This is a genomic window from Sphingobium agri, from assembly GCF_023051225.1.
GTDB lineage: Bacteria > Pseudomonadota > Alphaproteobacteria > Sphingomonadales > Sphingomonadaceae > Sphingobium > Sphingobium agri.
The window spans coordinates 1-57,671 of sequence record NZ_JALKHS010000012.1; the positions used below are offsets into that span (position 1 = coordinate 1).

General features: G+C 62.6%; 47 protein-coding genes and 1 riboswitch (1 of these 48 running past the window's edge). Of the genes, 21 read left to right on the plus strand and 26 right to left on the minus strand.

From position 1 onward, the window contains the following. Nucleotides 1-194 precede the first annotated feature (194 nt). From MU848_RS14930 to cofH, 4 genes are all read right to left on the minus strand, one after another. The gene (locus tag MU848_RS14930) at nt 195-1,436 is read right to left on the minus strand and encodes a CaiB/BaiF CoA transferase family protein (protein ID WP_247233826.1); all 1,242 of its coding nucleotides are present in this window, start codon (nt 1,434-1,436) and stop codon (nt 195-197) included. A 156-nt stretch (nt 1,437-1,592) separates the two neighbouring features. Beyond that, the gene (locus tag MU848_RS14935; RefSeq protein ID WP_247233828.1) at nt 1,593-2,705 is read right to left on the minus strand and encodes a helix-turn-helix transcriptional regulator; all 1,113 of its coding nucleotides are present in this window, start codon (nt 2,703-2,705) and stop codon (nt 1,593-1,595) included. Nucleotides 2,706-2,756: 51 nt separating this feature from the next. Beyond that, nucleotides 2,757-3,602, minus strand: coding sequence for an HpcH/HpaI aldolase/citrate lyase family protein (locus tag MU848_RS14940; protein WP_247233906.1), 846 nt, complete (start codon nt 3,600-3,602; stop codon nt 2,757-2,759). A gap of 71 nt (nt 3,603-3,673) precedes the next feature. Further along, the gene (gene cofH, locus MU848_RS14945; RefSeq protein WP_247233830.1) at nt 3,674-5,977 is read right to left on the minus strand and encodes a 5-amino-6-(D-ribitylamino)uracil--L-tyrosine 4-hydroxyphenyl transferase CofH; all 2,304 of its coding nucleotides are present in this window, start codon (nt 5,975-5,977) and stop codon (nt 3,674-3,676) included. A 250-nt stretch (nt 5,978-6,227) separates the two neighbouring features. Between cofH and lptB the strand changes: the two genes are divergently transcribed. After that, nucleotides 6,228-7,013 (plus strand): LPS export ABC transporter ATP-binding protein, encoded by a 786-nt coding sequence (gene lptB / locus MU848_RS14950; protein ID WP_247233832.1) that lies wholly within the window; start codon nt 6,228-6,230, stop codon nt 7,011-7,013. A gap of 51 nt (nt 7,014-7,064) precedes the next feature. After that, the gene (gene rpoN, locus MU848_RS14955; RefSeq protein ID WP_247233834.1) at nt 7,065-8,573 is read left to right on the plus strand and encodes an RNA polymerase factor sigma-54; all 1,509 of its coding nucleotides are present in this window, start codon (nt 7,065-7,067) and stop codon (nt 8,571-8,573) included. A 194-nt stretch (nt 8,574-8,767) separates the two neighbouring features. Here the strand turns inward: rpoN and MU848_RS14960 are convergent, their stop codons facing one another. Together MU848_RS14960 and mgtE are read right to left on the minus strand one after the other, a co-directional pair. Beyond that, complete coding sequence (locus MU848_RS14960) at nt 8,768-9,166, minus strand: DUF1489 family protein (RefSeq protein WP_201516399.1); 399 nt, start codon at nt 9,164-9,166, stop codon at nt 8,768-8,770. Nucleotides 9,167-9,206: 40 nt separating this feature from the next. Then, the gene (gene mgtE, locus MU848_RS14965; RefSeq protein ID WP_247233836.1) at nt 9,207-10,655 is read right to left on the minus strand and encodes a magnesium transporter; all 1,449 of its coding nucleotides are present in this window, start codon (nt 10,653-10,655) and stop codon (nt 9,207-9,209) included. Between the two features lie 157 nt (nt 10,656-10,812). On the opposite strand from mgtE, the gene MU848_RS14970 reads away from it, so the two are divergent. Next, a complete protein-coding gene (locus MU848_RS14970) occupies nt 10,813-11,265 on the plus strand; it encodes a peptidylprolyl isomerase (RefSeq protein WP_247233838.1) in 453 nt (150 codons plus the stop codon). A 112-nt stretch (nt 11,266-11,377) separates the two neighbouring features. On the opposite strand, the gene MU848_RS14975 is transcribed toward MU848_RS14970, so the two are convergent. The 3 genes from MU848_RS14975 to ppc form a co-directional block, all read right to left on the minus strand. Beyond that, complete coding sequence (locus tag MU848_RS14975) at nt 11,378-12,034, minus strand: hypothetical protein (protein ID WP_247233840.1); 657 nt, start codon at nt 12,032-12,034, stop codon at nt 11,378-11,380. Continuing rightward, a complete protein-coding gene (locus MU848_RS14980; RefSeq protein WP_247233842.1) occupies nt 12,034-12,594 on the minus strand; it encodes a hypothetical protein in 561 nt (186 codons plus the stop codon). The genes MU848_RS14975 and MU848_RS14980 overlap by 1 nt, the downstream gene beginning before the upstream one ends. 254 nt (nt 12,595-12,848) lie before the next feature. Beyond that, nucleotides 12,849-15,545, minus strand: a complete 2,697-nt coding sequence (ppc, locus tag MU848_RS14985; RefSeq protein ID WP_247233844.1) for a phosphoenolpyruvate carboxylase — start codon at nt 15,543-15,545, stop codon at nt 12,849-12,851. Between the two features lie 309 nt (nt 15,546-15,854). On the opposite strand from ppc, the gene MU848_RS14990 reads away from it, so the two are divergent. The 4 genes from MU848_RS14990 to chrA all read left to right on the plus strand — a co-directional run bounded on the left by MU848_RS14990 (nt 15,855) and on the right by chrA (nt 20,413). Next, complete coding sequence (locus MU848_RS14990; RefSeq protein ID WP_247233846.1) at nt 15,855-17,309, plus strand: ATP-binding protein; 1,455 nt, start codon at nt 15,855-15,857, stop codon at nt 17,307-17,309. Beyond that, nucleotides 17,306-17,767: a low molecular weight protein-tyrosine-phosphatase gene (locus tag MU848_RS14995; RefSeq protein WP_097093284.1), complete on the plus strand. Its 462-nt coding sequence runs from the start codon at nt 17,306-17,308 to the stop codon at nt 17,765-17,767. Before MU848_RS14990 ends, MU848_RS14995 begins: the two co-directional genes overlap by 4 nt. A 313-nt stretch (nt 17,768-18,080) precedes the next feature. Beyond that, the gene (locus MU848_RS15000) at nt 18,081-19,016 is read left to right on the plus strand and encodes a chromate resistance protein ChrB domain-containing protein (protein WP_247233848.1); all 936 of its coding nucleotides are present in this window, start codon (nt 18,081-18,083) and stop codon (nt 19,014-19,016) included. Continuing rightward, nucleotides 19,013-20,413 carry a chromate efflux transporter gene (chrA, locus tag MU848_RS15005; RefSeq protein WP_247233850.1) on the plus strand — a complete coding sequence of 467 codons (1,401 nt, stop codon included), beginning with the start codon at nt 19,013-19,015 and terminating at the stop codon, nt 20,411-20,413. The genes MU848_RS15000 and chrA overlap by 4 nt, the downstream gene beginning before the upstream one ends. Here chrA and MU848_RS15010 read toward each other — a convergent pair. Further along, the gene (locus tag MU848_RS15010) at nt 20,410-22,509 is read right to left on the minus strand and encodes a malate synthase G (protein ID WP_247233852.1); all 2,100 of its coding nucleotides are present in this window, start codon (nt 22,507-22,509) and stop codon (nt 20,410-20,412) included. The two genes, chrA and MU848_RS15010, sit on opposite strands and share 4 nt — an antisense overlap. 111 nt (nt 22,510-22,620) lie before the next feature. Here MU848_RS15010 and MU848_RS15015 point away from each other — a divergent pair, with 111 nt between their 5' ends. The 5 genes from MU848_RS15015 (at nt 22,621) to MU848_RS15035 (ending at nt 27,893) form a co-directional block, all read left to right on the plus strand. After that, nucleotides 22,621-23,514, plus strand: coding sequence for a LysR family transcriptional regulator (locus MU848_RS15015; protein ID WP_247233854.1), 894 nt, complete (start codon nt 22,621-22,623; stop codon nt 23,512-23,514). Nucleotides 23,515-23,694: 180 nt separating this feature from the next. Beyond that, nucleotides 23,695-23,874, plus strand: a complete 180-nt coding sequence (locus MU848_RS15020) for a hypothetical protein (protein ID WP_201516408.1) — start codon at nt 23,695-23,697, stop codon at nt 23,872-23,874. Between the two features lie 233 nt (nt 23,875-24,107). Next, a riboswitch (cobalamin riboswitch) is annotated at nt 24,108-24,354 on the plus strand. 240 nt (nt 24,355-24,594) lie between these two features. Next, entirely contained in the window at nt 24,595-26,553 is a 1,959-nt protein-coding gene (locus MU848_RS15025) for a TonB-dependent receptor (protein ID WP_247233908.1), read from the plus strand. Between the two features lie 232 nt (nt 26,554-26,785). Further along, nucleotides 26,786-27,028, plus strand: coding sequence for a hypothetical protein (locus tag MU848_RS15030; RefSeq protein WP_141397879.1), 243 nt, complete (start codon nt 26,786-26,788; stop codon nt 27,026-27,028). A 121-nt stretch (nt 27,029-27,149) separates the two neighbouring features. Then, nucleotides 27,150-27,893 carry a cytochrome c oxidase assembly protein gene (locus tag MU848_RS15035; RefSeq protein WP_247233856.1) on the plus strand — a complete coding sequence of 248 codons (744 nt, stop codon included), beginning with the start codon at nt 27,150-27,152 and terminating at the stop codon, nt 27,891-27,893. Here the strand turns inward: MU848_RS15035 and MU848_RS15040 are convergent. Genes MU848_RS15040 through MU848_RS15075 form a run of 8 tightly spaced genes read right to left on the minus strand, consistent with a single transcriptional unit; the run spans nt 27,866 to nt 35,244 of the window. Beyond that, entirely contained in the window at nt 27,866-28,294 is a 429-nt protein-coding gene (locus tag MU848_RS15040; protein WP_247233858.1) for a c-type cytochrome, read from the minus strand. The two genes, MU848_RS15035 and MU848_RS15040, sit on opposite strands and share 28 nt — an antisense overlap. Beyond that, nucleotides 28,291-28,575 carry a hypothetical protein gene (locus tag MU848_RS15045; RefSeq protein WP_247233860.1) on the minus strand — a complete coding sequence of 95 codons (285 nt, stop codon included), beginning with the start codon at nt 28,573-28,575 and terminating at the stop codon, nt 28,291-28,293. Before MU848_RS15045 ends, MU848_RS15040 begins: the two co-directional genes overlap by 4 nt. After that, the gene (locus MU848_RS15050; protein WP_247233862.1) at nt 28,572-29,186 is read right to left on the minus strand and encodes a cytochrome c oxidase subunit 3; all 615 of its coding nucleotides are present in this window, start codon (nt 29,184-29,186) and stop codon (nt 28,572-28,574) included. Before MU848_RS15050 ends, MU848_RS15045 begins: the two co-directional genes overlap by 4 nt. Next, nucleotides 29,183-31,057, minus strand: coding sequence for a cbb3-type cytochrome c oxidase subunit I (locus tag MU848_RS15055; RefSeq protein WP_247233864.1), 1,875 nt, complete (start codon nt 31,055-31,057; stop codon nt 29,183-29,185). Before MU848_RS15055 ends, MU848_RS15050 begins: the two co-directional genes overlap by 4 nt. Next, nucleotides 31,054-32,016 (minus strand): cytochrome c oxidase subunit II, encoded by a 963-nt coding sequence (locus tag MU848_RS15060; protein WP_247233867.1) that lies wholly within the window; start codon nt 32,014-32,016, stop codon nt 31,054-31,056. Before MU848_RS15060 ends, MU848_RS15055 begins: the two co-directional genes overlap by 4 nt. Beyond that, entirely contained in the window at nt 32,013-32,447 is a 435-nt protein-coding gene (locus MU848_RS15065; protein WP_247233869.1) for a hypothetical protein, read from the minus strand. Before MU848_RS15065 ends, MU848_RS15060 begins: the two co-directional genes overlap by 4 nt. Next, nucleotides 32,444-34,738, minus strand: a complete 2,295-nt coding sequence (locus MU848_RS15070; RefSeq protein ID WP_247233870.1) for an FdhF/YdeP family oxidoreductase — start codon at nt 34,736-34,738, stop codon at nt 32,444-32,446. The genes MU848_RS15065 and MU848_RS15070 overlap by 4 nt, the downstream gene beginning before the upstream one ends. A 53-nt stretch (nt 34,739-34,791) precedes the next feature. After that, nucleotides 34,792-35,244 carry a MaoC family dehydratase gene (locus tag MU848_RS15075; RefSeq protein WP_201516417.1) on the minus strand — a complete coding sequence of 151 codons (453 nt, stop codon included), beginning with the start codon at nt 35,242-35,244 and terminating at the stop codon, nt 34,792-34,794. 362 nt (nt 35,245-35,606) lie between these two features. Between MU848_RS15075 and MU848_RS15080 the strand changes: the two genes are divergently transcribed. From MU848_RS15080 to MU848_RS15090, 3 genes are all read left to right on the plus strand, one after another. Continuing rightward, complete coding sequence (locus MU848_RS15080) at nt 35,607-36,356, plus strand: helix-turn-helix domain-containing protein (RefSeq protein ID WP_097093269.1); 750 nt, start codon at nt 35,607-35,609, stop codon at nt 36,354-36,356. A 294-nt stretch (nt 36,357-36,650) separates the two neighbouring features. Next, nucleotides 36,651-39,119, plus strand: a complete 2,469-nt coding sequence (locus MU848_RS15085; RefSeq protein ID WP_247233872.1) for a TonB-dependent receptor — start codon at nt 36,651-36,653, stop codon at nt 39,117-39,119. Between the two features lie 26 nt (nt 39,120-39,145). Then, nucleotides 39,146-40,036 (plus strand): Coq4 family protein, encoded by an 891-nt coding sequence (locus tag MU848_RS15090; RefSeq protein ID WP_247233874.1) that lies wholly within the window; start codon nt 39,146-39,148, stop codon nt 40,034-40,036. Nucleotides 40,037-40,111: 75 nt separating this feature from the next. Here the strand turns inward: MU848_RS15090 and MU848_RS15095 are convergent, their stop codons facing one another. The 5 genes from MU848_RS15095 to bktB all read right to left on the minus strand — a co-directional run bounded on the left by MU848_RS15095 (nt 40,112) and on the right by bktB (nt 46,821). Beyond that, a complete protein-coding gene (locus tag MU848_RS15095) occupies nt 40,112-40,636 on the minus strand; it encodes a VOC family protein (RefSeq protein WP_247233876.1) in 525 nt (174 codons plus the stop codon). Nucleotides 40,637-40,697: 61 nt separating this feature from the next. After that, nucleotides 40,698-42,449 (minus strand): N-acyl-D-amino-acid deacylase family protein, encoded by a 1,752-nt coding sequence (locus tag MU848_RS15100; protein WP_247233878.1) that lies wholly within the window; start codon nt 42,447-42,449, stop codon nt 40,698-40,700. A gap of 194 nt (nt 42,450-42,643) precedes the next feature. Beyond that, nucleotides 42,644-45,028: a PAS domain S-box protein gene (locus tag MU848_RS15105; RefSeq protein ID WP_247233880.1), complete on the minus strand. Its 2,385-nt coding sequence runs from the start codon at nt 45,026-45,028 to the stop codon at nt 42,644-42,646. A 124-nt stretch (nt 45,029-45,152) separates the two neighbouring features. Beyond that, nucleotides 45,153-45,464 carry a hypothetical protein gene (locus tag MU848_RS15110; RefSeq protein ID WP_097093266.1) on the minus strand — a complete coding sequence of 104 codons (312 nt, stop codon included), beginning with the start codon at nt 45,462-45,464 and terminating at the stop codon, nt 45,153-45,155. 175 nt (nt 45,465-45,639) lie between these two features. Then, nucleotides 45,640-46,821 (minus strand): beta-ketothiolase BktB, encoded by a 1,182-nt coding sequence (gene bktB / locus MU848_RS15115; protein ID WP_247233910.1) that lies wholly within the window; start codon nt 46,819-46,821, stop codon nt 45,640-45,642. Between the two features lie 176 nt (nt 46,822-46,997). On the opposite strand from bktB, the gene MU848_RS15120 reads away from it, so the two are divergent. Both MU848_RS15120 and MU848_RS15125 read left to right on the plus strand, forming a co-directional pair. Beyond that, on the plus strand, nt 46,998-47,657 hold the full coding sequence (locus tag MU848_RS15120) for a TetR/AcrR family transcriptional regulator (protein ID WP_201516423.1): 660 nt from the start codon (nt 46,998-47,000) through the stop codon (nt 47,655-47,657). Nucleotides 47,658-47,787: 130 nt separating this feature from the next. Next, complete coding sequence (locus MU848_RS15125; protein ID WP_247233882.1) at nt 47,788-48,507, plus strand: TetR/AcrR family transcriptional regulator; 720 nt, start codon at nt 47,788-47,790, stop codon at nt 48,505-48,507. Nucleotides 48,508-48,514: 7 nt separating this feature from the next. Here the strand turns inward: MU848_RS15125 and MU848_RS15130 are convergent, their stop codons facing one another. Both MU848_RS15130 and MU848_RS15135 read right to left on the minus strand, forming a co-directional pair. Continuing rightward, entirely contained in the window at nt 48,515-49,771 is a 1,257-nt protein-coding gene (locus MU848_RS15130) for an MFS transporter (RefSeq protein WP_247233884.1), read from the minus strand. A gap of 536 nt (nt 49,772-50,307) precedes the next feature. After that, nucleotides 50,308-51,558, minus strand: coding sequence for a TetR/AcrR family transcriptional regulator (locus MU848_RS15135; RefSeq protein WP_247233886.1), 1,251 nt, complete (start codon nt 51,556-51,558; stop codon nt 50,308-50,310). 122 nt (nt 51,559-51,680) lie between these two features. On the opposite strand from MU848_RS15135, the gene MU848_RS15140 reads away from it, so the two are divergent. The 4 genes from MU848_RS15140 to MU848_RS15155 are packed head-to-tail and all read left to right on the plus strand — an operon-like array spanning nt 51,681 to nt 56,578. After that, nucleotides 51,681-52,541, plus strand: a complete 861-nt coding sequence (locus MU848_RS15140) for a TauD/TfdA dioxygenase family protein (protein ID WP_247233888.1) — start codon at nt 51,681-51,683, stop codon at nt 52,539-52,541. A 13-nt stretch (nt 52,542-52,554) separates the two neighbouring features. Continuing rightward, nucleotides 52,555-53,409 (plus strand): Coq4 family protein, encoded by an 855-nt coding sequence (locus MU848_RS15145; RefSeq protein WP_247233890.1) that lies wholly within the window; start codon nt 52,555-52,557, stop codon nt 53,407-53,409. Beyond that, on the plus strand, nt 53,406-55,130 hold the full coding sequence (locus tag MU848_RS15150; RefSeq protein WP_247233892.1) for an N-acyl-D-amino-acid deacylase family protein: 1,725 nt from the start codon (nt 53,406-53,408) through the stop codon (nt 55,128-55,130). Before MU848_RS15145 ends, MU848_RS15150 begins: the two co-directional genes overlap by 4 nt. Before the next feature lie 2 nt (nt 55,131-55,132). Further along, nucleotides 55,133-56,578, plus strand: a complete 1,446-nt coding sequence (locus MU848_RS15155; protein ID WP_247233894.1) for an FAD-binding oxidoreductase — start codon at nt 55,133-55,135, stop codon at nt 56,576-56,578. A gap of 28 nt (nt 56,579-56,606) precedes the next feature. On the opposite strand, the gene MU848_RS15160 is transcribed toward MU848_RS15155, so the two are convergent. Then, nucleotides 56,607-57,671, minus strand: the 3' portion of a protein-coding gene (locus MU848_RS15160) for an MFS transporter (protein ID WP_247233896.1). The gene runs 255 nt beyond the window's last position; only the last 1,065 of its 1,320 coding nucleotides appear in the window; its start codon lies off the right edge, out of view; it ends in the stop codon at nt 56,607-56,609.

Sequence of the window (57,671 nt, forward strand, 5' to 3'; positions counted from 1 at the left end):
CCAAATCCAGCGCAACATCATCGCCGAACGCGGACTAGCTATGCCACGAGAACCAAGAGGGTGACAGATAAAAGGGGGTAAAGCTGACCAGCTTTACCCCCAAACTCAGCTCGCGCCCAGTCAGGCCCAATAATGGCCTGCATAGAGTCACGATAAATGCGCCCGGCGGCCGGAAACCGCCGGGATCATGGAGATCAGATAATCTTCATCTCTCGCAATTCGTCGATGCGCGCCGCGTCATAACCCAGCTCGCCCAGCACCTCGGCGCTATGTTCGCCAAGCAGCGGCGGCGCTCGACGGATCGTCGCGGGAGATTCCGACATATTGGCCAGCGGACTGGCGATCAGGTCGACGGTCCCAGTCTCTGACCATGGATGCGGCGTCGTTACACGCAGGCCGCGATGCTGCACCTGCGGATCTTCCCACACTTCAGGCAGTTCATTATAGCGCGCGGCGGGGATGCTCACCTCATCGAACTTCGCCTGAAGCTCTTCCGAAGTGAAACCACGGCTCCACTCATTGATGATGTCCATCAATTCGAGCCGGTTCAACTTGCCCCGCTTGTAATTCTCGTCGAAGCGCGGGTCCTGATAGAGTTCAGGCTGCCCCATCAGCACAGTCAGGCGACGCCAATGTTCGTCACCGCCCGCCGTCAGGTACAGCATGCCGTCCTTGGTATGGATGAGGTCCGCAGGCCCGCCGCCATTGCCGCCATTGCCAAGCCGAGGCGGGGTAACGCCGCTCAGCAGATAATCCTGCATGATATGGCTGATCATCGCAACCGAACTATCCAGAAGGGCGATATCGATATGCTGGCCTTCACCGGTCTGGTTACGATGCTGAAGCGCGGCAAGAATGGAGATAGCCACATTATGGCCCGTGATGAAATCCACCAGGCTAGGCCCGGCCTTGAGCGGCCCAGCCCCGGGCTGCCCTTCCGGAATGCCGGTGACCGCCATCATCCCGCCGGTAGCCTGGAACAAACCGTCATAGCCAGGCCGCGCCGCCATCGGCCCCGTCTGCCCGAAACCGGTCACCGAACAATAGATAAGGCGCGGGTTGATCGCCTTCAGGCTCTCATAATCCAGCCCGAAGCGCTTGAGATCGCCGACCTTGTAATTTTCGATCAGCACATCGGCGCCCTGCACCAGCTTGCGCAGGATTTCCTGGCCTTCAGCCTTGCTATGGTTGAGCGTGATCGACCGCTTGTTGCGGTTCGCCGCCGCGAAAAAGCCCGCCTGGCGGACATTCATCCCGTCCTTGCCCTTCACCTCGGCGAGGCCGTAGACGCGTCCATCATCGCCGACGCCCGGGCGTTCCACCTTGATCACGTCCGCGCCCAGATCGCCCAGTATCTGCGCGCCGATGGGCCCTGCGAGAACGCGGGTCATGTCGATGACGCGAATGCCTTCAAGGGCTGCCTTGTTACTGCTCATGGTCGCCTGCCCCTCCAAATTGATATGCGTAGCGTTGGGCGGCCCCTTATCCACTTTTCCGTCAAAGCGCCAGACGAGAGGCCGCGAAACTTGCAGGGAAAGGGAGATATTTCTGCTGTTTCAAGGCTATGGAAATTCGCCACACCCTGCGCCTGATCAGGCGAAGGGAGCAAGCCCCGTCAGGATCAGCCGGACCAAGTCCGCCTGCCCCTTCGCGCCCGTCTTTTCATAGATTCGCTTGGAATAGTTGCGCGCCGTTTCGCTGGTCAGGCGCAGCTGCTCACCCGCGCTGACGATGCTGTCCCCCAAGCTCAACGCATGAGCCAGCGCCGCTTCGCTGCTCGACAGTCCGTGCAATGCCGCCAGGGTGCCCACCGCCGCCTGCGCCGCTTCGCGCCTTGGGGTCCGCACGATGCCGATCACCGCTGGCAAGGCGCAAGGTTCGCTCAACGCCAGATCGGATTTTCGCAGCAGCAGGTCCAGGTCCCGGCTCTCATCGATGCGGATCACCCGGGTCGCGCCCGGCGGCGCCGACGCCATTTCCGCGCAAGCCCGGTTGAGCGCATGAGTCGTGTCGGGCAGTAATTGCAGCCGCCGCTCCGGACTTGGGCCGGGCTTCATGGTGAAGCTCAACATCGCCTCCGCCGCTGGATCGGCCGCCATCACCCGGCCACCCCAATCGAACGCCAACTGTGCCACGCCCAGCCGCGCGAGTGCGCCCTGCGCCATCGCCACCTGCAATCGCGCCTCGATCAGGGCCACCAAAGTCCGCAAGGCTGCGGCGAAATGCGGGGCGATGCTGGACAGCACGGCGACGGCGGAGGCAGAGAAATCCTCCCGTTCCCGTACCAGCAGGAAATGCGCATCCGCCACGCCCCCAGCCGCCACGCGCAACCAGCGGCCATAGCGGATATTCATCTCATTAAGCGCCTCGCGCTGCCGCGCCAGTTCACCCGCATCATCATAGTTGAGCATCTCATCCAGCGCATAGACGCGCCCGGGACGCAGCGATCCATAAGGATGCAGCCGCAGCGCATCCAGCCGCCGGAAATCGAGCGGCGGTTCCTGCGAAGCACGCGGCGCGGCGATGTGGATCACCGTGGGCTCCTGTTCGGGCATGGCATTGGCCAGTGAAATGATCAGAAAGGCCCGCCGCGCATAGGTGCGGCTGACGAGATTACGGATGAAAGCGCCAAAAGGCGGGCTTTCATGAATTCCGTCCACCAGCGGCAGGAACAGCTCGTTCTGATCGGCCCAGAGAGAACCCATGCCCCGCCTCTCCCATATGGGAGATAGGCCGTCAAGCTGACTGGCGGTGGTTCAACAGCGGGCGAGCAGCGCCTGCGCCTTTATCAGGTGCGGCCGGTCGATCATCTTGCCATCCAGCGTCAGCACGCCCGCGCCAGGATTGGCGGCAAATGCATCGACCACTGCCTGGGCACGGGCGACTTCCTCTTCCGATGGGGTGAAGGCCGTGTTGATCACCGGCACCTGATCGGGATGCACGGCCATCATGCCCAGAAAGCCGTCGCGCGCGCCGCGCTGCGCATAAGCGGCGAGCCCCTCCAGATCGCGAATGGCCGGATATACCGTCTCGATCGGCAGCACCCCTGCCGCGCTTGCGGCGAACAGGGTAAGCGCGCGCGCCATTTCATAGGGCGGCGTGTAGCTGCCATCGGCATGCCGGGCGGTCAGCGCGCCGACTGCCGCGGGCAGATCCTCCGCGCCCCAGGTAAGGCCAGCCAGCCGCTCCGGCACATCGGCATATTCACTCAGCCGGAACAGCGCCTTGGGCGTTTCCGTCGCGATCGGCAGGATCAGCGCGCGATCATCACCGCGCTGCCGCAGCCGCTCGTCCAAATCCTTGATCGACGCGGCACCTTCCGCCTTGGGCAGCATGATCCCCGCCGGACCCGCTTGCACGATTGCATCCAGATCGGCGTCTGTAAGACCGCCGTCGAGCGGGTTGACGCGCACGAACAGCAGGGTTTCGCCATCCGCCGCTTCCTTCAGAAAGGCCCCGATTTCCGTGCGAGCCGCCGCTTTGCCAGCGAGCGCCACTGAATCCTCAAGGTCCAGGATCAAGGCATCGGCGCCGCTGTTCAGCGCCTTGCGCATCCGTTCGGGCCGATCACCCGGCACGAACAACAATGACCGCAAACGCATTGGCCGCCTGGCTTCCATTCCCTCAATCATCCCCACGCCTTATCGTCACCGGCACGGCTTGGCAAAGCAGATCAGGCCGCCGCCTCCTGCCTCACCTGCCCGTAAAGCGTAGTGCGCTGCCGGGCAAAGCGCCCGGCCGCCTCTGCTGTGCGATGCATGCGATCGACATCGAACAATTGGCCGTTGGCGCCGCCTGCCGCGCGTGTGATGGATTCGTCCATCAGCACACCGCCCAGATCATTCACGCCCGCGCCAAGCGCCGCAATAACGCCCTCTTCGCCAAGCTTCACCCAACTCGCCTGGATGTTCGAAATCGCGCCGTGCAGCGCAATCCGCGCCACCGCCTGCATCAGCATCGCCTCCCGAAAGCTCGGCCCGGACCGCGCCTTGCCCTTCCGCCATATCGGTGCTTCCATATGGACGAACGGCAACGGCACGAATTCGGTAAAGCCGCCGGTCTCCTCCTGAAGGTCGCGCACCACGCGCAAATGCGTCGCCCAATGGCGATAGTCGTCCACATGCCCGAACATGATGGTTGCCGTGCTTTTCAGGCCGACCCGATGCGCCGCCCGCATCACCGCCACCCATTCATCGGTCAAAACCTTGTCCGGGCAGATGATCGCGCGCACCTCCTCATGCAGCACTTCGGCCGCGGTGCCGGGCAGGGTGGACAGCCCTGCTTCCTTCAGCATCGTCAGATAGGGCTCCAGTTCCATTCCGAGCGTCGAAGCGCCATGGGCGATTTCCAACGGCGAAAAGGCATGGATATGGATGCCCGGCGCAGCCTCCCGCACCGCCTTGACGATCGACAGATAGGTATGGCCGTCATAGTCGGGATGGATGCCGCCTTGCAGGCACACTTCGGTTGCACCCCGCGCCTGCGCCTCGGCTGCCCGTCGCGCCACTTCCTCCAGGTCGAGCCGGTAGGCCGGCCCGCGCAAGGCCTTCGCCGTCCCCTTGGAAAAGGCGCAAAATCCGCACCGATAGCTGCAGATGTTAGTATAGTTGATGTTGCGATTGACGACATAGGTCACGGCATCGCCCACCGTTTCGCGCCGCAATCGATCGGCGGCATCCATAACCCGACGAACATCGGAACCAGCCGCCTCGAACAGGGCGACAATTTCTCCTTCTTCAAGGCCGCGCCCCAACGCCGCCCTGTCCAATATGGCCTCGATTCGTCCAGTCTGCATCGTCTCCCCGGCGGCAGGCAGCGATGGCGGCGGCTCACCCGTTCCCGCGCGCCACCGCTCGATGATCGGCAAGCCCCTGGCATCCACTTCCCCCCGCACCTTCAGCGCGATTGCAGGCTCCAGCCATCGCTCCGGCTCCTTGGCATAGCGCGGACCCACCGCCAGCCTTTCGGTCAGCACGCGCCCGGCCGCCGCCGTTGCAGCGCCAAGCGCCATCAGGTGCGGCCAGGGGGCTTCGGGATTCACATGGTCCGGCGTAACGGGCGAAACCCCGCCCCAATCATTGACCCCCGCCCGCATCAACGCGGCAAGGCCGTCGGGTTGAAGGTTCGGCGGCGCCTGGATCGTCATGTCCGGCCCCAATATCAGCCGGGCGGCAGCGATCGTCCAAAGATGCTCCTCCAGCGGCGGCTCGGCATGCCCTGCCATCCGCGTGTCCGCCTTGGCCCGGAAATTCTGGATGATGACTTCCTGGACATGGCCATGCCGCGCATGAGCATCCCGGATCGCAATCAATGCTTCGATCCGCTCCATCCGCGTTTCGCCGATGCCGATCAGCAAGCCGGTGGTGAAAGGCACTCCGGCCCGTCCCGCCGCTTCGATCGCCTCCAGCCGCACCGCCGGGACCTTGTCGGGCGACCCATGATGCGGTCCGCCCTTGGCGCACAGCCGCTCGGACGTGCTTTCCAGCATCAGTCCCATGGACGCCGCCACCGGCCGCAGCATCGCGAGATCATCATCGTCCATGATGCCGGGGTTCAGATGCGGCAGCAGGCTCGTTTCAGCCAGCACCGCCGCCGCTGCCTCGCGCAGATAGCTCAGCGTTGATCCATGCCCCAATCCCGCCAGCGCCGATCGCGCGACCGCATAGCGGTCCTCCGGCCGGTCCCCCAGCGTGAACAGCGCCTCCCGGCATCCCGCCGCTTCGCCTGCCCGCGCGATGTCCAGCACTTGCTCGATCGACAGATAGGGCGACCCGGCATTGCGCGGCGCCTTGGCAAAGGTGCAATAATGGCAGACGTCGCGGCACAGATGCGTCAGCGGGATGAAGACCTTGCGCGAATAGGTGACGGTCGCGCCAAAGGACGCCAGCGTCATCGCCTCCGCCTGTTCCATCAAGGATTCCACGGACTGCGGGATCAGCGCACGCGCCCATCCCTCCGCCGTACCGGCATCTGTCATCCTCATTCCTCGCCTATCTTATGCGTCGAATTGTACAGCGGCGAACAGTTTTGCCCTGCGCCAACTCGATCCCGAACTTGATGCAGCCCTGACCCTTGTGGCGCGCCAAATCAAGCATTGAACGGCCTTTCGGCGGGGATCGCCGATTTTCCCCTTGCCCCGGACGCGATCCCATGCACAAAGCTTGCCAATTGCCTCGGCCGCGCCGCTATTTTACGTGGCGTTAACCATGTCGCAGCAAGGATGAGTGATGGACGATGTCGTAATTCAGGATAGGCAGGACGCCGAAAGGCGCAGGGCAGCGCAGGAATCGAGCGACGGCCTGTCGGTCATTTCCATCGCCAAAAGCTATGACAAGCGCACGGTCCTGACCGATGTCTCCCTGACGGTAGGAAAGGGTGAGGTCGTCGGCCTGCTCGGCCCCAACGGTGCGGGCAAGACGACCTGTTTCTATTCGGTGATGGGCCTTGTAAGCCCGGATCATGGCCGCATCATCCTGGACGGCCAGGACATCACCGGCCTTCCCATGTACCGCCGCGCGATCCTGGGCCTTGGCTATCTGCCGCAGGAAACGTCGATCTTCCGCGGCCTCACCGTCGCCCAGAATATCAGCGCGGTGCTGGAACTGGCCGAACCGGACAAAGCGTCGCGCGAAGCCCGCCTTGCCCAGCTGCTCGATGAATTCGGCCTCACCCGCTTGGCCAATTCGTCCGCCATGGCGCTCTCCGGCGGTGAACGCCGCCGCTGCGAAATCGCCCGCGCGCTTGCCGCCAATCCCTCGATCGTCCTGCTGGACGAACCCTTTGCGGGCATCGACCCGCTCTCCATCGCCGACATTCGCGACCTTGTGAAACAACTCAAGACGCGCGGCATCGGCGTTCTCATCACAGACCACAACGTCCGCGAAACGCTGGAAATCGTGGACCGCGCCTGCATCATCTATGGCGGCCAGGTGCTCTTCACCGGCAGCCCGACCGAACTGGTCGCCAATGCCGAGGTGCGCCGCCTCTATCTGGGCGAGAATTTCTCGCTCTGAAATGACCGCGCGGCGCCCCTCCCTCCGGCGTGACGAAACAGGCACCGGCTGATGTCGCTCGCGCCCCGCCTCGACCTGCGGCAAAGCCAATCGCTGGTGATGACGCCGCAGCTTCAGCAGGCGATCAAGCTGCTGGCGCTCTCCAATCTCGAAATCGACGCCTTCGTCGCGGCGGAACTGGAAAAGAACCCGCTGCTGGAGGCAGGCGGCCCGATCGATCCAGCGCCCGCCGCCGATGGCATAGACGCGCAGATGGACCTTCCCGCCCTCGCCGCTGAAACAGGCGGCATTGACGCGCTGATCGGCCAAGGCCACGCCGAAAGCGACGCCCCGCTCGACGTCGATTATGGGGCGGAAACCTTCATTGACGATGGCCAGTTCGATCGCGCCGTCAGCGCCATAGGATCAGGCGGCCACGATCTTTCCCAAGGCAGCGGCGAAGCGATCGACTTCGACAGCTTCGCCAATCCGGAGATCGGCCTTCAGGAACATCTGATGGACCAAGCGCGCAATGCGCTCTCCGGTATGGACCTGCTGATCGCGACCCAGCTCATCGGCCAGATCGACGAGGCCGGCTATCTGGAGGCCAACCTCCTCGAAACCGCCCATGGCATCGGCGTCCCTCTTGCCCAGGCGGAACAGGTGCTGGGCGTCATCCACGGCTTCGACCCCACCGGCGTCGGCGCCCGATCGCTCGCCGAATGCCTGACGCTTCAGGCCAAGGAGGCGGATCGCTATGACCCCTGCATGGCGAAGCTGCTCGCCAATCTAGACCTGCTCGCCCGTGGAGCCCTCCCCCAACTGCGCCGCATCTGCGGCGTGGATGAAGAAGATATGGCCGACATGATCCGCGAGCTGCGCGCCTATGATCCCAAGCCGGGCCTGCGCTATTCCAACGACCGCGCACCCCCGGTGACGCCCGACCTGTTCGTGAAACCCGCAGGCGATGGCTGGTCGATCGAGATCAACAGCGCGACCTTGCCCCGCCTGCTCATCAACCGCAGCTATTATGTCGAACTCGCCTCCGGCCCGCAGGATCGCACGTCAAAGGCATGGCTCGCCGATTGCCTCGCCAGCGCCAATTGGCTGGTCAAGGCGCTCGACCAGCGGCAGAAAACGATCATCAAGGTCGCCACCGAAATCGTCCGCTGCCAGGAAGATTTCTTCCGCAAGGGCGTCGCGCACCTGAAGCCCCTGACGCTCAAGATGGTCGCCGAAGCCATCGGCATGCATGAATCGACCGTCAGCCGCGTCACTTCCAACAAATATCTCTCCTGCCCGCGCGGCGTTTATGAACTGAAATATTTCTTCACCAGCGGCGTGTCGGCAGCAGGCGGCGATGGCGCCGTCTCCGCCGAAGCGGTGAAGAGCCACATCAAGGCCCTGATCGCCGCAGAAACCGCCGACGCGATCCTGTCCGACGATACGCTGGTCGACCTGCTCCGCGGCAAGGGTATGGACATCGCGCGCCGCACCGTCGCCAAATATCGCGAGGCGATGGGCATCGGCTCATCGGTGCAAAGGCGGCGGCAAAAAGCGCTGCAAGGAAAGGCGGCGTAACGCTCACCACCACCCGATCGAGGGCCATCACCTCGTTAGAACACCCCCACCTCCGTTCGCCCTGAGCCTGTCGAAGGGCTTTTCTTCAGGCATAGCACTTGAAAAGAAGAAAAGGGCTTCGACAAGCTCAGCCCGAACGGAAGCTGGAGAATAGCCAACAGTCCGAACGGGAACGAGGTCTCCAATACCCTCCCTCAAACCAACCCCAACCGCGTCAACTCCCCCAGCATCGCGGGCGGCATCGCCTCCAGATCATCCACCTCGCCCGACCCCAGATCAGGCGGCGCATCCTTCTCCTCCAAGTACCGCCACCCCTGATGCGCACGTTTGGGCGCACCGCGCACCGCGATCAATCGCGGCTCCAGCTTGATCCAGAAGCGCCCCTGCCCGGTCTCTTGAAAACCGATCAACGGACTACGCCCCACCAGCCTGTGCTGATGTATCCAGTAAAGCGACCCGCCCTCCATCTCCGCCACCCGCTTGGGCAGGTAGCGGGTCGTCAGCCGCGCCTCGCCGGAATGACTTTCAAGCCATGCGCGCAATGTCGCCGGGCTCTCGCTGCCAAATGCAATCTTTGTGATGTGAAGGGGCATGGACAAGAAAATGGGCTCTCAACGCACAGGGTCAAGCCCGTCACAGACCCCAGATCGTCGCCAGTCCCAGGAAAGAGAAAAAGCCCATTATGTCCGTCGTCGTCGTCACGAACACAGCCGACGATACCGCCGGATCGACATTGAACCGGTCCAGTGTCACCGGCACCAATATCCCGGCCAGCCCCGCGACCAGATTGTTGATCAGCATCGCCATGGCAATCACCAGGCCAAGGTCATGATTGCCGTAGATCAGCCCCACGGCCAGGCCGACCATGATCCCAAGCGCCGTGCCATTGGCGCTCGCGATGCGAAACTCCCGCGCGATCTGCCGGATCGTATTCGAACTGGTCAGCTGATTGGTAGCCAGCGCGCGCACCGCGACCGCCATGGTCTGGGTCCCGGCATTGCCGCCCATGCCCGACACGATCGGCATCAGCACGGCCAGCACGACATATTTGGATATCGTCGCCTGGAACAGCCCGACGACCGACGCCGCCAGCACCGCCGTGCCCAGATTCACCACCAGCCAGGACAGGCGCGTGCGCACCGTCTCCAATATCGGCTGATTGATGTCGCCCTCGCCCGCACCCGATAGGCGCAGGATATCCTCGCCCGCCTCCTCGGAAATGATGTGGACGATGTCATCGACCGTGATCATGCCGACCAGCCGCCCGCTGGCATCCACCACCGCCGCCGAAATCAGCGCGTATTTCTGGAAGCGCAGCGCCACTTCCTCCTGGTCCATGTCGACCGGGATCAGCGTCTGCTCGCGCTTCATGACATCCGCCATGGCGATCGAGCGTGGACAGGTCAGGATCCAGCTCAACTGGCAGGTGCCGATCGGCTTGTGCGCCTCGTCCACCACGAAGATTTCCCAAAAATCCGTGGTCAGGTCGCGATTGTCGCGCAGATAGTCGATCACCTGGCCGACCGTCATATGTTCGGGCACCGCGACCAGATCGCGCTGCATCAATCGGCCGGCGGACTCCTCGGGATAAGCGAGCGCGCTCTCGATCGCCGCGCGATCTTCCGGCTCCATCGCATCGAGAACGGCCTGCTGATCGGCCTCCTCCATATCCTCGATGATCGCAACGGCATCGTCGGTATCGAGTTCAGCGGCAAAGTCCGCGACCTGCTGCGGCTCCAGCGCATCGAGCAGGTCGTCGCGGACATAGTCGTTAAGCTCGGACAGCACTTCCGCGCCGACCAGATCGCCCAGCGCCGCCGCCACCTCGCCCCGCCGCTCGGAGGGCGTCAGTTCCAGAAGGTCGGCAATGTCCGCCGGGTGCAGCGGCGACACCAGTTCGCGCGCCCGATCACGGTCGCCATCCTCCACCGCGTCCAGCACGGCGGAAACAAAGTCCGGCCTCAGCCGGTCATCCTCGTCATGACGGGATTCCGCCTGCTCGGCGGCACGTCCATCAACGACTACGTCGTCAATAGGCAGTTCGTCCGGCCGGGGCTCGGCCATATCGGCTCGCTCGCTCATCGCGTCCCCTACTGTCCGGTTCCTGTAACATTTGGCTGCTTTTGCTCATGATCGGGATAAATGCAATGCCTCAAACATTGATTGAAGCGCTTCCATCCCGGTCCTAACGCTCTATATGGACCAACATTTCCCCACTCCCCCGAAAGAGGAGATTTCCATGGCCGACGAAACGCTCACCCTCACCCTCGACAGCGGCGGCGATGTCGTCATAAAGCTGCGCCCCGATCTGGCGCCCGGCCATGTCGAACGCATCACCCAGCTCGCCAAGGAAGGCTTCTACGACGGCGTCGTCTTCCACCGCGTCATCCCCGGCTTCATGGCGCAGGGCGGTGACCCGACCGGCACTGGCATGGGCGGGTCGAAGCTGCCTGACCTGAAGGCCGAATTCAGCCGCGAACCGCACATCCGCGGCGTCTGCTCCATGGCCCGTGCGGCGAACCCGAACAGCGCCAACAGCCAGTTCTTCATCTGCTTCGACGACGCCACCTTCCTCGACGGCCAGTACACCGTCTGGGGCGAAGTCACGTCCGGCATGGAACATGTCGACGCCCTGCCGAAGGGCGAACCGCCCCGCACCCCCGGCAAGATCGTCAAGGCAACCATTTCCTGACAAGAGCGAAGGGGCCGATCGAAAGATCAGCCCCTTTCTTCTGTTAGCGTCATCCCATTCGCTTCGAACGCAGTCGAAAAGCGGACACCGCTAGCCAAGCTTCCCGCGCCGACTACTCCGAACCATTCGCGACGGCGGCATCGCCAGCCTCGCCCTCAACCGGCGCGACATAAGGTCCGATCGACTCGATGTGCCACCGCCGGTCAGCCTCGCTCGATCCCGGCACGTCATTGACTCGCCGCAGCGTCACCTGCCGCAGCTTGTACCAAGGCTTCCCATTCACCGCGAGCCGCCCATAGACTTGCACCGGCACGGTCACATAGGAAGAGCCCGCCGCGCCCTCCATCTCACCGGGCGCACCGATATTGGCGTGGATTTCGCTAAAGTTGCGGAAACGTCGGGCAAAAGCCTCGTCATCCTCCGCGCCGATCGCGCCCTTCTCGTTCCAAAGGTCCTGCGCGTCGTCGAAACGCCGCTGTTCCAGCAGCGCATAATAGCCCTGCACGACCTGGGCGGCGCCCTGCGGTCCCTTAGGGTCGATCGACCCTTCCTCGATCGGGGCGGCATCTGGCGGCAAGCCGCCGGGCGTCCCTGGCTCGGGTGGCCGCAGCGGTTCGAGCACCTCCCGCGCCTCCGCGCGGAAGCTGTTCTCAACCTGCGCAGCGTTGGCACCGTTGGCCAGGTTGTCGATCGCGCTTTCCTCCCGCCCGTCACAGGCGGCGAGCGAGAGGGAAATGACCAGCGTTGCAGCGCCCCACCCAGCCCGCATCAGCGACGCAGCGTCCCGCGCCAGTGCGTTCCATCGGAACGGGTCGTCGTGGAACCAGATGCACCGCTCGACCGGCCGCCGCTCCAGCTGCCGCGTGGGCTACCCGCGCGCGGCTGGCTCTGAACGACCGGAGGAGCAGCCGTGGCATTGTTCCTGTCCCGTCCACGCCATTGGCCATCTCTCACCCGGCGGCCATCGCGATAAAGGCGGCCTTCTTCCGGCCGGGCCAGACTGCCGCGCCAATGGTCGCCACGCTCGTTGCGCCGACCTTCCCAATAGCGCCGCTGGTCGTTGTTCCAGCGGTGACGGCGTCCACCCCGGTCGTAGACATAGTAGCCGCTGCCCGGATAATAATAATCGCCGTACCAGCCATAGCCGGGGCCGTAATAGCCTGAACCATAATAAGCGGGGCCATAATAATCGTCATAATAGCCACCGCCATAATAGCCTGACCCGACGCTCACACCGCCATAATATCCATCGTCATAGGCGCAGCCGCCCAGTGCCACCGCACCGGCAAGGCTGATCGCAGCCAGAAACCTTCGTCCGGACCACGTCATTGCCTCTCTCCTTTTCTCCAATACAGGCAGGATAACGCGTCCCGGTTGAATTGGTTGTGAATGAAAACATGGACTCTGCTCACCGCATGGGCCATCGACGTTCATCCGGCCTTCATCTTCTTGGCTGGATTAGCTTTTTTCTGAATTTGGCCAGGTTGCTTTTGTCGCCCGGCTCTCCGGCTCGCGCCCTCCTTCACGGGGAGCGCCAGGGGTTCGGGGCGGCATTGGACTGCTAGCCGTCCCGGATTCACCCTCTAGCCGCTGTTGCGCAGCGCCGTGGCGATGGCGTTGATCGACAGTTCGATCCCTTCCTTGATGCGCGGATCATCCTCCCCACCGCGATGGCGCTTCATCAGTTCCACCTGCAACAGGTTCAGCGGCTCGATATAGGGCAGCCGCAACCGGATCGATTCATCCAGCTTCGGGTTCTTCTCCAGCAACCGCGACTGCCCCGTCGCCGCCAGCAGCCCGTCATGGGTCAGCTGCCATCCTTCCCGGATACGCTCGAAGATCGCGCCGCCCGCCGTCTGATCCTCGACCAGCGGCAGATAATGGGCCGCGATCCCCAAGTCCGACTTCGCCAGCACCATCTCCAGATTGGCAAGCGCGGATTTGAGGAAGGACCAGCTCTGCGCCATATCGGCTAGCAGCGCCTTGTCCTCGAACGCCTCGAACGCCTGTCCCATGCCGTACCAGCCGGGCAGCATCACCCGCGCCTGTGACCAGCTGAACACCCACGGGATCGCCCGCAAATCCTCGATCCGCGTGCTCTTGGTCCGGCTGGCGGGCCGCGAACCGATCTTCAGGCCTGAAATCTCCTGGATCGGCGTCAGCTGCCGGAAGAACTCCTTGAACCCCTCCGTCCCGTAAACCAGGTCGCGATAAGCGGCAAAAGCGGTCTTGGACAGTTCGTCCATCGCCCCGGCAAAGCGCGCTGCATCCTTGTCCGAAATCCCCTCCGGCTCCAGGCTGGCAAGCAAAGTCGCGCTCGTCATCGCCTCCAAATTGGTCATCGCCACGTCGCGCGTGCCGAACTTCGCCGCGATCACCTCACCCTGTTCGGTGATGCGGATGCGCCCCTGCACCGTGCCGCGCGGCTGCGCCTGGATCGCCGCGAAGGAGGAACCCCCGCCACGCCCCACCGCGCCGCCCCGGCCGTGGAACAGCTGCATCGCCGTGCCCGCATCCTCGAACACCGGCGCCAGCGCCTTGCTCGCCTGATACAGCCCCCAGGTCGACGTGATATAGCCGCCATCCTTGTTGCTGTCGGAATAGCCGATCATCACTTCCTGATGACCCCGCTCGCGCACCACCCCCGCAATCTCGGGCAGCCCGAAATAGGCCGCCATGATGCCCGGCGCGGCCTCCAGATCCGCGATCGTCTCGAACAGCGGCACCGCCATGATCGCCGCTCGCGCCGGTCCGCCATCCTTGCCCGCGCGCCATAACCCCGCCTCCTTCAGCAGCAGGTTGACCTCCAGCAGGTCCGAAACGCTCTCCGCCTTGGAGATGATATAATGGCTGATGCACGCAGGCCCGTAAGTCTCATGTGCCTCCGCGGCCGCCTGCACGATCGCCAGTTCGGACGCGGTCTCCTCCGAATATTCCGAAAAGCGCGAACCCAGCGGCCGATTGCTCGCCAGTTCGGCCCTTAGCAGAGCAACCCGCGCCTTCTCATCCAGCGCGGCATAATCCGCCTCAACCCCCGCCACCTTCAGCATCTCGGCGACCACGCGCTCATGCACATCGCTATTCTGCCGCATGTCGAGCGTCGCGAGGTGGAACCCGAACGTCTCGACCGCCCGGATCAGCCGCCCGAGCGCCCCACCCGTCGCCAGCGCGCCGTCGCCCTCGCTCGCCAGCCCCTGCGCCACCGTCACCAGATCGCGCCGCAAATCCCCCGGCTGCGCATAGGGCTCTCCCGACAACCGCGAAGGACGGGGCGGCTCTTTCCCGACCAATTCCCGATAGGTCGCCGCCAGCCGTGCATAAATCCCCGACAGCGCGCGCCGATAGGGCTCATCCCCGCGGCTGGGCGAGTTGTCCCCGCTCCCCTCCGCCAAGTCCAGCACTGCCTCCGGGACATGCGCCAGCTCGGTGGATAGCGACAGCTCCGCCCCCAGGGCGTGCACCGCCTCCAGATAATAAGCGATCGCCGCCTCGCACCCACGCCCGAGCGCCGACCGCAACTGGGGCGCCTGCACGAACGGATTGCCGTCCCGGTCCCCGCCGATCCAGTTCCCCACCCGCAGGAAACTGGGAGGCCGCACCCCCAGCACCCGCTCCCACCGCGCATAAAGCGCAGGCAGCACCGGCAGGAACACGTCCCGGAAATAGGTCAGGACATTGTCGATCTCATCCTGCACAAACAGCTTCTGCCGCCGCAAAGGCCGCGTCTGCCATAACAGCGCGATCTGCCGCGCGATCGCTTCGTCCAGATTCTCGCCATCCTCGGTCTCGTCGCGCCCCGCATCCTTCAAAGCCATAAGGTCGGCGATGCGGTTCTTGTGATCGATCATGCTCTTGCGCCGCACTTCGGTCGGGTGGGCGGTCAGCACCGGCACGATCAGCGAATGATTGAGCAGCGCCAGCACCGCGTCCCGCCCGATCCCATGCGCCTCCAGCCGCTCGATTGCCGAAGCCACATCCGCGTCCGGATCGGCCGCCACACCCTGCCGATCCTCCGCCAGATTGGCGAGCATGGAAAACAGCATGAACCCGCGGACGAAGGACAGCGTATCGTCCAGGCTCAACGCCTCCAGCCCGGTATCCACCACATCCGCGCCGTGCAACCCCCGTGCCCGGTCAACCGACGCGGACCTGATATATTCCGTCTGCCGGTAAAGCCGATCCCCGCCATAGGCCCGGATCACGTCGCCGAGCAGGCGGCCAAGGTAACGAATGTCCGGATTTTGCGTAACCGGCGGAGGAGGAGAGGAAAGAGTCGCCATGAAATCGATGCTGCGCCGCAACAATCGCCGGGTCAAGGGGTCCGCGCACTTACACGGAACCGCGCTGCCGCGATATCAACTCGTCATCCCGGGCTTGACCCGGGATCCCGCTTCTCTTCAAGCCATGCGAATAAGGAAGCGAGACCCCGGGTCAAGCCCGGGGTGACCACAATAAAAACAGGCTACGGTTCTAATTCCAAGCCGCCACCCCCACCGCCCGTTCGGGCTGAGCCTGTCGAAGCCCGCCCGCGCGCGCCCTTCGCCACACCACCCTTGCGCGAATCCCACCGCCTGGGCCAAAGGACAGATGTGACCGCCACCATCAGCATAGGAACCGACGGCAACGGCAACCCCGTTCCGATCGACGTAGAGGAATTGCTCGCCACCCGCCTGCTCGTTCAGGGCAATTCGGGTTCCGGCAAATCACACCTCCTCCGCCGCCTGCTGGAAGAAAGCGCCGCCCTCGTCCAGCAGGTCGTCATCGATCCCGAAGGCGACTTCGTCACGCTGGCCGACGAATATGGCCATGTCGTCATCGACGCGGGCGACTATAATGAACGCGAAATCGTCAAGATGGCAGCGCGCATTCGCGAACATCGCGCGTCGGTGGTCCTCAGCCTCGAAAGCCTCGAACTCGAAGCGCAAATGAAATGCGCCGCCACCTTCCTCTCCACCCTGTTCGACGCCCCGCGCGACCATTGGTATCCCGCCCTCGTCGTGGTGGACGAAGCCCAGATGTTCGCCCCCGTCGCCGCCGGTGACGTCTCCGACGAAGCCCGCCGCCTTTCCCTCGCCGCCATGACCAACCTCATGTGCCGTGGCCGCAAGCGTGGCCTTGCGGGCGTCATCGCCACCCAGCGCCTCGCCAAGCTCGCAAAGAATGTCGCGGCCGAGGCGTCCAACTTCCTCATGGGCCGCACCTTCCTCGACATCGACATGGCCCGCGCGGCTGACCTGCTTGGCATGGAGCGCCGCCAGGCCGAACAGATACGCGACCTTGAGCGGGGCCGCTTCCTCGCCCTCGGCCCCGCCATCTGCCGCCGCCCCGTCGCGGTGAAGATCGGCACCGTGAAGACCAGTACGCGCGGCGGCACCCACAAGCTGATGCCGCCCCCCGCAGCCGCGACTGAAAATATGCAGGAACTGCTCTTCGCCAGCGCAGGCGACGAAGACACGCTGCCCCCCCCGCCACCCCGCGCCGAACCCCTACCGCTCCCCGCCGAAGAACTGATGCGCGCCCTCGCCGCCGCGCCCCTTGCCAAGCCTGCCGCGCCCGAACTGGATTTCGGCCAGAATGAGCCCGTCGTCATCGCGGTCCTTGAAGAGATCGTCGCCGACCTGGGCGACGCGCAGCCCAGCGTCGCCACCCTCTATCAGGATTTCGGCGTCCGTTGTCGCATGAAGGGCCTGCGCACGCCCCCACTCGACCTTGCCGCCTTCCGCAAGCGTTTCGCCATGGCGCAGGCGGGCATGTTCGACGCCGCCGATCCGCGCTGGGACGACGCGATGAAGGCCGCCCAGCCCCTGCCCGAAGACATGCTCGCTCCCTTCCTCCTCATCGCCCGCGCCGCGATGCAGGGCCTGCCCTGCCCCGACGATGGCGCCCTCGCCCGCGCCTATGGCACCAGTTCGCCGGGCCGCGTCCGCCGCCTCATCGACTATATGGAAAAGATCGGAGTTATCGTCGCCCGCACCGACTTCGGCGGCCGCCGCTCGATCGGCGTGCCGCACCTCGGCCTCTCGACAGCGGCAGCCGAAGGATGAGCGTCTCCGTCCTCTTCGTCTGTCTCGGCAATATCTGCCGCTCGCCCCTTGCCGAAGCCGCCCTGCGCGCTGAAGCAGAAAAGGCGCGCCTTCAAGTCGAGGTCGATTCCGCAGGCACCGGCGACTGGCACGTAGACTGCCCGCCGGACAAGCGCGCCCAAGCCGTCGCCCTCCGCAACGGCATAGACATATCCACCTATCGCGGCCGCCAGGTCACCCCGGACGATTTCCACCGCTTCGACCATATCTTCGCCCTCGACGCGGAAAACCTCAAAAACCTCCGCCGCATCCGCCCCTCGGACGGCACCGCCGACCTCCGCCTCCTCATGGACCTCGTTCCCGGTCGCGAAGGCACCAGCGTCACCGACCCCTATTATGGCGAAGATGAAGGCTTCAATGAAACCTGGGCAGATGTGACCAAAGCCGCGAAAGCGCTCATCGAACAACTCCGAAACTAACGCCCACCGTGCTCCTGCGCAGGCAGGGATCCCATCCTTTTGGTTCACGCGGAGGCGCGGAGACGCGGAGGCTTACAGGCCCGCGCAGCGAAACAATCAAACCCCAGCTCAGTTGCAAGGCCACGCCTGTTCAAAGCCCTACCCCTTCCCCCACAAATCTCCGCGCCTCCGCGTCTCCGCGTGCAAAAATTTTTCGCGCAGAGGCGCGAACTGAACAATGCAACTTGTCCCCTGACGGGAACCAGACAGAAGCATATCACCGCTGAATGATATAGCTATTTCCCACATACAATTCATATGATACACCTGCATCATGAACTCCTGGCTAGCCCTCCTACATCAGCTCCCGGCCAAGCCACCCTATCTGCGCGTGAAAATCTGGCGCCGCCTCCAATCCATAGGCGCGGTTCCGCTCAAAAATGCCGTCCATGTCCTCCCTCAATCGGACGCGTCCGAAGCCGCCTTCCGCACCCTACTGGATGAAATCACCACCGGCGGCGGCGAAGCCATCCTCACGGAAATCCGCCTCCTCATCGGCCAATCCGACGCCGAAGTCCGCGCCCTTTTCGACACCGCCCGCGATGCCGATTATGACGACCTCGCCCAATCCGCGCGCCGCCTGCTCGAAACCGGCCCCGCCACTGCCGCAGACATCGCCAAGCTCCAGAAGCGCCTCGAAGACATCAGCCGCATCGACTTTTTCGGCGCGCACGGCCGCCAGGAAGCCGAAGCGGCGCTCACCGAACTCGACCGCCGCCGATACCAGCATCCGGACGTCACCCGCGCCGAATCGGCCGAAGCCCCGGCGATCCTCACCAACCGCATTTGGGTCACGCGCAGCGGCGTCCATGTCGATCGCATCGCCTGCGCCTGGCTTATCCAGCGCTTCATCGACCCCCATGCCCGGTTCCGTTTCGTCGACAGCCGCTCCCATGATCCGGTGCCCGGCGAGCTGCGCTTCGACATGGCCGACGCGGAATTCACCCATGAAGCCGACCGGTGCAGCTTCGAAACCCTGCTGCTGCGCGCGAACCTGACCGACGATCCCGCCCTGCAAGCCATCGGCGAGATTATCCACGAACTCGACATAGCCGACGGCAAGTTCGCCCGTCCCGAAACCGCTGGTCTCGGCGCGATGCTCTCGGGCGTCTGCGCGTCCACCGACGATGATCTTCAACGCATCGCCCTCGCCAGCGACGCCCTCAACCAGTTCCACGCCTTTTTCAGCAATCGAAAGACCGATCGATGAGCAGCAACGCCTCGACCCTCTCCGCCGCCGCCACGCCCTTGCCCGATCACGGCATCCCGCTCGGCGAAGCCACCCGCATATGGGCAAAGATCGCGGCCTTGAGCTTCGGCGGTCCCGCAGGCCAGATCGCGGTGATGCACCGCATCCTTGTCGAGGAAAAGAAGTGGATCGGGGAGGAGCGTTTCCTCCACGCCCTCAACTATTGCATGCTGCTCCCTGGCCCGGAGGCGCAGCAGCTCGCCATCTACATCGGCTGGCTGCTCCACAGGACGAAAGGCGGCCTGATTGCAGGCATCCTCTTCGTTCTTCCCGGCTTCCTCGCCATCTTGGGCCTGAGCTATATCTACGTCCTTCTCGGCAAGGTCCCGCTCGTCGAAGGGCTCTTCTTCGGCCTGAAGGCTGCCGTCCTCGCCGTCGTGGTGCAAGCGGTCGTCCGCGTCGGCTCCCGCGCGCTCAAGAACAACGTCATGCGCGGCATCGCCGCCGCCGCCTTCGTCGCCATCTTCTTCCTCGACGCACCTTTCCCGCTGATCGTCCTTGCCGCGGGCCTCATCGGCTATCTCGGCAGCCGCAGCGGTATCGCCCAGTTCAAGGGCGGCGGCGGCCATGGTCCCGCGTCCGGCAACGTCATCCACGATCGCGACACGGCGCTCGGCGAAGCCCTTCCCGATCATGCCCGCCCGAACCTGCGCTGGTCGCTCCAGATCTCGACGGTGCTCCTGGTGCTCTGGCTTGCCCCCGTCCTCGCCCTTTTCCTCGCGCTCGGCCCAAACGATGTGTTCGCCCGCATCGCCAGCTTCTTCAGCCAGATGGCGGTCGTCACCTTCGGCGGCGCCTACGCGGTCCTCGCCTATGTCGCGCAGGAAGCAGTCGGCACCTTCGGCTGGCTCCGCCCCGGCGAGATGCTCGACGGCCTCGGCATGGCGGAAACAACGCCCGGCCCGCTGATCATGGTGACGCAGTTCGTCGGCTTCCTCGCCGCTTTCCGCGACGCCGGGATGCTGCCGCCGCTCGTCGCCGCCACACTGGGCGCGATCCTTACCACCTGGGTGACCTTCGTCCCCTGCTTCCTCTGGATATTCGCAGGTGCGCCCTTCATCGAACGCCTGCGCGGCAACCGCGCGCTGTCCTCAGCCCTGACCGCCATCACCGCAGCTGTAGTGGGCGTGATCTTGAACCTAGCCCTCTGGTTCGCGATCCACACCCTCTTCGCCAAGGTCCACGCCGTGCCGACGCCCACCGGATCGCTCGACGTGCCCGTCCTCGCCTCGATCAACCTTCCAGCCCTGGCGCTTTCAACGGCAGCCCTCATCGCCGTCCTCCGCTTCAAGGCCGGGGTCCTCCCCGTCCTCCTCTGCTCAGCCGCAGCTGGCGCCGCCTATGTCCTCCTGACCTAGGCGGCCTTGGCCTTAGCCCGAAACGCATGCAACAAAGGCTCGGTATAACCATTAGGCTGCGCCACCCCCTCAAACACCAGCGCCCGCGCCGCCTGGAAGGCGATGCTCTCCTCCTCCCGCCCGCTCATCGGCTGGTAGAGCGGGTCGCCCGCATTCTGCGCATCCACCTTGACCGCCATCAGCCGCAGCGCCGCGTCCACCTCCTCGGCCGAACACACCCCATGCAGCAGCCAGTTGGCGATATGCTGCGAAGAAATCCGCAACGTCGCCCGATCCTCCATCAGTCCCACATCATGGATATCCGGCACCTTGGAGCAACCGACGCCCTGGTCCACCCAGCGCACGACATAGCCCAATATCCCCTGCGCATTATTGTCCAGCTCGTCCCGAACATCCTGCGCCGTCCAGTTCACCCCCGCCGCCAGCGGTATCGTCAGCAGCGCATCGAGCGAAGCCACCGCCTCGGCCTTCCGCTCCTCCTGCCGGGCAAAAACATCGACGGCATGATAATGCGTAGCGTGCAAGGTCGCGGCAGTCGGCGAAGGCACCCAAGCCGTATTCGCCCCCGTCATCGGATGCCCGACCTTCTGCTCCAGCATGTCCGCCATCCGATCCGGAGCCGCCCACATGCCCTTGCCGATCTGCGCCCGGCCCGACAGCCCGCAAGCCAGCCCGATCTGCACATTGCGATCCTCATAGGCCTTGATCCACGCCGCGCCCTTCATGTCGCCCTTGCGGATCATAGGCCCCGCCCGCATCGACGTATGGATCTCGTCCCCCGTGCGATCCAGAAAGCCGGTGTTGATGAACACGATCCGGTCCCGCACCGCATGGATGCAGGCGGCAAGGTTGGCCGAAGTCCGCCGCTCTTCATCCATCACGCCGACCTTCAGCTGATGCCGCTCCAGCCCCAGCAGATCCTCGATCGCATCGAATAGATCATTGGTGAAGGCGGCCTCCTCCGGCCCATGCATCTTGGGCTTCACGATATAGATGCTGCCCGCCCGGCTGTTGACGAAGCGCCCGCCGCGCCGAATGTCGTGCAAGGCGATCAGGCTGGTGACGATGCCATCCAAAATCCCTTCCGGAGCCTCCGCCCCATCCACCAGCCGCACCGCAGGCGTCGTCATCAAATGCCCGACATTGCGCACGAACAGCAATGACCGCCCCGGCAGAGTGAACCCACTCCCATCCGGCGCAACATAGGACCGGTCGCCATTCAGCCGCCGCGTCGTCATCGCGCCATTCTTCTCGAAGCTCTCCTCCAGGTCGCCCTTCATCAGCCCCAGCCAGTTGGCATAGGCCGCCACCTTGTCCGCAGCATCCACCGCCGCGACCGAATCCTCCAGGTCGCAGATGGTCGACAAAGCCGACTCCAGCACGACATCGGCCAGATGCGCCAGGTCATCCCGCCCGATCGGATGCCCCGCATCGATCACCAGTTCGATATGCAGCCCATGATTGCGCAGCAGGATATTATCCCCCGCCCGCCCGGCAAATTGAGCAGGATCCCGCAACACCGGCACCCCGCCAGCCCACTCCGCCCAGCTCCCCTCCGCCAAAGGCACCGCCCGGTCCAGAAACGCCTTGGCCCAGGCAATCACCTGCGCCCCACGCGCCGGATCATAGCCCTTGCCCGCCGCCGCCCCCGGGATCGCATCCGTCCCGTACAGCGCATCATACAGGCTTCCCCACCGCGCATTGGCCGCGTTCAACAGGAACCGCGCATTCAGGATCGGCACCACCAACTGCGGCCCCGCCAGGCTCGCAAGCTCCGCATCCACCCGGCCCGACCCGATGGAAAAGGGCGCAGGCTCCGCCACCAGATAGCCGATCTCCGTCAGGAAAGCCCGATAGGCCTCCGCATCGAAAGGCCGCCCCGCATGCTCCCCGTGCCAGGCATCGATCTGCGCCTGAAGAGCATCGCGTTTCTCCAGCAAAGCCGCATTGCGCGGCGCGAACCGCGCGAAAATCGCAGCAGCGCCTCGCCAGAACGCATCCGCCACGATCCCCGTCCCCGGCAGCACATCCTCATCGATAAAGCGCGCCAGTTCGGCGGCCACCATCAGGCCCGATTTCTCGATCATGCCGTCCATGGGCAACTCTCCATCACGAAAAACTATGGCCAAAATCTATAGACCCGCCGCCATCCTCGCACTAGACGATAAAGGTTCAAAGCATCTGTTCCTCACAGGAAAAGATCATCAATGGACCCCGATTATCTCCTCTTCGCCCGCGCGGTGGAAGCAGGCAGCCTCTCAGCCGCTGGCCGCATGCTCAACATCTCGCCCGCGATGATGTCGAAACGCCTCTCTCGCCTCGAAGCCCGCCTCGGCGTCCGCCTCATTCACCGAACCACGCGCCGCCTCGCCCTGACGGAAGAGGGCGCCAGCCTTCACCGCGATCTCGTCGCCATCCTCGACGCCATTGCCCAGGCGGAAGAGCGCGTCACCAATCGCCACCGCACCGCGTCAGGCCCGCTGCGCATCTCCGCCCCCACCTCCTTCGGCCGCCTCCACGTCGCCCCCCATGTCGCCCGCTTCCTGGAACAGCATCCGCGCATCGACCTCCAACTCAACCTGTCCGATGCCTATGAAGACCTGCTCGCCGAACGGATCGACCTTGCGATCCGCATCACCAGCGACATTCCCGCCCATCTGGAGGGGCATCATCTCGCCGCCAACCGCCGCATACTCTGCGCGAACCCCGCCTATCTCGCCGCCCACGGCACGCCGGAAAGGATAGCCGACCTCTCGCGCCACCGCCTGCTCGCGGCCGAAGGACAATTGCCATGGCGATTGGTCAACGGGCGCGCGCGCAAGCTGATCGACGGCCAAAGCCATGTCCGCACCAACAGCAGCGAAATCGTGCGTGAACTCGCCCTCACCGGCGTCGGCATCGCCCTGCGCTCGCTCTGGGACGTGGGCGATCTGATGGCGGACGGACGCCTCGTCCGCGTCCTTGAACCTTGGGAAGGCCCCGCCGACCTCGCCGTCCACGCCGTCCACCCCCGCGCGGCGGGCCGCCCTGCCGCCGTGGACACCTTCATCGCATTCTTGCGCGAAAGCTTCCGCGACGCGCCGTGGAACAGGGGCGGTTGATAGAAAAAGCCAGGCGGGCTCCCGCTCAACCCGCTGAAAAGCCAAAATTCCATTATGCGAAAATTCGCCAGGCTCCTGTCAAAAAATAGAAGCTTTCCGGCGTTAACCTGCGTAATGGCAGCGGGAAACAGGCCGATGTTATCGTTCGAGCCATAAGAAACTTGAGAGAGGATATGGGCCATGCGCCCCAATGACGCGTCACATTTTTCCGCCTGCGCCGCCCAGGAAGCGCGGCAAGCCAGGGAAGCCCGCCTGCGCGGCGCCGACCAGGCAACCATCGCCCTCCACAATGAACGCGCCGTCCGCTACCAGGCCATGGCCCTCCGCCTCCAGCGAGAACGCTGCACGACCCTGAACTGATTGGCGCGAAGGCCCAGCACCACCATTCCCCTCTCCCCTTCAGGGGTCGGCCAGAGGCACGTGACTCTGGCCGAGGTGCCGAGCGAAGCGAAGGCGGGAGAGGGGACTGTAAAGCAACCAACGCCGCCCCCCTCTCCCCACCCCTCCCCCCTAAAGGGGAGAGGGAGCAATCCCCACCCACCCCCCTTGCCCCACACCCCCACCTCCGCTATCGCCCCCTCACCCGGGCAACCCCCGGGCATGATCGCGCCGGTGCCTCGAAAGAGGCTTAAAAGGGAACATGGTAAGGAAGGCATCCGCCTCCCCAAGCCAGGGCTGTCCCTGCAACTGTAAGCGGCGAGCGCGATGCACATCGCCCCACCTCACAGGCAGGTTGGGGCAAGTCACTGGGCCGGACGCTAAATCCTGCGAGGCCTGGGAAGGCCGTGCATCAAGCGATGACCCGCGAGCCAGGATACCTGCCAGCGTTTGGTCGCTCTTGCCTTGGTCCAGGGGATGGCCGCGGCACGGTGAACTCCGTCTGAGCGACGAACGAGCGGCAAGAGGCCGCTTCGGTGACGCTGGCGGCCGCCTTGGGGGCGTCCGGCCGTCGGCGTGCGCCGGTCGTCGCCTGACGACAGGTCTCTTGCCGGATGTCGCCAGACGCCCGGAGTGCATGATGTGAAACTTCCCGATCATTTCCACCGCGCCGCCTGGGCGCTGACCGCCACTCTCCTCCCCCTGCCAGCCTTTGCCGCCGAAGCGGCCGACGCGGGCGAAGACACCAGCGCCATCATCGTCTTCGGCCGGGGCGAGGACAAGATCGGCACCGCCCATGCGGCGAGCGAAGGCAGCGTCGGCGGCGCTGACCTTCTCGTCCGCCCGCTGCTGCGCGTCGCCGAACTGCTCGAAGCCGTGCCGGGCATGGTCGCGGCCCAGCATTCGGGCAGCGGCAAGGCCAATCAATATTTCCTGCGCGGTTTCAACCTCGACCATGGGTCGGACTTCACCACCTATATCGACGGGGTTCAGATGAACTTCCGCAGCCATGGCCACGGCCAGGGCTATCTCGACCTCAACGGGCTCATCCCGGAAATCATCGCGCGTGAGGATTTTCGCAAAGGTCCCTATCGCGCCGATGGCGGCGACTTCGCGCTTGCGGGCGCGGCCTATATGACCACGATCGACGGCTATGACCGGCCATGGGTCGCGGCGGAGGGCGGCTCCTTCGGCTGGCGCAGGCTGGCGTCGGGCGGGACCGTAAAGGCGGGTGCGGGCCATCTCACCCTGGTCGCGCAGGCCAAGGCCTATGACGGGCCATGGCAGGAGCCTGAACATCTGCGCCATTATGCGGGCTTCGCCAAATATACGCTCCCCACAGGGGCCGGGAAGATCGACGCCACGCTTCACGCCTATCGCGCGACATGGCGCCCGACCGAGCAAATTCCCGAGCGCATCGTAGGCACGCCGCTCTGCCCCGATATCTTCTGTTCGCCCGATCCGTCCGCGCGCGGTGAAACCACCCGCATTATCGGCAATCTCGCCACCGTTCAGCCGACATGGCGCGCCAATCTGTACGCCCAATTCTACGACTGGACGATGTTCTCCAACCCCACCTACACCGATCCCGACGGCACCAGCGCGCAGATACAGCAATTCGACCGCCGCTGGGTCCTCGGTTTCACGGGCGAAAAGCGCTGGGATGTCGACCCCGCGCTGCAACTGAAGCTCGGCACGGAAAACCGTTATGACGCGATCGGCAATGTCGGCGTCAACCGCACCGCAGGGCGCGCTTTCCTCTCCTCGCTTGGCCGCTATCGCGTCAACCAAGGCTCGGCCGCGCTCTATGGCGAAGCGACCGTCACGCCCCTTCCCGGCCTGCGCATCACCGGCGGCCTGCGTGGCGACTATTATCATTATGATGTCCGCAGCCGGGACGCCGTCGCCGCCGCGTTGGGTGAAGGCAGCGGCTCGGACACGCTCGTCTCGCCCAAGGCGTCGGCCGCATGGGCAATTACCCCGCAGGTCGAACTCTATGCCAATTGGGGCCGGGGCTTCCATTCCAACGATGCGCGCGGCGCGGTCAATGTGGACACGCCTGTTCCCATGCTCGTGCGCGGCACCGGCAAGGAACTGGGCGGCCGGCTTCAGCTTCCCGGCTTCACCTTCACCGCAACCTATTGGTGGCTGAACGTCGGAAGCGAGTTGCGCTTCGTCGGCGATTCCAACGCGGTCGAACCCAGCGGAGCCAGCCGCCGCCATGGCTATGAGCTTGTCGCCTTCTGGCGGCCACTCACCTGGCTTGCCTTCGACGGCAATTACACCGCCAGCCACAGCCGCTACACCAATGGCGATCATATCCCCAACGCCTTCAGGAACGCAGCGTCCGCCGGGGCGGCCATCGTCCTCGACCCATGGGAAGCAAGCATCCGCGTCCGCCATCTTGGACCCTCTCCCCTGATCGAGGACAATAGCGTGCGCGATCCCGGCAGCACTGTCGTCAATGCCCGCGCCGCCTGGAAGGGGAAGCGAGTGCAAGTCTATGCCGAACTGCTCAACATCCTGGGCAGCCGGGACAAGGACATCGCCTATTATTACGAATCCTACATCCCCGCCGCCGATGCGGAGCCGGTCGAAGGACGGCTGAGCCGCGTCGTCGAACCGCGAACGGTGCGCGGCGGGATCAAGTTCCTCTTCTGACAATGGGAAGCGAAGGCTGGTCGTTGGCAGGAGACCGGCCTTCGCGATCAACGACTTACTTATGGGACGGAAGTGTTCGTAAAGTAAAAGCCAGAGATTCTTTATTTAAACAGGTTAAAAGTCTTGGAGTTCAGCATGGAAATTTTGGGCTATGGTTGACGGGCTTTCGCCGCTGTGCAACTTTCCCTTACGGCAATCTGGACAAAGAATCAGTTGCCAGGAGAGGATGTCCATGACCCACCCACCTTTGCGGGGCGCCGTTTTTCACGCCATCTTGCGCGACTGCCTGGAAGCGCAGCGCGCGCCCAAGGAAACCGAAATACAACTGGTCGCCTGCAAGATCTGGCAGGACAGTTTCGCTGCAATATCGCACAAGAACTGGCATGATCTCGTGCCCGGCAGCGAAGAATATGAATATACCCTCAACGCCGCCCGCATGGCCTTCGGCATCCACGCAGCCAACAGCGCCGCCTGAATTTTGACCTCCAGGTCAGTTTTCGGCCCCAAATCTCCAAAACCCTTTCAATTCACCACTTCCTTCATGGGAACGATCCTCCCCCTCACGACTTGGTGACGGAAACAGAGGATCGTCCCGGTTGGAAAATCCCACCCCCTATTGCGGCACCGCTCCCCTGCCCGCGGAGTTCTGGACCCGGTGGAACTGGGACCCGCTATTGCTGCTGGCCATCGCCGCCGCACTCTTCCTCTCCCTGCGCCTTCCTCCCCCTTCCCGAAAACCCGCGATCGCCTTCACCGGCATCTGGGCGATCCTCTATATTTCCCCCTTCTGCGCGATCGGCTCGGCTCTCTTTTCCGCCCGGTCAGTCCATCATCTCGTCCTGATCCTGATAGCCGCCCCCCTGCTCGCCCGCGCGGCAGCCATGCTCCCTAAACGCGGATCGCTCGCCAGCTGGACGGTTCTTCAGGCGCTGGTCCTCTGGTTCTGGCACGCTCCGCCAGCATATGATCTGGCACTGTCCAATTCCGCCGCCTTCTGGCTGATGCAACTCAGCATCCTTCTTACCGCCACCGGCTTCTGGCACGCTCTCGCCCGCTCGGAACTCCCCGGCCGGATCATCGCCCTGTTCGCAACCATGATGCAGATGAGCTTGCTCGGCGCGTTACTCGCCTTCGCCCGAAGCGCCCTCTACCGCCCGCACTGGCTGACAACCCAGCCATGGGGATTGAGCCCGCTCGACGACCAGCAGCTTGCAGGCATCCTCATGTGGATTCCGGGCGGCACGCTCTATCTCGCCGCCGCCCTCTTCTACGCCTGGCACATGCTTGCCGAACAGCAGGATGACGGGCCAGCCTATGTTTCCCTGGGCGAAAGGGTATAGAGATAAGCGGCGATGTCGCGCGCTTCCTTCTCCCCTATGCCCATGTTCGGCATGGCGTTGCCGGGCACCACCGATTGCGGATAGCGAATCCACCGCACCAGCGCGTCCGGATCGTTCCGCAGCATCCCCGCCACGGTCTTGCGCGCGGCAAATCCAGCCAGGGAGGGGCCCACCGCCCCACGCGATGCCGCTATGCCGGGTATCTCATGACAGGCGCTACATTGCCTCGCCACTATCGCCCGCTCGCCCCGCTCGACAATGCCGCCCGTCAGTGCCTGCGCATGCTCTTCCTGCCTGCTCATCTCCTGCCGCTGTTGCACGGCGAAGCTGCCAATCGCTCCCACGGCGCCAAAGCCAGCCAACACCGCTACAAGCCACAAGCTGCCAGGAACGCGCCTCATGCCCGGCACCCCTCCAGGATCAGCAGAGCCAGAGCCTGGAACATCAACGCCAGAAAGAATATCCCGACCCACAACAACGCACCCCATTTCCCCGGCGCCAGCCTCACCAGCCCCCAGGAAGCAGCGCCAGCGATCAGCAAAAACAGCGCAATCCCAGCGCCCGGCCAATATGTGCCCGCTCGGCACCAGGCATGCAGGAAAAAGCTGATCCCCTGCTGGCTCGCGAACCAGAGCAGCGGAGGTCCGGCGAAAAGGATGGCGTAGCGCGCGTTCCTGCTCATGCCACCCTCGGCGCCCAGTAGATCAAGGCATAAAGCGGCAGCCAGCTGAGCTCAACGAACCGCCAGTAATTCGCATTGTCCTCCACATCAGCAAACTGCCGGTCGCCCACCTCATGCGTATGCAGCCACAGCGCGAGCACCAGCGTGTCTCCCCAGTCGGTGATCAGATGAACCGTGTGCAGGATCATCAGCATCCACAGCACCGACCCATAGGCATGCTCATCCCAGCGCAGCCCCAACGCAGTGAACTCCAACGCACGCGGTATGAACAGGAGAAACGCGGCCAGCGTCATGATGATGATGCCGATACGCACAGCTTTCTCATCCCTCGCCCTGGCCTTCTTGATCAGCCAACGGTTCGGAATTTCACTGAGCAACAGCCCGATCGTGAAGACGATGCCCCAGACCAGCTGCGGAGGCGCGAACCCCTTCGGCGGCCAATCGGAACCCGCCACCATCAGGTAGAGATAAGACCCGCCCGCCAACAGAAAGGCGGTTCCTTCGATCAGCATGAAACCGGCATTGCCCCACCAGGCAAGGCTTGCCGGACCATCCTTGCTCTCCGGCAAGCTCGACAGGTCCCCCTGCACATAGACCGGCCGATCGGTCATGCCCGCGCATCCTTCCGCCGTGGCCGCGTGGGCCAGAACCAGGCCGTCAACGCCAGCGCCAGCGGCACAGCACCCCAAACCAGCGCCCAGGGCGTGTAGATGCTGCCCACGAACAAGGCCGATGTCACCAGCGCGGCAACCAGCGGCCAGATGGACGGCCCGGGACTTGGCTGGCGATATTGGGGGTGGGCGTCCATCAGGGACGTGACCAGCGCTTCCCGGCACTGGCTGGAAAGACCCCGCCTCACCGGGAAGGGCTCAAGCGGATTGTCCCACATCGGCGCCGCGCTCTTCACCACCGGCACATCGGCGAAGGCATAGTTGGGCGGCGGCGAACGGGTTGCCCATTCCAGCGTCGACCCGCCCCAGGGGTCCGCGCCTGATCTTTTCCCGCGCCAATAGCTGATCAACGCGTTCGCCACGAAGATCGAAGCTCCCACCGAGGCGATGACGGTTCCCCCGGTCGCCACCAGGTTCAAATCACCCCACCCCATCTCCGGCCCATAGGTATAGATGCGGCGTGGCATGCCCATCAGGCCCAATATGTGCATCGGAAAAAAGGCGATGTTGAAGCCGCCAACGATCAGCGCGCAACTTACGATGCCCCACCCATCAGACATCAACCGGCCCGTCGCCTTGGGATACCAATAGGTGAAGGCGCCAAATAGCGGGAACATCGCTCCGCCGATAAGGACATAGTGAAGGTGCGCGACCACGAAATAGGTGTCGGTGAGCTGCAGGTCGAGCGGCGCCGACGCCGTCATTATGCCGGACAGCCCGCCGACCACGAAGGTCAGGATGAACGCGATGATCCACAGCAATGGCGTGCGGTAACTTGGCTTGCCAAGTGCGATCGTAGCGATGAAGCAGAATATCTGGATACCGGCAGGCAAGGCGATCGCCATGCTCGCTGCCGTGTACAGCGCGTTACCGACCTTCGGCAGGCCGACGGCAAACATGTGATGCACCCAAAGTCCAAATGCCAGGATCGCGATGGCCAGCATAGACAGCACGACCGGCACATGACCGAACAGGCGGCGGCGGGAGAAGGTCTCGACTATCGCCGACACGAAGCCTACCCCCGGCAGGAAGATGATATAGACTTCAGGATGGCCAAAGAACCAGAAGAGGTGCTGGAACAACAGTACGTCGCCGCCGCCAGCCGGACTGAAGAAATGGGTGGATACCAGCCGGTCCGCGATGAGCATCGACGTCACCAGCATCACCGCCGGCAAGGCGATAATCGTCATCACCGCCGACACCAGCATGGCCCAGAGAAAGGCGGGCATCTTCGCCAGCGTCATGCCGGGCGGCCGCATCTTCAGGATCGTGACCGCGACATTGACCGACACCGCCAGCGCCGCCACCTCCGTAAAGGTGATCATCTGCGCCCAGATGTCGGCGCGGTGGCCGGGCGAATAGGATGGGCCCGAGAGTGGCGGATATTCGAACCAACCCAGGTCCGGCGTCACGCCCAGCGTGTGCGGCACCCACAGCATCATCACCCCACCCAGGTAGAGCCAGTAGCTGAAGGCATTGAGCCGCGGAAAAGCCATTGTCCGCTGCCCCAGCATCAAAGGCACCAGCCACATGGCCATGGCTTCCATGACCGGCACGGACACCAGAAACAACATGGTGGACCCGTGCAGCGCAAAGGATTCATTATAAAGCTGCGCCGTCATCCGGTGCATCTGCGGCTGGCTGAGCTGCACCCGCATGTCGAGCGCCAGAAGTCCGGACAGGATCAGCAACGCCATCGCCGTCAGAACATATCGGGCGGCGATCCGGCGCGGATTGACGGTGGTCAGGAAGCCCCAGATGCCGGGCGGGTCCGACCATGTCGCCTGAAGCTGCTCATGGTGCTGGCTCATCGCAGCGTCTCCAGATAGCTGGCGACGGCTTCGGCGTCCTGCGGCGACAGGTCGCTCGGGGGCATCGACGTCCCCGGCTTGATCGCCTGCGGCTGAATGATCCAGCCGCGCAGGCTCCCATGGGTCATCGGCGCGGTCCCAGCTGCAATGGTCCGGCGGGATGCCACATGCGTGAGATCAGGCCCGACCCGCCCTCGCGCCTCGGTGCCGCGCACTTGATGGCAAACCACACAACTGGCGCTTTCGAAGACCTTACGCCCAGCAGCCACGCCTTCCCCGGGCGACACAGGTCGCGCCTGTTCAGCGAGCCAGCGCTCGAACTCACCCATCGGCTCGACTTTCACGGCCAGCGCCATATTGGCATGCTGCGTCCCGCAAAATTCGGCACATTGCCCCCTGAACCAGCCGCTCGTGCGGCCGGTCACGGTCATCCTGTTTATCTTGCCCGGTATCATGTCCATCTTGCCCGCAAGGTTGGGCACCCAGAAACTATGGATCACATCCGCCGCGCGCAGTTCCAGCAGCACGGGCACGCCAACGGGCAGGTGGAGTTCATTCGCGGTCTCTATCCACCGCCCATTTCCGGCCCGATATTCGATGCGCCACCACCATTGATGCCCGGTGACGCGCATCTGCAACGGGACTTGCTGTCTCTGCCCCAGCGACCGGTCGGCAAGGAAGCTCGCAACGACCAGCAGGATGAGGCCGAGCAGTATGAACCCGACCCATCCAACCATCAGCTTGTGATAAGGCTGCTCGCTCGTATCCGCCGCCGATCGTCTGCGGATCAGCCCCCATCCGAGGAACAGAATGACCAGCAGATAGGCAATGCCGCACACCCACATCATCAATCGGAACAGGGACATCAACGTTGACGCCTGATCGCCTGCGGCATGCATCGCGGATTGCTGCCCGGCGCATCCAGCCAACATCAGGACGGCTAGCGCATAGGCCCTCATAACGGCCCCTGCCACTGTCCGGCGGTCGGCTCGCCCTTCTGATCCACGGCCTGCCGATGCCGCTTGGCCGCGTCGGTGACAGTCAGCGAATTCAGATAGGCGCTGATCTGCCATCTTTGTTCCGCAGCTATCCTCCGGTCATATCCTTTATGCCCGATGCGCGCATAATAGGTGACGAACGGCAGCCGCGGCGGCCAGCCCGTCTTGGGCTCCCCATGGCAGGAGGTGCAGCCATACCAGGTGAAATAGCGCCCCCCCTGCGAAATCTGGTGGAAATTGCCCTTGATCGCTGCGATCCGTGGATCATCAGGTCCGGTGGGTGGGGATGTCGGCTGCGCGGCTACCAGCGTGCGCTGCTCGGCGCTGCAACCGGCCAGGAGGATCATCCCGATGATCCAACCAGAACATAATCGCATGGAAGGCAGGCTCATCCCTCCCTTCTGATAACCACCGGCACCGATTTGGCCGCGGGGACATGGCTTTCTTCGGCATGGTGCTCGATCGGGATCAGCACATTGCATTCGGGATAATAGGCGCCAAGGCACCCGCGCGGAATATTGTAGACCGTGGCGATCAGGCCCGGCCGCCGACGCACGCGCCCATCTGGTGACGGCGCTTCAAGGGCAATCACATCCCCTTCCTTCACCCCTTCCGCCATCATGTCCTCAGCATTCATGAACAAGACGTCGCGAGTGCCCTTCACCCCGCGAAACCGGTCATGATAGCCATAGATGGTCGTGTTGAACTGGTCGTTGGAACGGAGGGTGATCAACCGATATTGCCCACCCTTGTCCTCAAAGCCGGTGGCAGACAGGGCAGAAGGCGGCAGGAACTCCGCCTTGCCGCTAGGCGTCTGCCAAATCCGCTCGGCCGCCTTATTCCCTTTCCAAAAGCCGCCCGGCTCGAACAACCGCTTGTTGAAGTCCTTGAATTTTTCAGGATAGGTCGCCTCGATCGCGTCCCTGATCCGGGCGTAATCCGCGACCCAACTGTCCCAATCCACATGCGGGTTATGCGGCAGCAGGCGCTTGGCGATCGCGCCGACGATAGCCGGTTCGGACAATAGGTGTGGACTGGCGGGCTCGGCCTTGCCCAGCGAGCCATGGATACAGCTGGTCGAATCCTCCATCGACACGGCTTGCGGACCATTCTGCTGAACATCTTGCTCGATCCTGCCCAGACAGGGGAGCAACCATGCCTCATGTCCGGAGAAAAGATGGCTGCGGTTGAGCTTCGTCGCGATGTGGACAGTAAGATCCAGATCGGGCCAGGCCGCTTCCATCTTCTCCGTATCGGGTATTGCTCGGAGGAAATTGCCGCCAAGGCCGACAAAGGCCCGAACCGATCCATCGACTATGCCCGTGCATGTTTCGACGGTGTCCAATCCCTTTTCGGTTGGCGGATCAAAGCCGTAAAGCTCCTTCAACTTCTCGACCGGCGCGAGTTCCGTCTTCTCCGTAATGCCAACGGTGCGCTGCCCCTGCACATTGCTGTGACCACGCACCGGCGTCGGCCCAGCACCTGGCTTACCGATATTACCCCGCAGCAGGAGCAGGTTGACGAGCATCCGGACATTTTCGACGCCCTTCACATGCTGAGTGAGGCCCATGCCGTAGATGCCCAGCACTGCCTTGGACCGCGCATAAACCCGCGCCGCCTCCTCCAGATTCCAACGGGTCAGGCCGGACTCTTGTTCGATCGCATCCCAACCGGTCGCGCGCACCTTGTCCGCGAGCAGGTGGAAGTCCTTCGTATGCTGCTCGATAAATTCGTGATCCAGCACGGCAGGATCGCCGACCGCCTTGGCGGCATCGTCCCACTCGATCAGGAACTTGGCCAGACCCATCATCGCCGCGATGTCGCCGCCCGCTTTCACCTGATGATATTGGGTCGATATGCCTGTCTCTTTGAGCGTCGCCATCTCGATCGGATTTTGTGGATCGGTGAACCGCTCAAGACCACGTTCGCGCAGGGGATTGAACGTGATGATCTCGACACCCCGCTTCCGCGCGCGTCGCAGGTCGTGGAGCATGCGGGGTGAATTGGACCCGACATTCTGGCCGAAGAACAAGATCGCGTCGCAATCATCGAAATCCTTCTGCTGGGTCGTGCCAACCGCTTCCCCAATCGCCGCCTTCAAACCGACCGAGGTCGATTCATGACACATGTTCGAACTGTCAGGCAGGTTCTGGTTGCCGTACATACGCGCCATCAGCCCATACATGTACGAGGCCTCCAGGCTCGTGCGCCCGGAGGAATAAAACACCACCGACTTGGGATCCATCAGCCGCAACTTCGCAGCGATGGCGTCGAAAGCCTCTTCCCATGAACAGGCCACATATTTGTCCGCAGCTGCATCATAGCGCAGCGGGTGCGTCAGCCGTCCATGCTGTTCCAGATCATAGTCCCGCCAACCGCGCAGGCTGGTAACGTCATGCTCCAGGAAAAATTCAGGCGTCGTGCGAAGCTTCGTCAGTTCCCACGCGGTCGCCTTTGCGCCCTCTTCGCAAAATTCGGCAGGATGCGGGCTCGCCGGTTTCGACCAGGCGCAACTGACGCACATGAAACCATCGGGCTTGTTCTGCCGCGCCAGTTCCCGCATCCCCTCCGCCGGAAAATGTTCGCGAGGTAGAATCTCGGCCAGCGACCGCACCGAACCCCAACCTCCCGCAGGCCCCTTGAAGGGCTTGATGCGGGGTTTCTCTCCCTTGGTCGCTGCCATTTTGTTTCCGATTTGTGTCTGGTCAGGCACAAACGGATTGGCGGGGCTTTGGTTCAAAGCTTGAACTGGGTAATCCATTCGCAGATCAGCGCAGGCTTGTCCTCGCCCTCGATCTCCACGGTGGCTTCTGTAGTAAGCTGTATCTGTCCAGGCCGCTTTTCGACGACCTCCAGCGACTTGAACCTGCCACGCACATGTTTGCCCGACCGGACCGGCGACAGGAAACGGAGCTTGTTGCTGCCATAGTTGATTTCGGTCGCGCCATCCGGGACGATGTCGCCGCGCGCATCCGCACACAGATAGGGCAGAAGGGAAAGCGTCAGGAACCCGTGAGCAATCGTCCCGCCGAAAGGAGACTGCTTCGCGCGCTCCGGATCGACATGGATATATTGGTGATCCTTCGTCGCTCCCGCGAACTGGTCGATCATCTCCTGACTGACGAGGACCCAGTCCGACACATCTTCCTTATCCAGTCGCGCCTGAAGATCGTCGAAAAACTGGGTCATAAGTCCACCTCTCCTGCCAGTATTGATCACCGCCTGACCAACATGGCAGGAGGGCCTCAAGCATCTTCGTCAAAGCTATGCTCAAGCCTTGCCGATTGCGACAGGAAAATGCTCCAGAGCGAACGATGCGCTCACTTCCGTCTTGTAAGCTGCATCCTGCCCCTTACCCTTCTGCGAAAGACAAAAGCTGGAGAGACCATGATCTGGAAAGGTAACAAGCTTCGGCTGCACGGATATCGTGCAGCCGAAGAGTCGAGGGATGGATATCGATCACGGAAACGTCCGCGATCAAACATCGCAGTCCGCAATCTAGCGCCATGGCTGGAAGACATCATCCTCCGAGCAGCGAAAGGGATCATCTGATGAGCCCCCCTCATCCCTCCAGCGACCCCTTCGGCATGGAACATGAACTCCTGCTCGCGGCGTTGCGCCGCCGATTGAGAGCGGCGGGACTCACCCAGGCAGATGTTTCGCAAAAGCTGGGTGTGGGCACCGCAACGGTGAAGAGATGGCTGCACGGCCGGGGCCTTGGCCTGCGCACCTTGTCGCAACTGTGCGCTCTCGCCGACACCACCCTTACCGAAATCGCCGAAGAGGCGGCTGTCCGCGACCGGTCATCCGACAAGCTCACGCTCGCCCAGGAAAAAGCGCTGACCGCCAGCCCTGAACTATCGACTGTCTTCTTCATCATTGTCACGGGATGGCCGGTGTCGGAGGCCGAGGAGGGGTTCGGCATTCCGCCCGAACATATCGCACAGCATGTCGAAAGGCTGGAAAGGCTGGCCCTCATCGACCGGCTGCCCGGAGGACGGCTCCGCGCACGGCTAGATCCCGCGCACGTATGGCAACGCGAACCAATGCGGCGACATTTTGAGCAGCATATGAAGCATCTGTTCTTCAATCTGGATTATGGCGATCCCGATACGATCTTCGGGGTCGAAACCGTCAAACTCTCGCCCGTCGGCATCGCGCGCGTTGCTGAACGGATCGAACGGTTTAGGGCAGAATTGCGTGAAATCGCGCAGGTGGACCGCCGCACGTCCGCTCTGCCTGGCGAATGGCACGCCATCCTGGCCGTCGCCTCGCCGGTCACTCCGCTCATACCACGTTGATCGCTGATGGTGCTTGACGAAGGGATCATTTCAAGACACGCTGCATGCAAACAAGATAGCGCGGCCGAAGAGCTGATCGTTGGCTGACGCTATCAGGAGAGGATGCAGAAAGGGCTCGCGGCCATGTGCCGGCGACCAGGCTGCATCAGGAAGAAGATAATGGCGGCACACCGCCAAGCGTCCGTTGCCGGATGCGCATAGGCGCATTTGGCCGCGGTCGAAGGTCCGGGCTCTTAACAGGGAGTGCGGCCGTATCGAGGGATGGCATCGCCCGACGAAAGGAAGGGGATTGCCATGCGTTCATTCATTGCCGTTGCGTTAGCGGGCATATCATCGTTCGCCACGACAGCGGCCCTGGCGCAGACTGCCGACCCGGCCGGGCAGGCCATGGTTCAAGGGCAGCTGGCCGACATTATCGTGACGGCGCAAAGGCGCGAGGAGAGCCTGCAAAAGGTGCCCGTGGCCGTGACCGCGATCGGCGCGGAGCAGCTCGACCAGCTGCGCGTCACCAATGTCCGCAACCTTGCTGGACTGGCGCCCAGCCTTCAGATCAACACGCAGGGCCTGCAATCCAATCCCACCATCATCATCCGTGGCGTAGCGTCGGGCACCTCCAACAATGCCGTGGATCCAAAGGTCGGCATCTATCTGGACGGCGTCTATATCGGGCGAACGGTAGGATCGATCTTCGATCTTTCCGACATTCAACGTGTCGAAGTGCTGCGCGGCCCACAGGGCACCCTTTTCGGACGCAACGCCACCAGCGGCGCGATCAGCCTTGTGACCGCTGCTCCATCGGGTGAGTTCGGCGTCCGCGGGACCATTTCCTATGGCAATTACGATGCGTTTCGCACGAAAGTCTCCGTCGATCTGCCCGCCTTCGGCCCCTTGTCAGTCAAGCTGTCCTATCTGCATGACGAGATTGAGGGCGATTATCGCAACCTGCTGGGCGGCCGCACGATAGACCTGCGCCAGCGCGATCCGTCCTTCGGCGTGCAACGCATTGCGGACCGGCTGGGCGAACGCAATGTCGATGGCGTAGGTGTCGCGGCAAGGCTGGACATGGGCGACCTCACTGCCGACTATCGCTTCGATTATACCGACGCCCGTTCCACCGGCCGCGCGATACAAAGCTTCGGCGTCATACCGGATGCATCAGGCCAATTGCTGGCGCCGATCATCGCTTTCCAACCGCTGTTCGGCGGGATTACCAATATCTCGACCGACCGGCTGACCTCAGTTGCCAATGCCACGAGCGCGGAACATGTGGTGACGCAAGGGCATAGCCTCACTTTCACCTATCCCGTGAGCGATGAGATCACGCTCAAGAGCATCACTGCCTTTCGCAAGTTCCGACAGGACCCGAACATCTACGACCTTGGCGCCACCGGAGGGCTGCGGTTCACGACGGAACAACTGCAGGCGCTGCTGGCTGGCAATATCCCGTTTGTGGTCGACCCTGACAATGCTCCTAATCCAAATGACTCCTTCTTTTCCCTGCTGACATCCCGATCGACCAGCCAGAAACAATTCACCCAGGAATTTCAGGTCCAGGTCACATCTGAAGCATTGGACCTGACTGCGGGCCTCTTTTACTTCCATGAAAATACCCCGGCGACAGACATATTGGGTATTTTTCAGCCCGTCGCGAACGGCGTTGTCCTAAATACATCGACCGTGGGCGTCATTCCCAACCTACCGGTCGGGCCAGTTGCCGCCGACATCAATGGCGACGGCGTCATTGATGCGGCGGACTTCAACCCATCGCTCGACAGCATATTCGGCAGCGGCCTGACCCGCACCCGCGCCATCAATGACAGTTACGCAGCCTATGGCCAGCTCACCTACCATCTGACCGACACGCTCGATCTGACTGGCGGCCTGCGTTACACCATCGACAAGCGCGAAAACCGGATATTCGCGGTATCAGGCGGCCAAGGCGGGCAGCTGGGCGTCGGTGACTATAAGGTCGATTACAAGAAGGCGACCTGGGCGGCCATCCTGACATGGAGGCCGAACAATAATGTAACCGCCTATGGCAAGGTCTCCACTGGCTATGTGACTGGCGGCATCTTGAGCGGCATCCCCTATAAGCCGGAAACGCTGACCGCCTATGAGCTTGGCCTGAAGACGCAAAGCTGGGGCAACAGGCTACGGACCAACATCGCCCTGTTCTACAGCGACTATAAGGACCTTCAGACCCAGAACTTCATCAACGGCCGCCAGTTCTTCGACAATGCAGGCAAGGCGAGCATCAAGGGCTTCGAGCTTGAGGCTGACCTGGTTCCGGTACGGGGGGTAACGCTGAGCGGCAATCTGAGCTATACTGACCTTGATTATAAGAGCTTCATCCTGAACGGGGTCGAAGTTGCCGACATTGCACGCACCACTTTCGCCTCCAAATGGCAGGGCCGCGCCTCCGTCCAGTATGACAGCCCGGACATGAACATGGGCGGCCATATCTCGGCTCGGGTGGACGGGCGTTACCGCAGCCGCGCGCCACTGGTCTCGACACCCTTCTTCGACCTTGCAGGCAATAGCGCCGACTTGAATCGCTACGCCTACACCAAGGCATATTGGCTGGTGGATGGACGGATCGGCTGGGTGGACATGCCCTTGGGCGGAGCGAAAGCGTCGCTCTCTTTGTTCGGCCAGAATCTGTTCAACCAGCAATATAATCCATTCGGATCGCCCGTCCTGCAACTCATAACCAGCTACGAGCGCGGGCGGACCTATGGTGTCGAGCTTGGGGTAAGTTTCTAAAAGACAGAATGTAGAGGAGAGAGATGATGGAAAACGACATTTCAGCGCGCGTCAGCAGCGCGGATTTTGCATATTATAACGGCTCTGGGCCGGGTTTCACGACCGAAAGCTCGGTCCTGATAAGTTCCTCGCCCTATCTCAACCATCCGCAATTGCGGGCTTTGATCGCACAGGAAATGCTGCGACGGAACGGCACGGAGCTACCTAATACCGCCTATATCCCGGACGTCGTGAAAATACTGATGGAGCTGGAGGACTGGCCCCGCATCTTCCAGCTGTTCGAGGAAGAAAAAGCACGGCTACCCGAGTTTAAATCATGGCTGGATGGAAAGAAGGTCTCACTGTTCAAGACTGAGGAGCTTGCAGGCGCGGAACCCGGAACCCTGCGTGCCGTGATCTACGACTTTGTGGTCAACAGCGGCTATAATATGGACCATTTCTTCCAGGGCATGGAGATCAAGACCGACTTCGACTTCTACATGAAGGAGCGGACTCATACCCATGACATTGAACATATGATCACCGGCTTTGAGACCAATCATGCCGGCGAGGTTGCCCTTATCGCAGCCAATATGCGGGCACTCTATCAATATTTCGTGCCCGAACTCGCGTCCTTCTTCAACCGGGTCAGCTCTTATCTGCGTGCCAAGACGATGATGAAGAGCGGCCTCTTCTATCCAGAGGCGGTCAAGGTGGAACTTGAAGCGGAGGACATCGGCGCGGCGCAGGGCCGGAACTGGAAGCATCCGCTCTTCCTCATCCCCTATCGCGACTATCTCGATTGGCAGGTGCAGGACATTCGCGAGGAGTTCGGCATCACCAACCCGCCCAAGTCAGGTGAGTGGGCATGGACGACGGCTATCAGCGAAGACCCGAGACCAAACCACCAAGGCATGACATCCATGGCGGCGGAATAAGTCCAAGCGGCGCTGTCCCTGTAAATCAGGGGCAGCGCATAGCTCTTATGCTGTCAAATCATGGGAGAGTCGCCGTCAGACGGCGGCGAAGTCAATCACAGTGACGGGATCGGCTCCGTCCCAGTTACGAGCAGCGGCTATCCCCGCATCGCACATGCCGCGCATGTCCGCGCCGCAGATGAATTCGAACAACTGCCCGGGCTGACCCGGAGCGCGCAGATAGGCGACGCGCGTCGCGGGATTATGGGCGGTGAACAGCAATTCCATGCCGCCTTCCACCGCCGTTTCGACTGCGGCGTCCAGATCATCAACTATGCGGGCGACATGATGAAGCCCTAGCAATCGCTCGCCATCATCGGAACGATAGGGCGACGGGGCATCATTCGTCGCCTCGATCAGTTCGATCTGCACACCGTCCTGATAGGATAATCCGACATGCATCGTCACCCGCGTCGGCTGGCCGCAATATTCACCGTCCAGGGCGACATTGCGGAATACCGTCCAGGGACCCACGCCTGAGTGACTGATCCAGCTATCGATGCTGGCATCCAGATTTTCCACCAAAATGCCGATCTGGTCGATAGCACCGAATTTAGCCAACCCCCATCCCCTTCTCGCAAGGCAGGATGCGGAAGACGTCAGCCTCCCGCATCCCCTTCTTTTACTCGGCCGCTTCCAACGAAGCCAGCGCGTCATTCGCCGCCGCCGTCGGTTGCAGATATTCACCCGGACGAGCGCCGGTGTAGCTGCTGCCGTCAAAGGTCTTGACGCCATTCACCAGCGTGAGCCGCATCGGCGCGGCCGGGCGGGTGAAGCGCCACGTCGTGCCTCCGTCACCATCGGGCACATCGAACCGCTTCTCCATGTTGCGATATTCAACCTCGCCAAGATTGAACACGGCAATGTCAGCGCGGCGGCCGACCTTGATCTCGCCCGTGTCATGCAGGCCGAAGAAATTGGCGAGCTTGCCAGTCTTCACATGGATCGCCTGCTCCAAGGTGAGCAGCCCTTCGCGGACATATTTGGTGAAGAGCAGGATATTCTCGCCGCCACCGCACAGCATTTGAAGATGCGCGCCAGCGTCGGAGATATTGCCGACCGTCTGCGGGTCCAGCATCAGCTGGATCGTCAGCTCCTCATCCTTCGGGAATGGAGCCATGTGCACCGTGGATTTGGTGCCATTTTCAAGGATCCACTGCGCCATCGCGTCAGAACGGTGCAGCCCGCGTGCTTCCGCAAACTCCTTCAGCGTCCCACCTACCGGCCCAGCGCCATTTTCGCTGTCCAGCAGATAAAGGTCCTGCGGATTGTTCATCGGCGAATGCGGCCAGGCCTTGGTGTCCCAGCTCTCCCGCGCCCGCTCCCGCCAGTCGGGATCAGCCAGCAACCGCGCCTTTTCCTCATGCGTCTCTGCGAGGACGACCTCATGCCAGACATAGTCATTGGACTGGGCAAAGATCAGCGACTTGACGAGGCTGAGCGTGCTGGTCGGCGAGACATGCGCATAGCCGGGCCACACATCGATCCCTTCTTCCTTCAGCTTCGCAAGCGTGTCCTGCAACCGAGGCAGAATATCCTTCTGGAATTCCAGCGTCGGGACAGCCCCTGCCACCTGCATCCGGATCGCCCGGCCCTTCGTCAGTCGCCCAAGCCGTTCCAGGCTCTCTGGCCCGGTCTTGCGCATGAAGGTGTCGATGATGACCTGATAGGTGGTGCCGGGATAACGTTCCATCACCGAAAACAGCGCTTCGAACTCCGCATCATCGGCAAGCAATGTGGGAATGGCGCGGTCGTCGCCATCATGGTCGTGCAGATTGTCCGACAGGCCAAGAGCGCCAGCGGCCAGCGCGTCCTCCAGCAGTTCGGCCATGCGGGCAATTTCTTGTGGAGTCGCCGCGCGGTCCCATGCCTCGACGCCCATGGCCGCAAGGCGCAGGGCAATATGACCGACGAAGGCGGAGTAATTGGCGGGCAGGCTGATGTTGCGCGCCATTGATGCCTTATATTCCGACCACTTCTCCCAATCCCAGGGGACGTTCTGAAGGAAGGGCTTCAACGGGATATCCTCAAAGAAGGAGAAGATCTTGATCATCTCCAACTGCGCGGCCTTTTCCTTTGAAAGCGGAGCGGCGCTAAATCCGCAATTGCCCAGAATGACCGTAGTCGCGCCATTGCCGGGCAACGGATCAAGGTCGGGCTGCCACCACATCGTCGCGTCATAATGGGTATGGCTCTCGATGAAACCCGGCGTCACATAGCAGCCGTCAGCGTCAACGACCTCCTCACCGGCGGCGGCGGTCAGGCCCGCGCCAATCTCGGTGATCCTGCCGCCTGCCACGCGTACGTCGGCAGGATAGCCGGGCGCGCCTGTTCCGTCGATCACAGTGCCGCCACGGATCAGAATGTCCGTCATCTCTCTCTCCTCTTGAGGCTTGTTTTCCCTCGAGCCGAAGCCATTGCATCTGTGTCGCCTGTCTACGGGCGATCGTGCTGGGCACAGGCTATCGCGAGCGGGACGGCCGCCGCAAGTTCACCTTCAAACAAGTCGGCGATGGGATCATGTCATGATCCGCCGTGGGATTGAGTGATGATCCCGTCCAGCTTGGCTCAGGATGCGTCGGTAAGCATCGACCTTATCCGGGTGGCCAGCGCTTCCATGGCGAAGGGCTTGGTGATCATCTCCATGCCGGGCTCCAGAAAGCCCGATGCAAGGGCAGCATTTTCCGCATAGCCGGTCATGAACAGGACCTTGAGCGACGGCCGCAATTCCCTCGCGGCATCGGCCAGTTGGCGGCCGTTCAGCCCCGGCAATCCGATGTCGGTGATCAACAGGTCGATCCGCCGCTTTGACCGCAGCATTTCCAGGCCGCTTGTGCCATCAACAGCCTCCAGCGCAGCGTAGCCGAGTTCATGCAATTCTTCCAGGATCAGCCCGCGCACGACCGACTCATCCTCGACGACCAGCACGACCTCACCCTCCTCCGCATGATGCATCGGGCCGGGTTCTGGAAGCGCCTCCTCATCCTCGGCGCTGCCATGATGACGGGGGAGGTACAGCTTGAACGTCGTCCCCTGACCTACTTCGCTGTAGATTTTCGCATAGCCTTCGGACTGCTGCGCGAAACCATAGATCATCGATAATCCAAGCCCGGTGCCCTGCCCGATCGGCTTGGTGGTGAAAAATGGCTCGAATGCCTTGCTGATGGTATCGGCACTCATGCCGATGCCTGTGTCGCTTACACAGAGGCAGACATATTGCCCGGGCCGGACGCCACGCTGGCGAGCGACATAGGCGCGGTCCAGATGCGCGTTGCAGGTCTCGATGGTCAGCTTGCCGCCATCCGGCATCGCGTCACGGGCATTGATCGCGAGGTTCAGGATGGCGCTTTCCAACTGGTTCGGGTCGCATTTGGTAACCCACAACCCGCCTGCCAGCACGAACTCCAATTCGATGCGTTCGCCACTCGTGCGCCGGAGCAGATCCTCCATCGAGGCGACCAGCGCATTGACGCGCACGGGCTTGGGATCAAGCGGCTGCCGGCGGGAAAATGCCAGCAGGCGATGCGTCAGCGCAGCCGCCCTGTTGGCTGCAGTGGACGCGCCACTGATAAAACGGTCCAGCTCATCGACGCGCCCTTGGGCAACGCGCCGCTGCACGATCTCAAGGCTGCCCGTGATTCCCTGCAAAAGATTGTTGAAGTCATGGGCGATGCCACCTGTCAGCTGTCCGACCGCCTCCATCTTCTGCGACTGGCGGAGCGCGGCTTCCGCTTCGGCCAGCGCGGCAGCGGCCTCGACCTCCGCTGTGATGTCGCGCCCGAATCCATAGAAGGTGTCGTTTTCCGGCACCGTCGTCCACTGAATGATCCGCTGGTCGCCATCCTTTGTTCGCAAGGTGGTGCGATAATCCAGCAGCGGCATGCCTTCGCGCAAGGAATCTACTCGCTGCTGCCAGCTGTTTTCATCCTCCACCATAAAGTCAGTGCTGCGCCTGCCCAGCGTCTCTTCGCGCGACCAGCCGAGCTTCTGCGTCCATGACGGATTGACGTCGGTGATATGGCCCTGCGTGTCCGTCACGACCTTTAGGACGGGCGACAGGTTCCAGATGCGATCCCGGTCTCGCGCCATGTGCCGTTCTTCGGTGATGTCGCGGCCGACGGCGTGGATACGCCCCGCGTCAGGCACAGCCGTCCAGGCGAGCAGCCGGTATCCGCCATCACGCATGCGATAGCGATTTTCAAACGCCAGCGTCGTGATGCCTTCGCCTAGTTTGTCAATCTCCTGACTAGTGCGATCCAGGTCGGCAGGGTGGATGAACTCGGCGAGCTGATGGCCGATCATCTCGTCCTCCGCCCAGCCCAGCATGCGCGTGGCGGACGGGTTGACCGCAGTGATCCGTCCGTCGAACGTGCAGACAAGCAGCAGGTCGCGCGATATCGCCCAGAGCCTGTTGCGATCATCCTGAAGGCGGCGGTTCGCCAACACCTTCTCGGTAGTCTCGATGACGATCGCCACCACGCCGATCGCTGTGCCGTCCTCATCAAGAACAGGGGAATATTCCAGGTCTGTCCATAATTGCTTGGGCGTGCCGTCGCGGATCAGGGTCAATTCCTGATCCTGATAGGACAACGTCCCTCCCTCGCGGTATACCTTCTGCATCACATTGGCATTGAAGTCGGCAACCTCGTGCCAGCCCTCCAGGACATTGGTGCCCAGCAGGGCGGGATGACGGCCGCCCGCGAACGTGCGATAGGCGTCATTATAGATCATCACACCCTTGTCGCCCCAAAGCGTGACGATTGGCACCGGCGATCGCAGCACGAAGGCCAGCATGCTTTTCATGGCGGTTGGCCATATATCGATCGTGCCGATGCTGGTGACGGACCAGTCGAACTGGGCGATGCGGTCGCCCATTTCACCGCCCCCACCCAGAAAATCATTATAGTTGCCGCCCGCTTGCCCGCCCAAAATCGTCACACGCTTCACACCCATTAGGCCACAGCGCCAGTTTCATGGCTTAGCGGCGGCCGCTTCCGACCGACCGGAACTCCTGATCGCTCAAGGAGTTCCGCAGGCTGGCTGCAGCACGCCTCCCTCAACTTTTCATTCGGATGGGTCAGGCAGCGGACTGAAGCCTCACCGTTTCGCTGGCCTCTGCGACATTCGCGCCATGGGCACGACGCTCAGGCTCCATCATCAGCTCGATAAAGTGCCACCATGCCGGAGCGGCGGGGCGCATGCTCAACAACTGACCTTGGCGGTGCACAGCGATCCAGCGGCCATCTTCCCGCTCATATTTCCAGTGCGGATCGCAGTTCAGCGGGACTTGTTCAAATTCGTCCGCACGATTTTTCTGGGAGCCGATCGCCCGCAATTGGCTTGGAACTTCGCGGCAGACGCCGCCAGGAAACTCGACGAGAACGGACATGATCTACTCCATGCCAGCGGTTCATCGACCGCCGCCCCGTCTAAACGCACGACAAGTGATTGAGTTCTCGAAAGAAGCTGAGGTTTAACATAGATGACGGATCATTGACGTCCGCCGCCAGCATGAGCGAAGGAGCCGAACGCCGCATCCACGGCGTTCGGCTCGTCCTCAATGATCAGCCGACATTCTCGATTACCAAGGCAATGCCCTGGCCGCCACCGATGCACATGGTTATAAGCGCGTAGCGCCCGCCGGTCCGCTTAAGTTCGTAAGCAGCCTTGATCGTCAGGATCGTGCCCGTCGCACCAACAGGGTGGCCAAGCGCGATACCCGACCCGTTCGGGTTCAGCTTGTTGCGATCGAACGCCAGCGCATTGGCAACGGAAAGAGCTTGCGCCGCAAAGGCTTCATTGGCTTCGATCACGTCCATCTGATCAAGCGTCAGTCCGGCGCGCTTCAGCGCCACGGGCGCCGCCTTGATCGGCCCCTCGCCCATATATTCCGGCTCTACGCCCGCATGTCCCCAGCCAAGGATCTTCGCCAGCGGCTTCAATCCCCGCCTTTCCACTTCGCTGCCGGTGGCCAGCACGACGGCCGCCGCGCCGTCATTGATGCCGGACGCATTGCCTGCCGTGACCGTGCCGTCCTTCTTGAACGCAGGGCGCATCGCCGCCAGCGTTTCGATGCTGGTGTCCGCGCGCGGATGCTCGTCCGTATCGAAGATGGTGACGCCCTTGCGCGTCTTGATCTCGACAGGAACGATCTGCTCCTTGAAGCGCCCTTCCGCGATCGCCCGCACCGCACGCTGATGCCCTTCCACAGCCAGCGCGTCCTGCTGTTCGCGCGTGATGCCGTGGCGTTCGGCGCAATTCTCCGCGGTTACGCCCATATGATAGCCGCCGCTTGCGTCCTGAAGCCCGCAAACCAGCGCATCCTCGACAGGGTTGTCCCCCATCTTGCGGCCCCAGCGTGCGCCGTGATCATGATAGGGCACGTTCGACATGGACTCAGCGCCGCCAGCCACGGTGATCGCCGCTTCGCCGAGCTTCATCATCTGCGCCGCCGACACGATCGCCTGTACGCCCGACCCGCAGAGCCTGTTCAACGTCAGGGCGGGCACCTCGAGCGGAACGCCAGCCTGCAATGCTATGGTGCGCGACAGCATGCCATCGCGAGCGCTGGTCGGCATGACCTGGCCGATGACCACATGCTCGACGTCAGACGCCGGAACGGCAGCACGGGACAGCGCCTCCTTCACGACGATGCTGCCAAGCTGCGACGGCATGAAAGGCTTCAAAGAGCCGCCGAAATCGCCGATCGCCGTCCGAGCGCCGCTTACGATATAGATATCTTCCATCATCTGGTCCTCTGCACGATTGGGGTGCCAGTGCTGCACTTGCACGCGCTCATGCGCCCCTGTGCACGGGTGTCAAGAACAATGCGCATCTTGCCGCGCCGATGTGGGGCTCTCGCCCATCCTCCCTCAATGCGCGCCATATGGCCAAAGCACCAGCAGCCGGTTAGGGTGAATCCATGACCAGCATCGCGCAAAGCGCCATCAGCGAACCGATCGTCCAACGGACCAGCAAGGGCCAACGCACGGCCGACAGGTTGCTCGATACGGCCGAATTGCTGTTCGCGCAGAAAGGCTATGACGCGACTGCGTTGCGGGACATCGCTGCGGCTGCGAACATCCAGCAGCCCGGGCTCTACAAATATTTTGAAAGCAAGGACGCCCTGTACCGCCAGGTCCTGCAACGCGCATTGCAGCCATTGGCCGACGAGATGGAAGCGACCATCACCAGGTCCCCGCAGGAGGCCTCATTCCGCACCTTGACCGATCGGCTGGTCGATGTGCTGACGCAGCATCCTAATGTCTCCATGCTGCTCATACGCTCTATTCTTTCCTCCCCGTCGGACCGTGACGAAATCGGCATGGCATGGGTGGAGCGGCTGATCGATTATGGACGACGTATCACGCAGGCGGCGGAGCTGGAGCCTGCGGCAGAGGATTTGATCCTTCAGACCGTGGCGATCTTCAACCTGATGTTCGGTTATTTCTGGGCCGCACCCGTGTCGCGGAGCTTGGCAGGTATCGACCCGCTCTCACCAGCCATGATCGAACGGCAAAAGGCTTTGCTCAGCCGCTTCATAGCGACGATCGAACAAGGTAAGCCCCTCAGCGACCCGTGACGGCGGCGAAAGCGCCTCGCCCTCAAAAGGGGCAGATGGCGGCAGCAACTTGTTTCCCTTCCGTAAAGCCTTAAACTTTACCATCGTCGCCTGCCACGACGCTGCCTGTTCCCGGAGTATATTTCCACCAATGCCAGCCACCCGTCTCTCCAGCGCCGGTCGCCGGGCCTCCATCATCGCTGCGGCCAGGGCGGTTTTCGCGCGCCACGGGCTTGAAGGCGCACGGACGCAGCAGATTGCGCGCGCTGCTGGAGTGTCGGAAGCATTGCTGTTCCGCCATTTCCCGACGAAGACGCATCTTTACCGCGCCGTATTGCGCGAGGTCATCACCGACCAGAATATCGTCATGCGCTCATTTGGCGAGGCAGAGGCAAGTAGCGAGGGCCTGCTCGAAATACTGCGCCGCACGTTCAGCTATGCGATGGCGGGCATGCATGCCGTCAACGCGGAAGGCTTGCGCATGGTCGTGGGCAGCCTTGCCGGTGACGGAGGCTATGCCCGCCTCGTCTATCGGCGCGCATTGCGCATGACGCTGCCCAATCTGGAACGGGCGATCGAAGCGGCGAGGGCTGATGGAGGCATCGCCGGAGAGACGCTTTCAGTCACCAATGCCGGGGCCTATGTGGAACATGTCAGCACGATGATGATGATGGCCCGCTGCCATGACAAGGTCGCGATCCCCTATGACGAAGACCGCGCCTTGCACGACGCGATCCTCTTCTGCGCGCGGGGCTTGGGCGTGGACGAAGGGCGCATCCTGAAATTCCTCAAGCAGATGAAGCCTAATGAACCTGGGGATGCATCCTTTGTGAAACCTGCTGCCAGCGTCACACCTTCAAACGCCGACTGAGTGACTCCTACTCTGCAACTCCGTTTGCGGAGCGAGATGCGGTTGCCCGCGCCATCGCCACGAAAATGATGACCACGAGCGCGCAGCCGCCGATGATGATCAAGGCGACTGGCGTATACCCCCCGACCGCGTCACGCAGGACGCCTGCAAGCGGCGGCAGGAAGAAGGTCAGCGGCAAGGTGACGAGGCCGAAAAGACCGACGACACGAGGGAGCGACTGCTGACCGAACAGACGGCCCGAGAGCATGTTGATCGCCGGGAACACTCCGGCGCCCCCTGCCCCCAGCATGAGCGATGCCAATGCCATGATCGGAAAGGAGATGGTCGAAAGCAGAGATGCCCAGCTGATCGCCAGACCCCCGGCGATGAGCGCCAGTGCCAGGGGTGCCCCCAACCGGCCACACAGGAAGCCGATCGCGAGCGAACCGATCACCGCCGCTCCACCCATGATCGACAGCAGCCCCGCCGCCTCATCAGCCGCCACCCCGCGTTCTGCGACAAAAGCGACAAGGTGCGACACCCCGGTGATGCCGACGGCATTCAGGTAACCAGCGCCAAGGCACATGACCCAGAAGGCAGGGCTTCGCAGCACGGTGCGATTGGGCAGCATTGCACTCGCCTCCCCGGCATGCGGATGTCCCGGCTGCTCCCCGCCGTCCTGCGGCCCGTCCGCCACGCCCAGCATCACCGGCAATAGCAGGACGTGCAGCGCCGCCAGGATCAGGTAAAAGGCGGACAAGCCATGGTCGCGCAGGATGAAGATACCCACCATCGGCAGCAGCGCTACGAACAGCGGCATGTTAGCGACGCCAAGTGCTGGCCCAGGATTATGCCTGAACCAGTTGCTGGCGAGAACGCTTGACGGAAATGGGCCGAACATGGCGAGGCCAACCCCGATAGGCAGGGCATAAAGCAGCAGCACGACAGGCATGCTTGGCGCGATCGCCAGCAAGGCATAGCCGATACCCGACATCAGCGTACCGATCGTCATCGTCCAGCGCAGTCCGATCCGCCCGATCAATGTCGCCACAAGCGGGCTGACAAGGCCCATCATCAGAACGGCCAGAGCCAAGGCAAGCGTCGTCGCGCCCCGACTTGCCCCATGGAGTTCCTGCAACGGCAGAACGGAGATCCCGAAACCGCCAAAGGCGCTGCCCACCGCAACATTCTGCGCGAGGAAGGCGCGGAACACCATCATCCGCGCTCGTCCATCATGGCCGCCCGCGGCAGTGCTCGCGGCAACCGCGCCCGTCATCCCATTCATTCATGAGTCTCCTGCTGGACTTTGGAGAGCTAGGCCAGTTCACCCCTCTTCGCTGGCAAAAAGCAGTCCATCCGTCACCTATTCACGCGATATGGCATGCCCGCCAAAATAAGCGGACACCATTATCGGCCGCAGCCGAACAGACAGTGTGTATTCGTGATAATCATGCCTCTCTCTCCCGAGACTCCGGCCCTTTATCCGATATTATTTTCTTAATGATAACTGTCGATGCTGGCCGCCGCGCAAGCAATGGGACGAAGTCAGATCTGTCCCGCTCAGCTCGTTTTCGCGAATATACAGCCTCCTCTGTATGTCTCGCCAGACAGGCGGAGATCATGTCCTTTGCACATTCTCCGACGCGCTTAGACGAAAGGATGATGACGGGACTGCGTAGCTTTGTCAAAGCACTATTTGGCTCCAAAACCTCCATCGGGGATCAGGCATATTCCTATGCGGCGGGGTTCATAGATTTGGCTGCGCATTGGCAGGCTTGGCGGTCCGCCCGGCATCGCTGGGACACCGGGATGCCGATAGAATCACAACGTCGCCAAATATCCGTGCAGGAATATGGTTGCTGCGCGCTCGGCATAATGTCGCCTATCGGACTCCGCGACCGGATGACCGCCCGCAAGCAGGCGGTTACCCCTCATGGCGAGCACCAGAAGTTGCCGCGCGTGCCACTCAGCACTCTCCCTGATGCCAAGGCTTTCCAGCCAAGGGATCAGACCATCCACCCAGGGCTTGCGCAGGACGAGATACACCTCCCTCGCCAAGGCCGCATCGCGCCGCGACTGGCTGATAACGGCACGATGCAGACGGATGGATGTGGTAGAGGTCAGGCTCTCTAGCGCTGCCTCCACATATTGACGGAGTGCAACGGGATCAGCCCGACCCAAGGGAAGCACGGGCGGCTTTGCCCCACAAGCGCAGTCGGAGGCCAATATCCGCATGGCTCCCGCGAAAAGCCCGGCCTTGCTCCCGAAATGCCGGTAGAGCGTACCACGTCCCACCCGCGCCTCCTCCCCGATGAGGTTGAGGTTCGCGCCCTCAAAGCCCTCCTGCAGAAAATGGCGCCCTGCCACGTCCAGCAAGGTCCGGATATGGGGAAGCGGTTCCTCGAATGGCGAAAGCCTCATATCCGCTAAAGGCTCGGGCGGCGGCAATCCGGCCGCTCCGCCACCCCCGGCCCCTTGCACAAATAGCGCAACGGCATGGCGCGCGGCCCGCTCACGCCCTTCCGGTGAGGGGGCAGGAAAGCCCATGAGCACGACCGGCCCCTCAACCGCGAGCGATCCGAAGTCCAATGCCAGTTCCAAGGGGACCGGGCGGTCGATGCCCTTCTCCCGCGCATGATCCTCCAAAGCCTGCCGCACGGGCTCCAGGCGCATCCCCTGACCACTCTGCAATGATGCTGCCAGGTCCGGCATCTTGTGCGCCACGCCAGCGGCAACCCAGAGCGCACTGAACATGCCTTGGTCCAGCGCCGAATCGAGAATAACCCTAGCAAGCCCCGCCAGTTCGGACCCGCCCGTCGCTGCACTTTCATGCACGGCCGCCGCGCGCGCGTCGAACTCCGCTCCTTGCGCTTCCAGAGCCGCGCGGAACAATGCTTCCTTGTCGGCGAAATAGCGGTAGATGGTTTCCTTGCTCACCGCGGCGGTGCGAGCGATCGAATCGATGCTGACGGCATCGAAGCCCCGCTCCACAAATTGCGCGCGCGCCGACAACAGCAAGTGACGGACGCGCGGCGATGACACCTCGCCCCTCCCTTCTGCCACCAATTTCATCCAGCATCCTTGCGCATTGTCGGGCTGCTATACCAGCCCACCGCCAGGATACACCCATTGTTGTTGACGACAACCGAACGGTTCGATACCGTTCGTCGGAGAAAAAGACGGAGAGGCATGAAATGGCACTGCCATGGACGGAACGGCCACTGGAGCCGTTCGGTGTTGAAATCGGCATCGGGTTGCAATGGCCGCTACCCGACGGTTTCGAACAACGGCTGACCGAACTGTTCGATCGCCACAAGTTGATCCTGCTCCGTAACCAGCAGCTTGACGAAGCGGATCAGGTCAGGCTGCTCGAAAATTTCGGCCGGGTCCTGGGATCACATGGCGAATATCGCGAAATCTCCAGCGATGGCGCGCTGGGCTCGGGCCCGCTCACCTGGCACAGCGATCTGGCTTTCACGGAAGAGCCCTTCAAGATCATCTCGCTGCACGCCGTTGCCGTTAATGACGGACAAAGCTGGACCGACTTCGCCAACGGCGCGGTTACAGCCGCCTCCCTGCCATCGCAGTTGAAAGCCGCCGTCGCGGGCCGGGAAGCGGTCACAATGATTGCGCCGATCCAGACGCACCGGTCGGTCGGTTACGACAGTTCAACCGACATGCCGCACCAGGTTCGCCCGGTCATCATCCCGCATCCCCGGACTGGCGAGCCCATCCTCTATATCAGCGACATGCAAACCGCTCGTATCGTCGGCATGGACCAGCCGGACAGCGACGCCACGCTCTCAGCCCTGTTCGCCGAACTCTATCGGGAAGACCGCGTCTACCGCCACCATTGGAACAATGGCGACCTCGTCATCTGGGACAACATCGCTCTCCAGCATGCCCGCGGCGACCTGACGGGCATGACGCCTCGCCGCCTCCAGCGCATCGTCGTCGCGGACAAGAGCTTCTTCGACCTCCTGCCGCAATTCAAGGTGGGCGATGAACGGATCAGCGCCTGGGGTTCAGGCAACAAGCAGTTGGTATTGGATTGAAGGAACGAGCAACATGGTCGACATTCCCTATCTCGCGCGCGGCCTGATGCCTGTGGAAACAGACAGCAGCATACTCATCTCTTCGTCCAAATATCTCAATAATCCCCGCCTGCGCGAATGGTTGGCGATGATCCTGTTGCGTCGCAACGGACCGGACGTGCCGCCTCCAGCCGAAATGTATGAATTCCTGCCGATCCTCGATTCACTGCGCGATTTCGACGCGATCGAGGAGATGTTCACGCAGGAGAGGAAGGTAAATCCCGAACTGGACGCATGGTTCAGTGAAGGCTTTATCTCCACATATACGATCGAAGATTTCAAACAATATGAACCCGGCTCTCTCGGCGGCACCTTCTACAAACAGATGACGGCCGGAGATTATGAGATCCAGATCACGCCCTGGAAAGAACCGGAAACGCAGCTTCAATATTATAATCTGCGTTCTGGCCAGACGCACGACTTCGAACATATCCTGTGCGGCGGCGGCTTCAACTTCATGGGTGAGCTGGTGCCCTACTGGTATCGCCTCACCAACGTGCCCAAGCATATGCGCAACCCGCATCTTGCGGCGGAGGTGAACATGATCCAGATATTCGGGTCGCTCCGCTACACCGTGCGCACGATGCTTCACTATCCCGAAGTCTGGCCGACCGCCGTCAACGCGATCCAGCGGGGCATGAAGGTGGGGCAGCAGAGCGACGCCCTCTTCATGAAGAAGCTCGAAACCGTGTTCCACCTGCCGCTGGCCGAAGCGCGGGAGGCGCTGGGCGTGCGCGGCGTCGAAGATGTCGACACCTCGCAAGAGGGCGCCTTCTGGGCATCGGACGGCAAGACAAGCCTTGAACCCATCGCGAGGGCCGCCGAATGAGCGCATGCGACCTGCTGATCCGGGGCGGAACGATCATCGACGGCAGCGGCGGTGAGCCGTTCGTCGGCGACGTCGCGATCGCAGACGGGCGGATCGTCAGCGTCGGCACCTTTACCGGCGATGCCCGCGAAGTGATCGATGCGGCGGCCCTCACCGTCACTCCCGGCTTCGTCGATATCCACACCCATTATGATGGTCAGGCCATCTGGTCGGAGGAACTCTCCCCCTCCTCCTCCCATGGCGTGACCACGGTCGTGATCGGCAATTGCGGCGTCGGCTTCGCGCCATGCCGCCCTGCCGATCACGACCGTTTGATCCGCCTGATGGAAGGTGTCGAGGACATTCCGGGCGTCGTCATGGCAGAAGGGCTCAGCTGGGATTGGGAAAGCTTCCCCGACTATCTGAACGCACTTGAAGCCCGCCCCCGCGACATCGACGTCGCTGCCCTTCTGCCTCACAGCCCCTTGCGCGTGTTCGTGATGGGCGAACGCGGCGCGCAACGCGAACCCGCGACGCCCGCCGACCTAGAAAAGATGCAAGCCCTCACCCGCGAGGCGCTGGATGCGGGCGCGATCGGCTTCGCGACCTCGCGCCTGCTCATCCACCGCACCAAGGCGGGAGAGAATATCCCAAGCTATCAGGCCGATGTGGAGGAACTGAAGGCCATAGCGGGCGCCATGCGCAACGCCGACACCGGCGTCTTGCAGATGGTGCTCGACGCCCCCTTCTCCAGCTGGACTGACGAACTTTCCCATCTTCTCACGGTCGCAAAGGCAGCGAACCGGCCAGCCACCTTTACGCTCGGCACCTCCAACACGGGCGAGCCGGTCTGGCAGGAGGCGCTGCGCATCTGTGAGGAAGCCAATGCGCAGGGCCTGAAGATCAGCCCGCAAATACTTCCCCGGCCGGTCGGCATGATCTGCGGCTTTGAACTATCCAGCCACCCCTTCTCGCTCTGCCCAAGCTATGAAGCGATCGCCGCCCTGCCGCTCGACCAGCAGCTCACGCATCTGCGCGATGCCGAGTTCCGCGCCAGGCTCATCACCGAGAAGCCGCATGAAGGCCATCCATTGGCGATGATGACCCGCAACTGGGACTGGATCTTTCCTCTGTCCGACCCACCCAACTATGAACCCCCGGCGGAAAGCAGCGTCGGCGCGCAGGCCCGCCGCCTCGGCATCACCCCGGAAGAAGTCGCCTACGATCTCATGATGAACGGCGGCGATGGCCGGGGAATGCTCTACAACACACTCGGCAATTTCTATAATGGCCGCCTCGACACGGTGCATGACCTGATTACCCACCCTGACACCGTTATGGGACTTGGGGATGGGGGGGCCCATTATGCCGCGATCTGCGACGCAAGCTACCCCACCTTCCTGCTGACCTACTGGACCCGTGACCGAGCCGGGCCAAAGCTCAGCATCCCTCAGGCCGTCCGCGCGCTCACCTCACGCCCGGCGGAGACCATGGGCCTGCGCGACCGGGGCAGGATTGCTCCTGGCTACAAGGCGGACATCAACATCATCGATCTTGAAGCGCTACACCTCCATGCCCCGCATGTGCGACACGATCTGCCCGGAGGCGGTCGTCGGCTGGACCAGAAAGCGACCGGCTTCGTCGCGACCATCGTGTCAGGCGACGTCATCCGCCGCAGCGACGGCGCGACGGGTGCACGACCGGGAAGGCTCGTCAGGGGGGCACAGAATTCCCCAGACTGAAGATGGTGGAGCAACATGCCGAACCGCTGTATCGTATCTCATCGACCACGGGAGAGACGCAGATGGCGACGGCGGTAAAGATCCAGCAGACCGATTGGACTGCGCTGCGTACGATCTTCGGCGACCGGTTCAGCGACAGCGCCGCCGTACGCGATCATCATGGCCGGGCAGAAACCTTTTATCCTGCCATGCCGCCGGACGCGGTGGTCTATCCCCTGAACACTGAGGAAGTCGCCGCCGCCGTCGGCTTCTGCAACGAACAGGGAATTGCCGTCACGCCTTACGGCACCGGCACATCGCTTGAAGGTAATTTCCTTGCTGCGCGCGGCGGTCTCTGCATCGACCTCTCCCGCATGGATCAGGTGCTGCGCGTCAGTGCGGACGACCTCGACTGCACAGTTCAGGCAGGCGTCACGCGAAAGCAGCTGAACACTGAGCTCCGGGACACCGGCCTGTTCTTCCCCGTCGATCCCGGCGCAGACGCATCCCTTGGCGGCATGGCCTCGACACGGGCGTCGGGCACGAACGCCGTCCGCTACGGCACCATGCGGCAGAACGTGCTGGGATTGACCGTCGTCCTTGCGGACGGGCAAGTTATCCGCACCGGCGGGCGGGCCAGGAAATCCGCTGCCGGTTACGATCTTACCGGACTTTTCGTCGGGTCTGAAGGCACGCTGGGCATCATCACCGAAGTCACCCTGCGCCTATATGGTCAGCCTGAAGCCATCTCCGCCGCCGTCTGCGAATTTGAAACTCTGCGGGGCGCGGTGAACGCCGTAATCCAGACGATCCAGATCGGCCTCCCCGTCGCCCGGATAGAACTGCTTGATCCGCTACAGATCCGCGCGATCAACGCATATAGCCGGATGAATCACCGCGAATGCCCGACCTTGTTCCTGGAATTCCACGGCACGCCCGCAGGCGTTGCGGAACAGGCTGAAAGCTTCGGCCAGGTCGCCACCGAGAATGGCGGCGGCAATTTCCACTGGGCGACGAATACCGAGGATCGTACCGCCCTGTGGGACGCCCGGCATAAGGTGCACTATGCCAACCTCGCTCTGCGGCCCGGTTGTAAGGCCATCGCCACGGATGTCTGCGTCCCCATCTCGCGCTTGTGCGACTGTATAGAGGAAACACGCCGCGCCATCGACGACAGCGGACTGACCGCGCCCATCGTGGGTCATGTCGGTGACGGCAACTTCCATGTCGTCCTCGTCTTCGATCCGAACTCGGCGGACGAAACGCAAAGGGCAAAGACGTTGTCGGAACAGATCGTCGCAATCGCCCTCGCCATGGAGGGGAGTTGCACTGGCGAACATGGCATCGGCATTGGCAAGAAGGCGCATCTCGTCACGGAACATGGCCCCGCCGTCGAGGTGATGCGCCAGATCAAGCGGGCGCTTGACCCGGCCGGGATCATGAATCCGGCGAAGGTGATCGACGTCTGACGCAGCTCACGCCGCGCAAGCCCATTCTTCAGGCAGAAGGCAGTTGGCTTTCGACCAGTGAGCCGCCCGACTTCCCCCGCTTCCAACTGATGACCAGAATGGACAGCAGGTGCCCCACGGCAGGGCCGATGGCGAAGAACATATGCATGCCCGTGATCCCCTCTGTGCCGGATGACCGGGGGTCGAAGCCCAGGAACCCGACGACCGACAGGGCTATTCCCACCGCCACCGCATAGGCCGCGTTGGTCGTCACGTTGAACACGGACGAAAACAGCCCTGCCCGTTCGACGCCGCTCGCCTCGCGATGGCGGTCCGCCACGTCATAGATCATCGATCGCAGCATCAGGTTGCCCGATCCCTGCGTCAGCCCCTGTCCAATGATCAGCAGGATGAACAGCCACATGCGGTCAGGCGTCAGGAACAGGACCATCAGGTTGATCACGACCTGAACGCCCTCGGCCATGATCAGCGTCCTTAGCCGCCCGAACCTGTAGCTGATCCGCGCCCATAGCGGAGCCGCAAACATGCCGAATGCATATTGCAGCATCAGCAGCAGGGCAGGCGATGCCATGCCCATGTAGCGCGTCACGAAAAAGAGGAATACGGCAGTCCGGAAACCCTGCCCGAGCGCAACGAAGAAATCCGACGCCACGATCCGCCAGAGCGCATGGTCGGTCAGCACGGTCCTGATACCCTCGCGCCAATTCGCTGCCACCGATGTGCGCGGACCAAGCGGCGGCTCACGGAACAGGAAAGCGATCAGCAGCATGCCAATGGCAAGGACGACCGCCACCAGCGCTCCCATCGATCCTACCCGCGCTTCCGGATTGCCGCGCCCAAGAGCGTCGAGCACTGCGGGCAAGACCAATACCAGGAAGATGCCGATGGACGAACCCGTCTGTATATAGGCCTGGATACGCGCCCGCTCGACTGGCGACGACGCCATTTCCCCACCCCAGGCGTAAAGCGGCGTGGATGTCGCGGTCCAACCCAGACACAGCAGCAACAGCCAACCGCCAAGATAGAGCGGGGTGGCCCCGGCAGGTGGTGAAAAGACCGCCAGGAGCGACAGCAGGAACAGCAGGCCACCGCC

Excerpts from the sequence above, each read along its gene's own strand:
- MU848_RS14930 (WP_247233826.1), bottom strand. The coding sequence starts at position 1,436 with ATGAGCAGTAACAAGGCAGCCCTTGAAGGCATTCGCGTCATCGACATG.
- MU848_RS14935 (WP_247233828.1), bottom strand. The coding sequence starts at position 2,705 with ATGGGTTCTCTCTGGGCCGATCAGAACGAGCTGTTCCTGCCGCTGGTG.
- MU848_RS14940 (WP_247233906.1), bottom strand. The coding sequence starts at position 3,602 with ATGCGTTTGCGGTCATTGTTGTTCGTGCCGGGTGATCGGCCCGAACGG.
- cofH (WP_247233830.1), bottom strand. The coding sequence starts at position 5,977 with ATGACAGATGCCGGTACGGCGGAGGGATGGGCGCGTGCGCTGATCCCG.
- lptB (WP_247233832.1), top strand. The coding sequence starts at position 6,228 with ATGGACGATGTCGTAATTCAGGATAGGCAGGACGCCGAAAGGCGCAGG.
- rpoN (WP_247233834.1), top strand. The coding sequence starts at position 7,065 with ATGTCGCTCGCGCCCCGCCTCGACCTGCGGCAAAGCCAATCGCTGGTG.
- MU848_RS14960 (WP_201516399.1), bottom strand. The coding sequence starts at position 9,166 with ATGCCCCTTCACATCACAAAGATTGCATTTGGCAGCGAGAGCCCGGCG.
- mgtE (WP_247233836.1), bottom strand. The coding sequence starts at position 10,655 with ATGAGCGAGCGAGCCGATATGGCCGAGCCCCGGCCGGACGAACTGCCT.
- MU848_RS14970 (WP_247233838.1), top strand. The coding sequence starts at position 10,813 with ATGGCCGACGAAACGCTCACCCTCACCCTCGACAGCGGCGGCGATGTC.
- MU848_RS14975 (WP_247233840.1), bottom strand. The coding sequence starts at position 12,034 with ATGCGGGCTGGGTGGGGCGCTGCAACGCTGGTCATTTCCCTCTCGCTC.
- MU848_RS14980 (WP_247233842.1), bottom strand. The coding sequence starts at position 12,594 with ATGACGTGGTCCGGACGAAGGTTTCTGGCTGCGATCAGCCTTGCCGGT.
- ppc (WP_247233844.1), bottom strand. The coding sequence starts at position 15,545 with ATGGCGACTCTTTCCTCTCCTCCTCCGCCGGTTACGCAAAATCCGGAC.
- MU848_RS14995 (WP_097093284.1), top strand. The coding sequence starts at position 17,306 with ATGAGCGTCTCCGTCCTCTTCGTCTGTCTCGGCAATATCTGCCGCTCG.
- MU848_RS15000 (WP_247233848.1), top strand. The coding sequence starts at position 18,081 with ATGAACTCCTGGCTAGCCCTCCTACATCAGCTCCCGGCCAAGCCACCC.
- chrA (WP_247233850.1), top strand. The coding sequence starts at position 19,013 with ATGAGCAGCAACGCCTCGACCCTCTCCGCCGCCGCCACGCCCTTGCCC.
- MU848_RS15010 (WP_247233852.1), bottom strand. The coding sequence starts at position 22,509 with ATGGACGGCATGATCGAGAAATCGGGCCTGATGGTGGCCGCCGAACTG.
- MU848_RS15015 (WP_247233854.1), top strand. The coding sequence starts at position 22,621 with ATGGACCCCGATTATCTCCTCTTCGCCCGCGCGGTGGAAGCAGGCAGC.
- MU848_RS15020 (WP_201516408.1), top strand. The coding sequence starts at position 23,695 with ATGCGCCCCAATGACGCGTCACATTTTTCCGCCTGCGCCGCCCAGGAA.
- MU848_RS15030 (WP_141397879.1), top strand. The coding sequence starts at position 26,786 with ATGACCCACCCACCTTTGCGGGGCGCCGTTTTTCACGCCATCTTGCGC.
- MU848_RS15040 (WP_247233858.1), bottom strand. The coding sequence starts at position 28,294 with ATGAGGCGCGTTCCTGGCAGCTTGTGGCTTGTAGCGGTGTTGGCTGGC.
- MU848_RS15045 (WP_247233860.1), bottom strand. The coding sequence starts at position 28,575 with ATGAGCAGGAACGCGCGCTACGCCATCCTTTTCGCCGGACCTCCGCTG.
- MU848_RS15050 (WP_247233862.1), bottom strand. The coding sequence starts at position 29,186 with ATGACCGATCGGCCGGTCTATGTGCAGGGGGACCTGTCGAGCTTGCCG.
- MU848_RS15055 (WP_247233864.1), bottom strand. The coding sequence starts at position 31,057 with ATGAGCCAGCACCATGAGCAGCTTCAGGCGACATGGTCGGACCCGCCC.
- MU848_RS15060 (WP_247233867.1), bottom strand. The coding sequence starts at position 32,016 with ATGAGGGCCTATGCGCTAGCCGTCCTGATGTTGGCTGGATGCGCCGGG.
- MU848_RS15065 (WP_247233869.1), bottom strand. The coding sequence starts at position 32,447 with ATGAGCCTGCCTTCCATGCGATTATGTTCTGGTTGGATCATCGGGATG.
- MU848_RS15070 (WP_247233870.1), bottom strand. The coding sequence starts at position 34,738 with ATGGCAGCGACCAAGGGAGAGAAACCCCGCATCAAGCCCTTCAAGGGG.
- MU848_RS15075 (WP_201516417.1), bottom strand. The coding sequence starts at position 35,244 with ATGACCCAGTTTTTCGACGATCTTCAGGCGCGACTGGATAAGGAAGAT.
- MU848_RS15080 (WP_097093269.1), top strand. The coding sequence starts at position 35,607 with ATGAGCCCCCCTCATCCCTCCAGCGACCCCTTCGGCATGGAACATGAA.
- MU848_RS15085 (WP_247233872.1), top strand. The coding sequence starts at position 36,651 with ATGCGTTCATTCATTGCCGTTGCGTTAGCGGGCATATCATCGTTCGCC.
- MU848_RS15090 (WP_247233874.1), top strand. The coding sequence starts at position 39,146 with ATGGAAAACGACATTTCAGCGCGCGTCAGCAGCGCGGATTTTGCATAT.
- MU848_RS15100 (WP_247233878.1), bottom strand. The coding sequence starts at position 42,449 with ATGACGGACATTCTGATCCGTGGCGGCACTGTGATCGACGGAACAGGC.
- MU848_RS15105 (WP_247233880.1), bottom strand. The coding sequence starts at position 45,028 with ATGGGTGTGAAGCGTGTGACGATTTTGGGCGGGCAAGCGGGCGGCAAC.
- MU848_RS15110 (WP_097093266.1), bottom strand. The coding sequence starts at position 45,464 with ATGTCCGTTCTCGTCGAGTTTCCTGGCGGCGTCTGCCGCGAAGTTCCA.
- bktB (WP_247233910.1), bottom strand. The coding sequence starts at position 46,821 with ATGGAAGATATCTATATCGTAAGCGGCGCTCGGACGGCGATCGGCGAT.
- MU848_RS15120 (WP_201516423.1), top strand. The coding sequence starts at position 46,998 with ATGACCAGCATCGCGCAAAGCGCCATCAGCGAACCGATCGTCCAACGG.
- MU848_RS15125 (WP_247233882.1), top strand. The coding sequence starts at position 47,788 with ATGCCAGCCACCCGTCTCTCCAGCGCCGGTCGCCGGGCCTCCATCATC.
- MU848_RS15130 (WP_247233884.1), bottom strand. The coding sequence starts at position 49,771 with ATGAATGGGATGACGGGCGCGGTTGCCGCGAGCACTGCCGCGGGCGGC.
- MU848_RS15135 (WP_247233886.1), bottom strand. The coding sequence starts at position 51,558 with ATGAAATTGGTGGCAGAAGGGAGGGGCGAGGTGTCATCGCCGCGCGTC.
- MU848_RS15140 (WP_247233888.1), top strand. The coding sequence starts at position 51,681 with ATGGCACTGCCATGGACGGAACGGCCACTGGAGCCGTTCGGTGTTGAA.
- MU848_RS15145 (WP_247233890.1), top strand. The coding sequence starts at position 52,555 with ATGGTCGACATTCCCTATCTCGCGCGCGGCCTGATGCCTGTGGAAACA.
- MU848_RS15150 (WP_247233892.1), top strand. The coding sequence starts at position 53,406 with ATGAGCGCATGCGACCTGCTGATCCGGGGCGGAACGATCATCGACGGC.
- MU848_RS15155 (WP_247233894.1), top strand. The coding sequence starts at position 55,133 with ATGGTGGAGCAACATGCCGAACCGCTGTATCGTATCTCATCGACCACG.